Source organism: Microbacterium sp. 10L49, assembly GCF_056395125.1.
Map to the genome: position 1 here is coordinate 1 of NZ_JBFTIW010000005.1, position 57394 is coordinate 57394.

Here is a 57394-nt window from a genome sequence, read left to right on the forward strand (position 1 = left end):
CTTCAGAGTGTCCAGCTGACCCTGAATGTCATCACGAGCCTGCGACAGCGACGAAGCCACCTGCTCCATCTCCGCATAAGACGCACCGAAATCGGCCATCATCCACCTCCGGTAATCGATTGGACCGGACCCCACCGGCCCGACAAGAAGAACCTAACAACCCCACCACAACCCCGTCGATGGGGAGGACTCCCCATGCCTGCGAGGCGCCGGATCCGGGCCGGATCACTCCGCGTCGGTCGGATCCGCCTCGGCCACGTCGAGCAGCGCGAGGTCGGCCTTGGCGACCAGGCGCGAGGCGATCACGTGCTCGACGAGGCGTGCGCGCCGGTTCGTGGCGGATCCGCCCGCACCGCCCCGCATGCCGGGCACACCGATGCGGTCGAACTTGTCGCAGACGTTGTCGAGCTTGCGGTTGAACCGCGTCACCGTCCAGCCCAGGCGCGCAGCGGCGTCGGCGCTGGACGGGATGGCGCTCATGCCGGTGCCATCGCGGCGCAGCAGCGGCTCGGCGAGTGCGAGCAGCAGCTGCTTCTGGCTGAGCGTGAGCGGAACCTCGCCGATCGTGGAATCGCCGTCGACCTCGCGCTCGCGCCGGGTCTCGCGGAAGGTCGGCTCAGAGGAGTGGATCGTGAACTCGTAGGTCGTGGGCCCCGCCGAGAACACGACGCTCGTGGTCGCGAACACCAGGGGCAGGCGCGCGCCCGGCGCGAGCCAGGCCTGCACGCCGCCGGTCGCATCCGTCACGGTCGCCTGCAGCCGCGCACCGATGTTGGCCAGCCACCAGAGGCCGCCGGATTCGGCGATCTCCAGGAAGTGCCGGTGCAGGAACAGGTTGTCGTCGATGGACAGGTCGCCCTCGCGTCCCACGACGAAGCGGCCGCCCTGCTGGAGCGGGAAGTACTCGCCCGCGAACTCGACCGTCATACGCGCGCGGGACGGATCCTGCGTGACCTCGGGATCTTGAGACATCACTTCGTGCACCCCCGCACCGGCGACGAGCCGGAGCCGTTCTCCCTGCGCAGCACGACGTCGACGCAGGTCTGGCCGCCGGCCTGCGCCGGGACGGTGATCTCCGGCTTTTCGACCTTCGTGGTGTCGCCGTCGCCGGCGAGCGTGATCACCGTCACGAGGTAGGAGTCGCCGGTCTGCGGCTTCGGGTTGCTCCAGGTGAAGTGCACGCCGCCACCACCGTCCGGCGTGCCGGCCACATCCTTCGGCGCCGCCGCCATGTCTCCGAGCGGATCCACGGGGTTCACGTCGGTGGACTGACTCGGCTTCGGCGTGGGCGGACTCGCGTTGAGCATGTTCACCGTCATGACGGATCCGCCGATGAGGACGATCGCGGCCACGACGGCGACAAGACCCCAGAGCAGGCCCTTGCGGGATCTCGGCGCATCGGGGGTCTCGGTGGCCAGGGCGCCGGTCGCGCTGTGCGCGGGAGCCGCGGGGATCCCGGACACGAGCTCGGGGCCGGCATCCTGCACGACGGGGGCGCCGGCGAGCGGGCTGACCGTGCGCGGAGCACGCAGCATGGTCGGGGCGTCGTCGCCCTGTTCCGGAGCTGGCACGGAGGCCGGGGGCGCGATCGGGGCGGGAGCCGGGGCCGTGGGAGCGTCCTGCGGCACCCGGATCACGGTCTGATCGGTGACGGACGGATCCGCCGCCGGGACGGCGTCGAAGCGCGGGCCGGGGGCTGGCACGCCTGCGGGCGGCAGCACGGGACTCGTCGTCGCCGAGGGCCGGGTGGCGGTATGGCTGGGGTCGATGCTGACGACCTCGCGCACCCGGGTGAGGCCGTCGTCGTCATCGTCGTGGTCTGGCTCGGGCTGGTGGTCGTCGACGATGTCGATCGGCGTGACCGAATGGCTCAGCTCGATCTGGATCTTCTGCAGTGCGCGCGCGAACGCCACCGCGCTGCCGAAGCGGTCGTCGGGATTCTTCGCCATGCCGCGCTCGAGCAGCCGGCCGAGGCTCTCCGGCACATCAGCACGGCCGAGCGGCGGCAGCGGCTCGGATTCGATGCGCGCGATGAGGTCGGCGCCGCTGTTGCGCTGGCCGGGCTTCTCGAACGGGCTGCGGCCGGTGAGCAGCGTGTACAGCGTCGCGGCGAGCGCGTACACGTCGGAGCGCACCCCGCCCTGCGGCGGGTCGCCGAACGACTCCGGCGGCGACCACGGGATCGACATGCCCGCGGCCTCGCTCACCGCGCCCGTGGTCGACGCGATGCCGAAGTCGGTCAGCGCGGGCCGGTTGTAGGCCGTGACCAGGATGTTCGCCGGCTTGATGTCGCGGTGCAGCACGCCGGCGCGATGCGCCGTCTCCACCGCACCCGCGACCTGCACGCCGACGCGCAGCGCCTCGGCGACGCTGAACGGCTCCTTGCGGGCGCGCTGCTGCAGATTGGGCCGGGGGCAGTACTCCATGACCAGGTACGGCCGGCCGTCGGAGGCCACGCCGGTCTGGTAGATCGTGACGATGGCCGGGTGCGTGGAGAGCATCGCCATGACGTTGGCCTCGTCGGCGAACTCCTGCGCCGCACCCGATGCCAGCCGGTCGGCGAGCAGCACCTTGACCGCGACACGGCGGCGCGGCTGCTGCTGCTCGTAGAGGAAGACGTCGGCGAAGCCGCCGGTGCCGAGCGGTTCGACGTACTCGAACCCGTCCAGCTGGGGCGGCGGGGACGGCGGACGACTCACGGCAACTCCTCGAAGGCGACCGTGATGCCGTCGCCGAGATCGATCACGTCTGCGGTGACGACGATCGTCTGCTCGCCGGGGTGCAGCCGCACCGGATCCGTCCCGGGACGCAGCAGGGTGGATCCGTTCGTTGTGTGCAGGTCGAGCACGACGACCGCGTCCGCCTCCGGCCGGATCTCGAGATGGCTGCGCGAGATGTCCTGCTGCGGGCTGTCCACGGCGACGAGGTGCGGCAGCGTCGCGCCGCTGGAACGGGTCGCGCGCGGGCGGCGGCCGATCACCACCGTGCGATCGAGGGCGACGACCTGCCCGGAGGACAGCCGGATCCGCGGACCCGTCACGGAGTCGGCCGTCCGCGCGGCGCCCGGGTCCTCGGTGATGCCGGGCACCGAGGAGACCGGGCCCGACGAGACCGGCACGGCCGAGACCGGCTCCGGGAGGCCCCCCGCGGGCGTCGCGGGTTCTGCGGGCGCCGGAAGGCCGGCCGCGAGGTCGCCGCGCATCGCGCGGGCCTGGGCGAGAGAGATCGTGGCGCCGTCGTGGTCGCCGTCGTCGTCGGCGATCGCCTGCGCGATCTGCGCCGCGACCGGAACCGGCGAGAAGTCGAGCGTGTGTCCGCCGAGCGGTGCGGCGATGGTGTCCGCCGGCGGCAGCATCGTCTCGAGCGCCGCGGGCGTGCTCAGCACGGTGTCGTCGACATCGTCGAGATCTGCCGCCGACGGCGCGGGGTCCTGCGTCGTGATCCCGATCGCTGAGCTGGTCGAAACGACCTCGTCCGCAGAGGTCGCTTCCTGAGCATCGGGGACCGGCAGGGGGGCCTCGGGACCAGCTTCGGGCCCGGATTCCGTTTCTGACTCCGGCTCCGCCAACGGTTCCGGCTCTGGCTCCAGCTCTGACGCCGGCTCTTCGCCGAGCACGTCCGGGAGCGCATCCTCCTCGGGGAGTTCTTCGGAGGCGCCAGGCACCGCGGCAGGAACCTCCGGGCCGGCCATTTCGGAAGCCTCGGGAACCGAATCCTCAAGGTTGGCCTCTTCGGCGGCCTTGCCGACCGCGTCCTCCTCGGGGGCGACGCTCGGGAGCGCGACGGGGGCCTCTTCGCGCACCTCGGCGACCGGAGCGGGCTCGGCGGCGGCGCCGACCGCGATGCTCGCAGCCCGGACCACGCCGGCGACGATCGGCAGAGCCGGATCCGCACCGCCGTCCTCGACACGGAACTCGAACCCGGTCATCGCGGGCACGAACCGCTCGCTCCACGTGGTGACCTCGGCACCGGTGATCTCGCGCTCGTCCTCGGCCGTGAGCACCCGGGCGATGACGCGTCCGCGCACGGCGATGCGCGCGTTCTCGCCCTCCCGCACGACGGCGGCGAACGGCGGGATGGCGGAGAAGGATCCCCCTCCGGCCGCGGTGAGCGCGTCGACCACGTCGGAGAAGGCGACCTCGGGGGCGGCGATCTGCTCCCACAGGCGCTCCACGAGAGCGACCCCGGAGTCCGGCGGCAGCGCCACCACGGCCTCCGGGCCGATCAGAGCGAACCATGACCCTGCGCGGTAGACGGTGTTCATCAGCGCATCCCTCCCATGGCCTCGGCACGCGGTCGCGTGTCGGAGTCGATGTCCTCGTCGTCGATCCCGGTCGTGCCGTCGCTCCCCGGACGGGTGCTGACGTGGATCGCATCCACGACGACCGCGGTCACGTTGTCGCGCCCGCCGTGCTCGAGCGCACGCTCGACCAGGCGATCGGCGGCGGACTGCGGGTCCTCGTGCACCGTGAGCAGAGTGCGGATCTCGTCGTCCCCCACCTCGCTGCTCAGACCGTCCGAGCAGACCAGGATCCGGTCGCCGACGCGAGCGGGAATCATCCAGTAGTCGGCCTCCCCCGTGCTGCCGGCCCCGATGGCGCGAGTGATGATGTTGCGGCGGCGATCCTTCGGGGCCTCCGTCGCGAGCAGCTCGCCGGAGTCGATGAGCTCCTGCACCACGGAGTGGTCGACGGAGATCTGCTCCAGCACGCCGCCGGAGAGCCGGTACGTGCGCGAGTCGCCGATGTTCATCGCGAGCCAGTATCCGACGCCGTCGACGGCCGCGATCGTCACGCCGCTGAGCGTGGTGCCCGCCTTCGAGATCCCCCCGTTCGAGAGGGGAACACCGGCGATGGCGTCGACCGCCGCGCGCACGCGGGCGAGCGTGAAGCTGACGTCGTCGATCGTGAGCGCAGGGCGGCCCTGCAGAGCGGCGAAGCCCTCGATCACGGTGCCGCTGGCCACGTCGCCGGCCTGGTGTCCGCCCATGCCGTCGGCGACGAGGAACAGCGGCGCCTGTGCGAAGAGCGCGTCCTCGTTGAGAGCACGGCGCAGCCCCGTGTGCGTGGATGCGCCCGCGCGGGCGACGATGGGCGCGATCACGCGTAGCCTCCGACGGTCACGATCCGGTCGCCGATCTCGATGGCGTCGCCGAGGCGGATACGCACCCGCTCGCCGGGCGGGCAGGCGATCCGCACGCCGTCGCGCACGATCGTCATGCCGTTGGTGGAATGCCGGTCCATGACCCAGCCGCCGGCCGCTTCGGCCGCCGCCTCGAAGTGCGTCTTGGACAGCGAGAGCGTCTCGTCCCGCACGACCACGACGATCGCGCCGGCCTCCGGTGCGGGATTGCGGCCGAACAGCGTGCGCCCGGAGACCGTGGCGCGGGCGCCGTCGTCCCAGACGAACTGCAGCCGGTGGCCGGGGATCGAGATCCGAGTCTCCTCGAGGTCCTCGTCGTCGGCGGGCTGCGCCACCGGCGGAAGCGCCATCGCGGCGTCGACCGAGGCGGGCGGAGCCGCCGGCACCGGAGGCCGCGCGGGAGCCACCGTCTCGGGCCCGGAGACGGGGGCGGCCGTGGGTGCGGGCACGGACGGGCTGACCCCCGGCACCACGGTGATCATGGCGCCCTCGTGCGCGGCGGCGGCCGCAGCCTGCGCGGCGGGCGACAGCACGGTGGCGTCGTGCGGGTCGACCTCGGCCACCCCGGCAGGGGCGACGGCAGCGGTTTCCGTGGCAGCGGGTCCGGCGGCGGGCGTCGCGGCGGCCACTGGTGCGGCGGTCGGCGTGGCATTCGGTGCGGGCGGCAGCGTGAATCCGGTGTGCCCGTCCTGCGGGCCGACCGGCTCCACCGACGGCGGGAACAGCGCGCCGGGTTCCCGCGCCGGGAACAGGGCGTCGGGCTGCGGCGGGGCGAAGGACGCGGGGGCGGCCGGTGCGTGGGCGGCACCCGGCTGCCCGAACGGGGCTACCGGGACGGGCGGCGCAGCCGGAGCCGCGGCGGGCACGCCTGCCGCGGACGCCGGTGCCGTCGCGCCGCGCACATCGCGCATGAGCGCACCGGCGGCACGATCGTGCCAGCCCTGGAACCGGCCGGATCCGTCGAACAGCGGCGTGAAGTAGCCGACCACGATCGCAGTGCTCAGTCCGAACACGACGTTGCGCAGCAGCGCGCGACCGAAGCCCAGGGGCGCCTCGCTGCCGTCGCGCACGAGCCGCAGCTTCATGATCCGCATGCCGATGGATCCGCCCGATCCCTGCAGGAAGCTGTAGACGAGGAACCAGGCGAGCAGCACGAATGCCGTGATGCCCAGGCCGGTCGCCAGGGCGGCGAACATAGCGGACAGGCCGTCCGCACCGGATCCGGCGATGACGTAGGACACCACCACGCCGACGATCCAGAGGACCCCCGCGATCGCGGCGTCGATGACATAGGCGATCGCGCGCCGCGGGATCGGTGCGACAGGCGCGTTGGCCGCACCTGACCCGCTCGGGGCGTTCGTCATGGGGTCTCGCTCTCGGATCCGGGGCGGGCGGTTCGGGTGCCGCCCGTCTTCGCTGCCGTGCTCTTTGCTGCAGTGCTCTCGATCGTGCCAGTTCCGCCGCCCACGGCGCCAGAGCCGCTCCTGGGGCGCCGGATCCGCTCGGCCGCCGCATCGCGCAGGCCCTGCACGCCGGCGGACAGACGCGTGTCGCCGAGCAGCGAGCGCAGGCTGAGGCGTGCGAGCATGCGTCGGCGCCAGCTCGCCTGGCTGCTCAGGCCCGCGACGATGCCGTCGACCTCGCGCCAGAACGCGTCGACGTCCTCCGCAGTCGGCTCGGTCGGACCGAACACCTGCGCGTCGGCATGATCGGCGAGCGCGGTGACGGCGGGCACGGTGAGCGCGGTCGCCACGGTCTGCGCCTCCTCGGCCCTGGTGCCGCCGGCGGGGATGCGGGCGCCGTAGTCCACCGCGCGGTCGGTGAGCTCGTCCCAGCCGCCGCTGATGCGGTCGGCGGCGAGCGCGGCCGCACGGCGCTTGCGCCGGCGGGCGGCCTTCCACGCGCCGATCACGATGAAGGGCGCGGCGAGGATGGCCAGCACCAGCAGCAGGCTGCCGCCGATCGCCAGGATCGTGCCGAGGATGCTCCACAGGTTGTCCGGGCCGTCCTGGTTGCCGCGCTGGTCCGGCACGCTCGGCGGCAGGTCCACCGGCTCCTGCGGCGGGGGCGGCGGCTGCAGCACCTGCGGCTTGGGCACGACCTTCGGCTTCGTGATCTGGTCCTGCGGGACCTTGTCCTTCGGCGGGGTCGGGTCGAAGGCCACCCAGCCGGCCTTCTCGAAGTTGACCTCGACCCAGGCGTGCAGGTTGTCACCGTTGGCGGAGAACGTGCCCTTCTGGCCCTTGTCCGGGTAGAAGCCCATCACGACGCGCACCGGAATACCCAGCGAGCGCGCCGCGAGCGCCATCGCGACGGCGTACTGCTCGTCGTCGCCGATCATCTGCTCTCCGCCGATCAGCGTGGAGATGCGCTCCTCGGTGTGGCCGGCGCGGCTCAGCGCCTCGCCGTCCAGGCCATGGCTGAAGAAGCCCTCCTCGGAGAACTTCTTCACCAGCGCCCGCACCTGGGCGATCGGGGTCTTCGCGTCGGCCACGGTGTCCGAGGCGAGCGAGGCGAGCTTCTCGGGCGCCTCGGCCTGCTTCGGCATTGCGACCGCACCGAAGTCGAGGCCCTCGAGCTGCTTGTCGGTCCAGGTCTTCGGGATCGTCGTGTCGACGGTGTACGCGTCGCCCTTCTTCAGCTTCGTGGTGGCGACGGCCGTGCCGGTGGACTCGTTGTAGAAGGTGCCGCGCCGCAGCGCGTCGGCGTCGGCGTCGGATCCGGCGAACGTGATCTTGCTCACCTCGCCGGCATCGGGCACCCAGACGCCGGTGTACTGGTCCAGTCTGATGTCCAGCGTCGCGGGCGAGCCGGTCGCGTCGGCCGACATGTTGTCGCGGATCGGGCTGAACGCGCCGGACGAGCCGATGCCCTTGTCCGACACGTCGTAGACGACGCCGTTGTACGCGTCCATCGTGCCGACCCGGATCCTGGCGCCCTCCGGCAGGCCCTTCACGGTGAACAGGGTGTCCTTGCGGTGGTCCTTCACGTACCCGCGGTACGACTGCAGCGGACTCGCGTACTGGTGCACGTCGAACGGCGGCAGCACCACGTCGCGGAACACGTGCCGGGGTTCGGCGAGGGTGGTCGCGGCGGCGACGCCGGTGCCGGCCAGGCCCGCCACGATGAGCACGGCGGTGCCGGCCAGGATGCGGCGACGGCGCAGTGCGGAGGAATGGGATCCGTCGGCCGCGACCGACACGGCCGCGTCGGCGGACTCGCCGAGGCCGCGCAGTGCGAGCCATGCCACCGCGACGAGGGCGAACACGACGCCCTGCGCGACGGGAGCCGCCGGATCCGGCACGCCCATCGCGATCACGAGCATGAGATGCACCGCGGCGGGGATGAGCGCCCACGCGACGCGACGCAGCCGCAGCGCGAGCGCGGCGGCGACCACGCTCGCCACGAGAGCGGACAGGAACGGCACCAGGGCGTAGCCGTCGCCGACCGCGACCGGAGCGACCGTGGTGAGCATCGCCTTCCAGCTCGTGACGGCGCCGGCCGACAGCGCGCCCAGGGTCTCCCCCGTGGGCACGACGCCGAGCAGCGTCGTCTGCGGGAGGGCGAGCGCGCCCCCGAAGACGAAATAGACGAGCAGCGTGAGCCCGGCGGTGGGCAGGATGCCCCACCCGCGCCAGGCGCACAGCAGCGCGACGCCCAGGCCCAGCACCAGACCGCCGATCGCGGCGGGCAGGTAGGAACCGCCCGCGAAGGACGGCCACCAGCCCACGATGCCGACGCCGATGAGCAGGGCGACCGCCACGAGGTCGATCAGCACGCGGCGCGGGGAGAGCCGCGCGCGCGGGGCTTTCGGAGCCGGGGACGTCTTCGGGGTCCGGGGCGCCTTCGGGGTCTTCGCCCGGCGGCCGGAGCGGGTCTCTGCGGGCGCGGTCATGCGAGCACCTTCCCGAGGGCGAGGGGCAGCTGCTCGAGCGCCCCGACGGTGATGAGGTCGGCCTCGCCGATGCGGCGCAGCGAGGGCGCCTCGCCGAGGTCGGCGACGATGGCCAGCACGCGAGAGCCGAACGGCAGGCGGGCGCACGCGGCGCGCAGTTCCTCCGGGGAGGTGCGGCTGCCGCCGACGAGCACGACGACGCTGGAGAGCGGCATGTGCGCGGCGACCGTGCCGGCCAGTGCGGCCAGCCCGCCGTCCTTGGCGCGCCCCTCCTCGACGCCGGCGAGGGAGTCGAGCAGCTGCTTGCCCGTGCCGGAGGGGAGCGCCCGGCCCTGCACGCGCAGGTCGACGCGCTGCGAGTCGCGGATCGCACGCAGGCCGACGGATCCGGCCAGCGAGATCGCCAGCTCGAACTCGTCCGGCTCCGCGTACTCGGCAGCGTTGCGGCTCAGCCCGATCACGAAGTGCGAGCGACGGGTCTCCTCGTACTGTCGCACCATGAGCACGCCGGTGCGGGCGGACGAGCGCCAGTGCACGCGGCGCAGGTCGTCGCCGGGCTGGTACTCGTTCAGCGCGTGGAAGGAGACGTCGTCGCGGGACAGATCCGAGGCCGGAAGCCCCTCGAGGTCGCGCAGGAATCCGAGCGACTGCCCGTCGAAGACGATCGTGCGCGGATGCACGAACAGGTCGATCGGGTCGTCGCGGCGGTGCGCCCGCTCGAACAGCCCGAGCGGGTCGCCGCGCACGACGCTGACGGGGCCGACCGAGACGACGCCGCGGCGGTGGGTGGGGATCGCGAAGAGCTCCTCCGCCTCCTCCCCCGGAGCCAGCCGCTTGATGCCGAACTCACCGCGCCCGGCGCCGACCGGCAGCACCACGCGGGAGGGCAGGATCGCCCGGGAGCCACGGTTGGCCAGGGTGAGCGCACCCACGGCGCGCTCCCCGACGACGACCCGGGTGCGGGCGAGGTCGAGGGTGACGTCGTAGGCGGTGCGCCCGATCAGGAACACCGCGCACAGGGCGAGCACCACGACGATCACGAGCGCGATCACGACGACCTCGATCCAGCCCAGCGGCAGGGCGATCACGAGGCACCCCAGCGCGATCGCCGCGAGCACCCAGGCCAGGGGGCGCACGGCGGACGCGATCAGACGCAGCCGTGTGCCGATGCGCGCGAGCACCAGTGCGGCGATGTCGCGCCAGCCGGCCTCGCGGTCGGAGCCGGCCGGGCGGTCGGTGCCGCGCGCCTGGGCGGTCGTGGTCATGAGTGCTCTCTGTCCTCGGGCGGTCCCTGAGCCTGTCGAAGGGACCTGTTCTCTCGGTGCGTCCCTGCGACGAGTTCAGGGACCGGTGTTCCGCTCAGGCGGCGGCGCGCGCCTGGGGAGCGGCGACCTTCTCCACCACGCGGGCGATCACGGTCTCGGCGGTGGTGCCGGCGAACTCGGCCTCGGGGTCGAGCAGAAGGCGGTGCAGCCACACCGGGCGCGCGAGCGCCTTCACATCGTCGGGCAGCACGTAATGCCGTCCGTGCGCGGCCGCCCACACCTTCGCGATGCGGACCATGGCCAGGGCGCCGCGCACCGAGACGCCGAGGCGGATCGCCGTGTCGTCGCGGGTCGCCTCGACGAGCTCCGCGATGTAGCGCAGCACAGCCGGCTCCACATGCACCGCGGCGGCGAGGTCGGCCATGTCTGCGACGGCGCTCGTGGTGATGACCGGGGCGAGCTTGGCGGACGGGTTGCGGTCGGCGGCGCCCGCGAGGATCGACGCCGTGACCTCGAGGTCGGGGTAGCCGATCGAGGTCTTGATGAGGAAGCGGTCCAGCTGCGCCTCGGGCAGCTTGTAGGTGCCCGCCTGCTCGATCGGGTTCTGCGTGGCGATGACCAGGAACGGGCGGCCCGCCTCATGCGGGACGCCGTCGACCGTGACGCGGGACTCCTCCATGACCTCGAGCAGCGCCGACTGCGTCTTCGGCGAGGCGCGGTTGATCTCGTCCGCGAGCACGATCGAGGCGAACACCGGACCGCGATGGAACTCGAACGTGTGCGAGTTCTGGTCGTAGATGGTCACGCCGGTCACGTCGGACGGCAACAGGTCGGGCGTGAACTGGATCCGGGTGCTCGTGCCCTGCACCGTCGCCGCGAGCGCCTTCGCGAGGCTCGTCTTGCCGGTGCCGGGGGCGTCCTCCAGGAGCACGTGGCCCTCGGCCAGCATCGAGGCGAGCACCAGGCTCACCACGTCGCGCTTGCCCTGCACCGCGCGGTCGACGTTGTCGGCCAGACGGCTGAAGGTGCCCTGGAACCAGGCGGCCTGTTCGGGGGTCATCGTCATCTCTTGTCGTTCCTCTGATCTGTGTTCGTCTGCAGTGCTGCGTGGCCGGGACGGCGCCCGGCTACGGTTTCGGCCAGAAGCTCTTCTCGGTGTCCACGCCGTCGCCCCAGCCCACGATGTCGACCCAGACGTCCACGCCGTCGCGGCCCTTCCAGCAGGAGAGCTGCTGGCTGCCCGAGCCGTCGAAGTTGACGGTGTGGTTGCCGCCGATCTGGCCGTCCACGCTGGAGTGGCAGGTCACGTTGTAACTGCCGATCTTCAGGTTCTGCCAGTTCACGACCATCAGGCGGCAGCCGTTCACGCAGTTGCTGCCGGCGGCGGCACCCTGGGTGACCCAGACGCGCGGCGGCGGCGGACTGTCGGTCTTGGCTCGATCGGAGGCAACGGCAGACTTCTGGCCGGCCGTGTCGAACGCCTGAACATCGATCGAGTGCGTCTGGTCATAACCGTTGCCGACAGTGGTCGAGCCGCTGTCCGCCACGGATTGCCAGCCGCCGCCGTCGACGCTGATCTTGATGCTCACCGGTCGGCCATTGGGTGCGGGGGCGGACCAGCTCAGCTTGACGGACTGGCCGAGGTTCTGCGCGTTCGCGCTGGGGTTGCCCACCGGACCATACGGCTGGAGCCCGCCCTTCGAGCCCGCGGCGCCCGGCTGCGACTCCTGCCCGCCGACCACGGAGTAAGCGCGCACCGACACCGTGTAGGTGCCGTTGTTCGCCGCCGGGATGTTGTGGCCGTCCCAGCTGCGACTCCAGCCGCCGCCCGTCGAGTACTCGTAGTGGACCTCGGACGTGCTCGCGCCGTTGGCGTCCGCGAGCGAGTACTCGACATAGATGTTGTTGTTGCCCTCGTCAGCACGAGTGATCGTCGTCGCCCCCGGCTGTCCGAACGCACGCTGGGCGTTCGAGACGGCGGACCATGCGCCGGCGCCCGCCTTGTTGTTGCCGCGCACCTGGAACGTGTAGTCCGAGGTCGAGTTTCCCACCGTCACGGCCTGGCTGAGGGTGGTGCCGGGGATGCCGGTGATCGTCCGGACCACGGATCCGCCCTGCATCACCTGCAGGTCGTAGCTCGAGATCGCGTCGCCATTGGGGCCGGCGGCGGTCCAGGTCACGGTCATCTGCGACTGGCTGCCCACCGACGGCGCGCTCTGCGCCTGCGGGGTGCCGGGCGCGGTCGGCGGGCCTGCCGGGATCTCCGAGGCGGACCAGCCCGACCAGCTCGAGGGCTCCGGGGCGCGGTTCACGGCCTGCACGCGGACCTGGTAGTTCGCGCCGTTCTCCAGTCCGTCCCACTTCAGGCTGTTGCCCGTGACGCCGGTCTTCGTCGCCACGCCGCTGGGCGGAGCGGGCGAGATCTCCAGGTTGTACGACGACACCGGGGATCCCGGGGTCGTCGGCGTGGTCCACGACACGTCCAGCGACTTGTCGCCGAACTTCAGCGTCGGCGGGTTCGGGGTGTCCGGACGGGCGTCCGGACGCGCCACGGCCGACGTCGGCGACGGCTTGCCCTCGCCCACACGGTTCGTGGCGGTCACCGCGAACGTGTACTCGACGTTGTTCGTCAGCCCGTCCAGCGTGCACGTCGTCGACGCGCACTGCTTGGTGTAGCTGCCGCCGCTCGACGCACGCACGGTGTAGCCGGTGATCTCGGCGCCGTTGTTCGACGGCGGGCTCCAGTTCAGCACCACGGTGCGGTCCTGCACGCTGGTCACCTGCGGAGCGCCCGGTGCGTCGGGAACACCCTGCACCGTGACGATGATGCGGCCGTCGACCTCGCGGTCCGGATCCTTCGTCGCGTCCTGCACCCGGTAGGTCGCCACGACCTGCCCGACGAACTTGGCGTCGGGCGTGACCACGATCTTGTCGCCCTGCACGGAGGCGTTCGCGTCACCGGTCTGCACGCTCACGGAGCGGATCTTCAGCGGCTTGTCCGGGAACGGGTTGACGTCGTTCTCCAGCACGGGGATCGTGACCGACTTGCCCTGATCGGCCTGCGGCACCGTGTCCTCGTTCGCGACCGGCAGCGGGCGGGTGGACGCGGCGACCGTCACGGAGACCGTGCCGGTGACCGGCTCCGACTTGCCGTCGGTGATGCTCAGCTGCACCGTCGAACCGCTGCCCTTGGCAGTGGAAGAGTCGGCCTCGACCTTCAGGGTCGAACCGTCCAGGTTCGCCTTGATGCCGTTCTCCGGCTGCTTCGTGATCTTGTAGCTGATCTTCTTCGCGTCGCCCGGATCCGGATCCTTCGTCAGCGCAGCGAGGTCGACCTTCTGCGCCTCCTCACCCGGTGCGACCGACACCTGCGCGTTGGTGAACGCGGGCGGCTGGTTGTCCGGCGGCAGCACCTTGATCGGCAGGCTCAGCGTGCTCTTGCGTCCCTTGGGGTCGTCGGGGCCGGTGCCGTCGGTCACCTCGAAGGTCAGTGCGTCGTCACCGAAGTAGCCCTGCTTCGAGGTGTACACGAGGGTGTGCTCGTCCTTCAGCAGCGGGGAGCCGTTGCTGTTGACGGCACTGACCTTGCCTGCCTCGGTGATCCGCACCTCTCCGCCGCCGGCGACGGCGACGTACTTCGAGAGCGGGATGTCGATGGTCTCGCCGCTCTTCACCTCGACCGGCTTGGTCGAGCGGAGGGCCGGCGCGAGCTCGGAGAGCGCAGGCACGAAGATGAACGCCGAGGCGGTCTGATCGTCCTGATCGGTGATCGAGTACTGCACCAGCTGGCGCTTGTCCGTGACGGTGACCTGGATCTTGCGGTTCGGGAGCACCTTCGCGGTGGCGTCGGAGACGCCGAGCTTCAGGGCGTCGACCGTGCCGTCCGGATCCTCGTCGTTGTCCAGCACCGGCACCTCGACCTGCAGGCTCTCGCCCTTCACGTCGGAGGCCTGGATGCGATCGTCGCGCGCGATCGGCGCCACGAGCGGCACGTCCTCGGCGACCGTGATCTGCACCGGCGCGGTGGCCGTCGCACCCTTCGAGTCGGCCACGGTGTACTGCACCGAAGTCTGCAGCGCCCGGTTCGGCGCCGTGATGAGCACGCGGTCACCGGAGACGGTGGCCTTCAGCCCATCGACGCCCGCGGCGGTCTCGATGCCGTTCTTGACCAGGCCGATCGTGTCGCCGTCGGGATCCGAGTCGTTCGTCAGCACGGCCACGGCGACCGTGCGACCGGGCCGCATGACGATCGAGTCCTTCACGGCGTACGGGGCCTGGTTGATGTTCGCCCCGGGAGCGATGCCGACGCGGACCGTCGCGGTCGCCTCCTTGCCGAGCCGGTCGCGCACCTTGTACGTGAAGCTGTCGATGCCGCTGGCCTTGTCGAAGGCCTGGTAGGTGAGGAAGTTCGCACCGACCTCGGTGACCTTGCCCTGCTTCGGCGCAGAGTCGAGCCCCACGAGCTCGACCGAGTCGCCCTCGGAGTCCAGGCCGTCCAGCGGCACGGCGATGCGAACACTGGTGCCGCTCAGTGCGCGCACGGTGAGGTCGTGCGGGCGAGGCGCGGTGTTGGTCTTCTCGTCCACGGGCAGGACCTGGATCGTGATGTACCCGGCGGCCTTCTGCCCGTTCGAGTCCACCGCCTCGTAGGTCGCGTAGACCGTGCGCGGGGTGTCGCCGGCGCGGAAGCGCACGGTGTCCTGCGACACGAACGCCTCGCCGAACTTCGGATCGACCAGCGGCTCGATCAGCTTCGGCGCCACGTGCAGGGTCGTGCCGGGCGCGTGCTTGTCGTTGTCCAGCACGGGGATCGTCACGACGTCACCGGCGCGCACCACGGCCGTGTCGTCGTTCGCGGTCGGCGGATCCAGCTTGGCGGGTGCCGGGATCGGGATCACGATCACGTCGCCGTCGGCGGACTTGGATCCGTTCGAGATGCGGTACTTGATCCGCACCTCCTGGTCGAGGTTGCCCTGATCCGTGATCCGCAGCGTCTCATGGTTCAGCACCGACACCGCCACGCCGCTGTGCGGGGGAACGGTGACCGACTGCACGACGAGGATGCCGCCGGCGGGGTCCTCGTCGTTGTTCAGCACGCCCACGAGCACGTCGCCGCCGCTCGGCAGCAGGGCGACGTCGCGCACCGCGATCGGCGGCGCCGCCTCGGCGGTCTTGTCCAGCACATCGACGCGGACGAGGCCCGGCACCGCATTCGGGCCGGCACTCACCAGGTACTGCATGTAATAGGTGCCGGGCAGCTCCGCCTGGAACGTGAAGGTGCCCTCGCCGAAGTTCGGCGTGATCACGGCGCCCGGCGTCTCGTCGACCCGGGTGAGGCGCAGCTGCTCCTTGCCGGAGCTGGAGTCGTTCAGCAGCGGCGACACCGTGACCTGCTCGCCGGCACGGGTCTGGTAGTGGTCGGCGTTGGTCTTCGGCGCCGTGGTGCCGGCCGGCCGGATGTCGAGGCGGATGACGCCGCTGGTGAGCTCTCCCATCGCGTCGGCGACCTGGATCCGGATCTCCTTGCGGCCGGGCAGGCTGGCGACGGCCCGGTAGGTGAGCTGGCCGTCCGGCGTGTAGTCCACCTCGTCGCCCGGGGCGGCTTCGACTTCCTTCAGGTACACGTCATCGCCATCGGGGTCGATCCAGTCGGGCAGCGCGTTGTAGGTGACCGCACCGCCCGCCTCGACGAGCAGGCCGGGCGTGCGCTTCTGCTTGGGGGCGGCGTTCACGCTCCAGTCGTGCACGCTGACCGCGACGTTCGCCGTGGCCTTGCCGCCGCGGCCGTCGTCGGCCTGGTACTGGAACGACGCGGATCCCGTCGCACTGTCGGGCACCGCGATCTGCAGGGCCCCGCCGTTGTTGATGGGCTGCACATCGCCGAGCGACGGCTGCTCCTGCGCGAGCGAGGCGACCAGCACGTCACCGTCGGCGTCGGTGTCGTTGTCGAGCACGGGCAGCAGCGTGGTACGGCCGGGGCGCACGCCGAAGTCGTCGTCGTGCGCGATCGGCACCGTGTTCTCGGGCGTGCGCTTGGGCAGCGTCGTCTCGACCTGGTCGTCGCTGGTCTCGTCCTGCTTCTCGGTGTCGCCCTCCGGCGGCACGATGTCCTGCCAGTTGTCCACGCGCTGCAGGTTGTCGGTGGCCATCCAGGCCGCACCGCTCGCGGTGTCGTTCAGCACGACGACGTCGCGGTTGACGCGGAACACGAGGGTGGTGCTGCTCTCTGCGCCCTCGATCGAGGAGGTCAGATCATTGCCGGATCCGATGCAGTCGCGGACGAACTTCGCGGATCCGCCCCAGGCACCGTAGGTGCAGCCGTTCAGGAAGACGGGCGCCGCGGGAGCCCCGGTGCCGCCGGCATCCTGCACCGAGGGCGCGGATCCGTCCAGCGGCACGGAGATCAGGGCGTCGGCGGTCGCGAGCACCGCGGAGCCGTTCTCGGCCGACGGCTGCTGCAGCACGGCGGCATCGAGGTTCTTCACCTCGGAGCCGCTGAGCTCGGTGCGGTGCCCGCCCGCGAACACGGTCTTGGCGTCGGCGTCGAGCACGACGGGGGTGCTGCCGACGACGGTGATCGTGGGCTTCGCCTTGTCTGCCAGGTCGATCTTCTCCGTGGACGGCGGCTGCGCGTCGCCCTGCCCGTCGACGTGCACGGTGACGATGCTGCGGTCCTTGGCAGAGACGGCGTAGACCGTGCCGTCCTTGCCCACGGTGACGTCGGCGCCGGCGCCGAGAGTGGCGGAGGGCTTCGTGCCTGCGGCCTTGAACCCGCTCAGGGACGAGGCTGCGCGCACCCAGAGCTTGCCCTCTTTGGGGTCGAGGATCGCGACGGTGGTGCCGCCGAGCACCGACTTCGCTCCACCGGGGATGAGCACGGCGTCGCTGAGCACGACGCGCGCCGGGTCGATGCTGGTCAGGGTGGAGGCGGAGCGATCATCGACGAGCACGGTGCCGCCGGACTGCAGCACGTCGTAGTTCTCGCTGCCGGTGCGCAGGCCGCCGTCGAGCACGCGGGACTCGTTGTTGAAGTGGCCGACCAGCAGACTGGAGGTCTTGGTGAGCCAGACGCCGCCGTCGTGCAGATCGACCTCGGCGGTGGGATTGCCCTCGTAGGCGAACGCCATGCCGGCGACGGCGACCGCCGCGGCGGTCACTCCGGCGGCGGACGCGAGGGTCTTCGGTCGCATCCGCAACCACGCGAACGACTTCACCACGGTTTCCCCCCCGAACGTCAAGCACAGCTGTCCCATGCGTAACTGTCAGGGGACTGTAAGAGTGTATGTCGGGATCCTGGGAGGCGCGATGGGGAGGAATCCCCATCCATCCTTCGATCGATTTCCCCGCCGACAGGCCTTGATCCGGCTGTCCGCATAGGCCGGGACCGTACGCTCGAGGCATGTTCCTCGACCCTGTGCTGCGCCGCGTGGAGCCGCTGCTGCTGCGCGTGGACCGCTTGGCCGGCGGCCGCAACGCGCACGAGAAGATCGTCGAATCGGACCGCGACCATCACCGCACGGTCCGCGCGTTCCGCTGGGTGTTCTGGCTGCTCGCCGTGGAGCTGCTCATCGGCATCGCCGCGGTCATCGTCGCCGTCGTGATCGCCGCGCAGGCGGGCTCGATCGGCGCGGTGCCGTTCGCCGTGTGGATGCGCGCGCTCATCGTGCTCGCGATGACCGTCACACTCTTCTACTTCGCCTGGCGCGCGGCACTGGGATGGCGCTGGGCGTATCAGCGGCTGCGGCTGTTCGCCCAGATCTTCCCGGTCATCACGCTCGTGATGGCGGCGATCCCCGGACTGTATCCGGCCTGGATGGTGACCGAGCAGATCGTGTTCAGTCTCATCATGATCGGCGTCGCCGACTTCCTCACCAGCGACCACATGCGCCAGGCGTACCGCAAGCCGGACGCTGCAGCGGATCCCGCTTCCTGACCCGCGCCGCGGCAGCGGCTCTCACGCCGCGCGCCAGCACCCCTCGAGGTGGTCGTCGACCATGCCGGCCGACTGCATGAGCGCGTACATCGTGGTGGGGCCGACGAAGCGGAACCCGCGCTTGCGGAGGGTCTTGCTCATCGCCTCCGACTCGGGGGTCACGGCGGGGATCTCGGACATGAGCCGAGGGCGCGCGCGGGCCGCGGACGGGGCGAACGACCACATCATCGCGTCGAGTTCGCCGTCGGCCATCTCCCGCACGAGGGCAGCGTTGCCGATCGTCGCCTCGATCTTCGCGCGATTACGGATGATGCCGGCGTCGGCCATGAGCCGGGCGATGTCATCCTCACCGAAATCGGCGACCACGGCGGGATCGAAGCCCGCGAACACCTCACGGAACCGCGGGCGCTTGCGCAGGATCGTGATCCAGCTCAGCCCCGCCTGGAACCCCTCCAGCGACATCTTCTCGAACAGCGCGCGGTCGCCGTGCAGCGGCCGGCCCCATTCCTCGTCGTGGTAGCGGCGGTACTCTGGGTCGCCCCCCGCCCATGCGCAGCGTGGACGGTCATCGGCGAGGGGCGTCGTCATGGATCCAGGGTAGGCGCGGGCGCCGACACTCGGACTCACTCCGCAGGCAGGTACTCCGCGAGGTGCGAGAGCAGCGGCTGCGACCGCGGATCCGCGACGGCAGCGGCACCCACCGCGCAGGCCGCCGACAGGGCGCGCTGCGGGTCGACGCCGGAGGCGAGCCCGATCGTGAGGGCGGCGCAGAACGCATCGCCGGCGCCGACACTGTTCACGACCGTGGTCTTCACCGCGGGCGCCGCGGCCACGAGCTCACCGCGCTCGAACAGCTTCGCGCCCTCGCCGCCATAGGTCACGGCGACTCGGCGGGCGGTGCGCAGCGCGGGCAGCAGCGCGTACTCGGTCTCGTTCACGATGATGAGGTCGGCACGCCCGATCACGGCGGCGGGGAGTTCGAGCGCCGGAGCCGCATTGACGGCGAGGTACCCGCGTGCGGCCGCGGAGAGCGCGACGATCACGTCCATCGAGATCTCCAGCTGCGCGAGCACCGCCTCGTCGGATCCGAAGACGACACCGTCCAGGCTCACCTCGCCGTTGGCGCCCTCGCACACGGCGATCTGGTTCTCGCCCGCCGCGTCCACGACGATGAGCGCCACTCCGGTGGACTCCTCCCCGCGGCGCACGGCGTTCGTGTCGACGCCGGCCGCGGCCAGCTCGTCGATCATCCAGGCGCCGTCGGCATCGGGGCCGACCGCGCCGACCATCCGCACCGCGGCGCCGAGGCGCGCGGCCGCAGCGGCCTGATTGGCCCCCTTCCCTCCGGCCTCGCGGGACAGCCGCCCTCCGCCGATGGTCTCGCCCGGCTCCGGGAGGCGGGCCGTACGGGCCGTGAGATCGACGTTGATGCTGCCGACGACGGCGAGCGCGAGAGGCGCGGTCATGAGGACTCCAGTTCCGGAAGGGCGAGGATCGCGAGGAGGGGGCGCCCGGTCACTGCGCGGTCTGCACGACCGACAGCATGCCGGCCCTGCCTGACACGATGCACTTGGCGAGGTAGACGGGGACGCTGCCGGTCGAGGCGGTCTGCGTGAGGATGAGCACGGGATCGCCGGGCTTGAGCCCCAGCAGCGCGCCGCGCGAGCGGCCCACCACGTTCACGGTGATCCCGCATACGCCGGATCCGAAGACGGCACCGCGCGCGGCGAGGGCGGTCATGAGGCTCGACGGATCCGCCGCCGCCTCTTCGACGACGGCCGCGATCTGCGGACTCGCGTCGGTGAGATAGCGGCCCGCGGGCAGGTGCTCCTGCAGGATCGCGATCGGCTCGCCGCCTCGCTCGATCACGCTCTCGCGGAACCAGGTGTTCGCCGCGTCGTCGAGACCAAGGTGCCCCGACACGTAGTCGGTGGTGGGCTGCACGACGAACTCGAGCTGGCGGACGCTGATGTCCTCGCCGCCCTCGGCGAGCGCTGCCTCGAGGGGTCGCAGCTCTTCCAGGCCGACCCTGGGCAGGTCCTCCGCGACGAAGCGGCCGATTCCGCGCCGGGTGGTGATGAGGCCGTCCTCCTCGAGCAGCATGAGGGCCTCGCGGACGACCGTGCGCGACACCCCGAGTGATACGCAGAGCTCGGTCTCCCGTGGCAGCGCCGACCCCAGGGAGAAGACGCCGGACCTGATGCCGTCGGCCAAGCGCGAGTACACGGCGACGCGCAGCGGCTGGCCCACCGGGGCGGTCAGCGGCCGGGCCAGGAACTGTTCGACGTCCGTCATCGGATCTCCTCCACCGCGCGTCTCCGGCCGCGATCGGGCCGTGCTCGCCGTTCATTCAAGCATGAACCTGTCACGCTTGCAGATGTTCTACCTGAGAGGTATAACATCATATAACCTCAGGGTCGACCACACCGAGCCCTCGCCCCGACAAAGGAGTCACTGTGCAGCTCTCTCCCGCGCCTGCGGCGCTCGACCGTCCGGCGCCGATCCGCGGCGGCCGATCCGTCCTGCTCGTGGCGACCCTGATCCTCACGGTCGTCGCGTTCCAGCTGAACTCGAGCATGATCAGCCCCGCCCTGCCCGACATCGCGAAGCAACTGGGTGCACCGATGGACGCCGTCTCGCAGGTGTCCTCGCTGTTCTTCCTCGCCGGCGCCGTCGGCGGGATCGTGCTGGCGCGCTGGAGCGACTTCATCGGCCGCAAGCGCGCACTGCTGATCGTGCTCGCACTCATCGTGCTCGGCACGGTGCTCTGCCTTGTCTCGCCGAACCTGCCGGTGCTGCTGCTGGGCCGGGTGCTGCAGGGAGCCTCCAGCGCCGCGTTCCAGATCTCCTACGTGATCCTCGCCGAGACCCTCCCGGCCGCCTTCTTCCCGACCGTGCTCGGGATCCTCACCGCGATCAACGGCGGCGTGGGCGGAGTGGACGGCTGGATCGGAGGCCTCCTCGCCGACGCCTTCGGATTCCGTTCGCTGTTCGTCGTGATCCTGGTGGTCGCCGTGGTCGCGATCGCGTGCGTCGCCCTCGCCGTGCCGCGCGATGGCGAGCCGTCTTCGACGGGGCGCATGGACTGGTGGGGCGCTGGCGCGCTCTCGCTCGGCCTGATCTGCCTCACCTACTTCGTCTCGACCGGATCCCGCCAGGGCTGGCTCGCCCCGCTCACGCTGCTCTTCCTCGCCGGCACCGTCGTGGCGCTGCTCGCCTTTGTCGCCATCGAGAAGCGCCGCCTTACCCCGCTCGTCGCCGTGCAGCACCTGCGCTCGCGCGAGGTGTGGCCGGTGCTCGCCGTCACCGTGCTGACCCTGTCGAGCGTGTTCGCCGTGATCAACTTCACGATCGTGATCCTCAGCCAGAACCAGACCGTCGGCTACGGCCTGAACGCATCGACCTCCGCCCTGCTGTACCTCACCCCACCAGCGCTGATCGGCCTCGCCGCCGCCCCGCTCTCGGGTTGGCTCGCGGGCCGCTTCGGGTGGATCCCGATGCTGCGGATCGGCCTGGTGCTCTCGATCGCGGCGCTCGTCGTGGTCGCGCTGTTCCCGTTCAGCCCGTGGACGGTGTTCGCCATGTTCACGGTGCTCGGAGTCGCCTACAACGGGGTCGTGCTCACTACCGCGAACGGCCTCGGAGTGCTGCAGTCGCCGAGCGAGGCTCCGGCGATCCTGCCGAGCATGAACGGCGCCGCGTTCGGCTTCGGAGCGAGCCTCGGCATCGCGATCGTTGCGCCGTTCGTCGTGTCCGGCAACGTCGTCCTGGCACTGTGGATCTCGGTGGGGATCAGCGTGCTCGCCCTCGTCGCGAGCCTGTTCCTGATCGCCAAGACCGACTGACTCTCTCCACCCGCCCCGCATCCGCATCCCGAGGAGGATCCGATGACCGACACCCCTGCCCCGCTGTACTTCGACTGCGACACCGGCATCGACGACTCGCTCGCCCTGGCGTATCTGCTGGCGTCGCCCGAGATCGCGCTCCGCGGCATCGGCACGGTCAGCGGCAACACCACCGCCGCGCAGGCGGCGCGCAACACCCTGGGCCTGCTCGCCCTCGCCGAGCGCGACGATGTTCCGGTGGCTGTGGGGCGGCACGACTTCCTCACCCACGAGTACGACGGCGGGGCGCCGCACGTACACGGCGACGACGGCGTCGGCGGAGTGGCCCTGCCCGAACCCGCCCGCGCAGTCGAGGACGTCACGGCGGCGGAGCTGCTCATCCGGCTCTCGCACGAACACGCCGGATCCCTGGAGGTGCTCGCGGTCGGCCCGCTGACCAACCTCGCCGCCGCCCTCGAGCAGGATCCGACCCTTCCCTCCCGTGTTGCCCGGGTCACGCTCATGGGCGGGGCGGCGCTCGTACCGGGCAACATCACCGCGGTCGCCGAGGCGAACATCGGCAACGATCCCGAGGCCGCCGACACGGTGTTCGCTGCGGGCTGGCCGGTCGTGGTCGTGCCGCTGGACGTGACCATGGAGAACGTGTTCGAGGAGTCGCACCGCGAGCAGCTCGCCGCATCCGGATCCCCCGTCGCGCGCGCCGTCGCCGCGATGCTCGACTTCTACATGGAGTTCTACCGCGCGACCTACGGCCGCCGGTGCAGCGCCCTGCATGACCCGCTTGCTGCGGCGATCGCGGTCGGCCGCGTGCTCCCCACGGTCGCGCCCGCGGTTCCCGCCGTGGTCGACACGACCGGCGGCCCCGGCCGCGGTCAGACCGTGTTCGACCTGCGCGGCCAGCGCCAGGGCGTCCGCGACCACGACGGCGCGACCGTGCGCGTGGTGCTCGGCACCGACGCTCCGCTCGCGGACCACCTGGCGCAGCGCGTCGCTGGGGCCTGACGCCGAGAAGTCATGCGAAGAGGTCCGGTTCCCCTCCCGGGATCCGGACCTCTTCTGCGTGCGCCGGGCTTACAGCTGGCGCGCCTTCTTCAGCGCCTTCTCGTCGACGGGCGCCTCGCCCGAGGCCTTGAGCTCGGCGTAGTACGCGCGGGCCTCGTCCTGGCGGATCTGCTCAGCGCCGGAGGCGAGGGGGGCGCGCAGGTGCTCGGGCTCGTAGCCGAACGCGTTCACCAGGTCGAGCGCGTGCGGACGCAGGCGTGCGCAGAGCCGGTCGATGTAGCGGGAGACCGAGGCCGCGCGCTGTGCTGAGAGGCGGCCGTTGATGAGGTACCAGGCGAGGTGCTTCTCGACGAGCTGCAGGCCGAACAGGTCACGCAGCCAGGTGAGCACCGCCTTGCTGTCCTCATCCTCGATGCGGCCCAGAGCGTCGGTGAACGCCTCCCACTGCAGCAGCTCGCCGTGCGCCCTGGCCGCCTCGATGAGCTCTGCCTGGTTCTCGTTGAACAGCTTCTCGCCGAGCACCTTGTCCTTGCCGGCCGCACGCAGACGCCCGGCGATGTCGGCGACCATCTGCTGCACGCGGTCGGTGAGCAGCTCGTGCTGCTGCTCGGCGCGCAGGCCGTTCTCGACCGAGCGGGCCGTGGATCCGAGATCCGCGACGGCCTGCCCGAACTGGCGGAGCCCCGCGCCGTGGAACACCCGGCCCGCGGTCTGGCCGACGGCGTACTTCGCGAGCGTCTTGGCGTCGGCGCCCTTGAACTGCCGGGCGAAGTCGGTGAGCAGGCGCTTGCCGACGAGCTGCAGCAGGATGTTGTTGTCGCCCTCGAAGGTGACGTAGATGTCGAGGTCGGCGCGCAGCCCCACGAAGCGGTTCTCGAACATGAAGCCGGCGCCGCCGCAGGCCTCGCGGCATTCCTGCAGGGTGTCCAGGGCGTGCCAGGTCGACAGCGGCTTGAGCGCCGCGGCCAGGGTCTCCAGGTCCTCGCGGTCCTGCGGGGTGTCGGTGCGCCCGGAGAAGACCCCGTCGAACTTCTGCAGGAACTCGTCGTGCGCGAACAGCTGCGCGTAGGTGGTCGCGAGGCGCGGCAGCAGGCGGCGCTGGTGCTTGCCGTAGTCGAGCAGCGTGGTCTCCTCGCCGCTGGCGCCGTTGAACTGGCGGCGCTGGGTGGCGTAGGTGATCGCGATGTCCAGGCCGAGCGCCGAGGCCCACGAAGCGGCGCCGTCGAGCGAGACGCGGCCCTGCACCAGTGTGCCGAGCATCGTGAAGAAGCGGCGGCCGGGGCTGTCGATGGCGCTGGAGTAGGTGCCGTCGGCCGCGACGTCGCCGTAGCGGTTCAGCAGGTTGGTGCGCGGGATCCGCACGTGGTCGAAGCTGAGCCGGCCGTTGTCGATGCCGTTCAGGCCGCCCTTGAGGCCGTCGTCCTCGCGGCCGATGCCGGGCAGATCCACTCCATCCTCGCCGCGCAGCGGCACGTAGAAGCAGTGCACGCCATGGTTCACGCCGTTCGTGATCAGCTGTGCGAACACGGTCGCGGCGATGCCGTGCAGCGCCGCGTTGCCGAGGAACTCCTTGGTCGCCGCACGGAACGGCGTGTTGATCACGAATTCCTCAGTCGCCGGGTCGTAGGTCGCCGTGGTGCCGATCGAGGCGACGTCGGATCCGTGCCCGATCTCGGTCATCGCGAAGGCGCCAGGGATCTCGAGGCTCATGATGCCCGGGAGCCACGCGTCGTGGTGCTCGGCGGTGCCGAGCTGCAGCACCGCGGATCCGAACAGGCCCCACTGCACACCCGACTTGATCTGCAGGCTGGGGTCGGCGGACACCAGCTCCTCGAACCCGGCGATGTTGCCGCCGTTGTTCTCCTCGCCGCCGAGGCGCTTCGGGAAGGCGCGGTGCACGGCCTTGTTCTGCACCAGGAGGTGCATCTGGCTCAGCACACGCTCGCGGTGCTCGTCCTTGCCGAGCGAGTCATCGCGCCAGAACGCGGGGTCCTTGATCATCTCGCGCGCTTCGCGGCGGGTGTCCGCCCAGGTGCCCAGCAGCAGGTCGCCGACCGCGTCGACGTCGATGCGCGACGTGGAGTCGTCCGAGCTGTTGTCAGCGCTGTTCGCGGCGTTCGTCCGAAGGGCGGCGTCGACCATGAGGATCCTCTCGTGAGGTTTCGGGGATGTCTTCATGGTAGGTCTGGCACAATGTGGGGCGAAGGCGGCTGTGGACTTCTGCTAACAGATGCCGCCGACGAGGATCCAGGCGGTTGTGGCGACTCCACAGGTCACGACCCGCCGACGCCGTTCCCGGCGGATCGGCGGTCAGCGGATCAGCCGGTAGCCGCGAGCCGCGTCAAAGCCGTGGATCTCCCGCGTGTCGAGCGCGGCCATGAACTCGAGCACCTCCGCGGTGACGATCTGGCCCGGCACGAGCACGGGGAATCCGGGAGGGTACGGCGTCACGAAGCCCGCCGAGACCGGCTGCTCCCCTCGCGCGACCCGTTCGCGCAGATCGTCGGGCGTCGCGTACTCGATCAGACCGCGCCGCTGCCCGTCGTAGAACGCGCCGCGCAGATCGCCGTCCGGCAGGCCCGAGGGGTGCGCATAGGCCGGCGCGAACGCGCTGAAGTCCGGCAGCGGCGGCATCGGATCGTCCTCGGCGCGAACTTCGGGAAGGCCTTGCGTCGCACGATCTCGCTCGAACCGCTCGGCGAGCTTCACCAGAACTTCGATCAGGTAGGCGATCGCGCTGCGGGAGGTGCCGATGTTCGTCATGAACAGCACCGTGTTGCGGCTCGTCTTGTTGACCTGGATCCCGTACTGATCCATGAGGTGCGTGTGCTTGAAGGTGTCGCCGTCGACGCCCGTGCGCGAGATCTCGATCGTGACCCGGCTGGGGTCGATCACGAACTCGTCATCGCGCCAGGCCCGCCACATCGCGGCGAGACCGTCGCGCAGCGGCATCGGCCGGGTGGTGCGACGGTGCTCCGGCGGGATCAGATCGCGCATCGTGAGCACGCGGAAGGTGCGACGCAGCAGCGGGTGCCGAGCGACGGACTGGGCGAGGCTGGTCGCGAGGTCGAGCTGGCGCTGCACGAGCTCGAAGCCCTCGAGCTCGACCTGGCGTCGGCCGAGGTCGAGCGAGGCGAGGATCTGGTAGTTCGGCGAGGTCGAGGTGTGCGTCATGAACGCCTCGTGGAAGGCGTACTCCGCTTCGAGCGCCCAGTCCTGGTCGTAGACGTGGATCATGGATCCCTGGCGGAGCGCGGTCAGCGTCTTGTGCGTCGACTGGGTCGCGTAGACCCTGATCCGCGCGTCGGGCGAGGGGATCAGCTCCTCCCGCATCCACGCCTCGTCGTCCTGCGGTTCGCCGGTCTCCGCGTCGAACAGCCGCGCACGCTGCGCGCGGTACGCCGCCGCGTGCGCGGTCGAGCGCAGCCGCTCTTCGAGGCGCTTGGCCGAGGCCATCGCCGTGCGCTGCCGGGTCACCGGGTGGAACGCCGCGAACGCGAACCACGCCTCGTCCCACAGGAACACCAGGTCGGGCTTGATCGCGAGGCACTCCGACATCACCCGAGCCGGGTCGTACACGATGCCGTCGAACGTGCAGTTCGTCAGTGTGATCATGTGCACCTCGTGCAGCCGGCCTGCAGCACGGTAGTCGAGGAGCAGCCGCTTGATCCGCTCCAGCGGCACCGCACCGTAGAACGCGAAGTCGTCGAGGGGATACGCCTCGAGATACGCGGTGCGTCCGCCGGTCAGCATGAGCGCATGGTGGTGCGACTTGTGGCAGTTGCGGTCGACGAGCACCACGTCGTCCGGCTCCACCAGCGCCTGGTGCACGATCTTGTTCGCCGTGGACGTGCCGTTGGTGACGAGGAAGGTGCGCTGCGCCCCGAACGCCCGCGCCGCCAGATCCTGCGCCTTCTTGATCGCGCCGGTCGGTGCGAGCAGCGAGTCCAATCCTCCGGATGTCGCCGAGGTCTCGGCGAGCAGGAGATTCATGCCGTAGAAGTCGGCGAGATCACGGATCCACTTCGAGGTGACGACGGATCCGCCTCGTCCCACCGGCAGGGCGTGGAACACCCCGACCGGGCGGCGGGCGTGGTTCTGGATCGCCGCGAAGAACGGCGCGTCGTAGAGGTGCGAGACCCGGCGCAGCAGCGACAGATGCAGCTCGAGCTGATCCTCGCGCCGGAACACCCGGCGGAACCGATGCGTGAGAGCTCCCGCCAGATCCTCGATGTGCGCGCCGGCGACCAGGTACAGATCGACCTCCGGCCGCAGGGCGTGCAGCGTGTCGGCGAGACGCAGCACCCGCTGCACCGAGGGGATCGAGCTGCGCGCCGCGGCGGGCGCGATCGCCGCCTGCTCGTGCGCGAGCGCGATCGTCTCCTGAAGGTCACCGCTGAGCACCTGGTGGCTGCGATCGCTGAACCCCGGCCGCACGATGCAGGCGAGGATGTTCGGGTTCGTGAGCAGCGCCGCGATCGCGTCGTCCGCCGACGGCACGATCACGAAGTCGTAGATGAAGTCGTCCGCATCGGTGCGCAGTCGTCGCCCCTCGGACAGGATCGCGTCACGATCCGCCGGGGTGGTCTCGTCGATGAGCAGCACCTCGAACCGCGTGCGCGGATCGGCATCGTCCTGCTGCTCGGCGAGATCGGCCTCGTCGAGCACCGGATCGGTCCCGCCCGGCACGGACGTGCCGCGCAGGCGATGCACCACCCGCCCGATGCGCTCCAGGGCGGTGGCCGCGTCGCCCTGCTCGATCAGCTCCCGGATGTGTCGCACGTAGCGCTGCCCGAAACCGGCCCAGTACAGCTCGATCGTCTCGAGCGCCCGCAGCGAGCGCCGGATCTCGTCGCGGTTGGCGACGGCGTCACGGGCGTCGGATTCGACCGCGAGGCGCTTGACCGCGAAGCGCAGGAACTCCCAGGCGTCGCTGCGCAGCCGCCAGGTGCTCGCCGGCATGCCTGGTGCGTGCGCGGTGTCGATCGTGCTGGTCATCGGCGGATTCCCTTCCGGCGGGAGCGCCGAGGGCGGCGCGGGCAACGGCGGCCCGGATCGCTGAGGTCGTCTTCGAACCGGCTGCTGGGGTCCCGCCGGGATGCGGCGAGCCGTCGCGATCGGCGACGACCGCGACGTGTGGTGCGGGCAGGATCCGTGGTGCGGGCCCTGCCGGACTCCCATCGTGCCACTCCGCAAGCGGATCCGATCGCCCCGTGTCGAGCCGCTCGTCTGGGATCCGAGATGGTCGGTGCAGCGGCGGCCGGCGGTGAGGATCAGCCCTCGGCCGCGATGACCTCGAGCACGGCCTCGCCGTATGCTTCGCGCTTCTTCTCGCCGATACCGCTGATGCCGACCAGATCCGCGGCCTTCGCGGGGCGGTGCTCGGCGAGCGCGCGCAGCGTGGCGTCGCCGAACACGACGTACGCGGGCACGCCCTGCTCGCGAGCGGTCTGCGCCCGCCATGCGCGCAGCGCCTCGAACAAGTCGCGGTCGCCCTCGGCGAGCGCCTCCGCGGCGCTCCTCTTCGCGGAGCGCCCGCCCCCGGAGGACCCGGCACGGGTGACCACGTCGTGGCGCAGCTTCACCGGCGTCGTCCCGGCCAGTACCCCGCCGCTCGCCTCGTTGACCGCGAGCGTGCCGTACTCACCCTGCGCCTGCATGAGGCCCTGCGCGAGAAGCTGCCGCACGACGGAGCGCCACTGCGCATCGGCGAGATCGGATCCGATCCCGTAGGTGGCGAGCTCGTCGTGCCGGAACTTGCGGACCTTCTCCGTGGAGGCGCCCCGGAGGATATCGATGAGATGCCCGGCGCCGAACGACTGGCGGCGCTCGCGCTGCAGTCGCACGATCGTGGAGAGCAGCTTCTGCGCGGGGACGAGCCCGTCCCAGCTGTCGGGTGGGGTGAGGCAGGTGTCGCAGTTGCCGCACGGCCCGGAGTCCTGCCCGAAGTAGCCGAGCAGGTTCTGCCGCCGGCAGTCGACGGTCTCGCACAGCGCGAGCATCGCGTCGAGGTGCTGGTTCTGCCGCTGCTTGATCGCGCGGTCGCCCTCGCCCTGCTGGATGAAGCGGCGCTGCTGCACCACGTCGCCGAGGCCGTAGGCCATCCACGCGACCGAGGGCTCGCCGTCGCGGCCGGCGCGACCGGTCTCCTGGTAGTAGCCCTCGACGGACTTGGGCAGGTCGACGTGCGCGACGAAGCGCACGTCGGGCTTGTCGATGCCCATGCCGAACGCGATCGTGGCGACGACGATCACGCCGTCCTCGCGGAGGAACCGGGACTGGTGCGCCGCGCGTGTGCCGGCGTCGAGACCTGCGTGGTACGGGATCGCGTCCAGGCCCTGCGCGCTGAGGTACTCGGCCGTCTGCTCGACCGAGGAGCGGCTGAGCGCGTAGACGATGCCGGCGGATCCCTCGGGCTGCGTGCGGATGAACGAGACCAGCTGCTTGCGGACGTCGACCTTGGGCTCGATCCGGTACTGGATGTTGGGTCGGTCGAAACTCGCGACGAAGTGCTTCGCCTGCGGCAGGTGCAGCCGCTCGGTGATCTCGCGGTGCGTCTCACGGGTGGCGGTGGCCGTGAGTGCGATGCGGGGAACGCCCGGGAAGCGCTCGGCGAGCCCGCCGAGGGCGAGGTAGTCCGGCCGGAAGTCGTGCCCCCACTGCGACACGCAATGCGCCTCGTCGATCGCGATGACGCTGAGGGATCCGCGCTGCAGGAGCCCCAGGGTCTGCGCGTTCGAGAGCCGCTCGGGCGCGACGTAGACGAGGTCGAGGTCGCCTGCCAGATACGCGCGCTCGACCTCTGCCCGCTCGGCCGCCGTCTGCGTCGAGTTCAGGTACGCGGCGCGCACGCCGTTGGCGCGCAGGGCGTCGACCTGGTCGTGCATGAGCGCGATGAGCGGACTGACCACGAGGCCCGTGCCCTCGCGGACGAGCGCGGGGATCTGGTAGCAGAGGCTCTTGCCACCGCCGGTGGGCATGAGCACCACGGCGTCGCCGCCGCCGACGACCTGGTCGATGATCGCGGCCTGGTCTCCGCGGAACGCGTCGTAGCCGTAGACCGCGGTGAGCGCGGCCAGAGCCGTGGCGTACCGGCTCGGCGCCGGCGTCGCCGGTCGCTGAGCCTGTCGAACAGCAGCGGGCGCGGGAAAGCTCCCCTGCGGAACGGCGCCCGGCGTTCCCGCCCAATCGCCCTCCTCGGGCGGGGGCGCCGCATCCCAGGGTTCGTCGCTGAACGGCATGTCGGCGTAGGGGTCATCCAGGGGCGCATCGGACCACGGCAGATCCGCATAGGGGTCGCGCGGATCGTTCTGGGGCATGCAACCAGCGTAACGAGCGGTGCCGACACCGGAGGCCGCTGTCCACAGGTCTCGCCCGGCCCCCACTGCGCCCGCCCCCGGGTTCCAGCCCGCCCTGCCCTCAACTCGAAAGGATGAATGCAATTCCGCAGGATCCGGATCCGCGATTCTTCCTGTCGAGATGCATTTATCCTTCGAAATTGCGAGCTGGTGGCGCTGGACGACGACTCCGCCCGCCCCGGGTGTCTCAGTCCGGGCATATGTTGGACGCACGACACCGCACGAAGGAGCACGATGCCCGAGATCGCCGTGAGCTTGAACGAGGCCGAGTCGCGCTACGAGATCACCAGCGACGGCGCACTCGCCGGGTTCGCCGAGTTCCAGCGGCGCCCGGGGATGATCCTGTTCATCCACACCGAGGTGGATCCGGAGTTCCAGGGTCAGGGCCTCGCCGCGCAGCTCGCCGCGGGCGCGCTGGCCGACGCGGTGGCCACGGGCGACACGATCGTGCCGTACTGCCCCTACATCAACAAGTACCTCCGCACGCACGAGGTCCCTGGCGCGAAGGTGCGATTCCCGACGGCCCCGGACGGATCCGCATGAGCCTGCACGGGCCGCGCGCAGCGGTGCTCGAGGCGCGCGAGGTTCCGCTCGGTGGCGTGCGTGCGATGAACGTGCTGCGTGTGCTGCCCAGCAAAGATGTACCGACGATCGGCGCCTGGTGCTTCCTCGACCGGTTCGGCCCCGCCGAGGTGCGCATGCGTGTGGAACCGCATCCGCACATCGGCCTGCAGACCGTGACCTGGCCGCTCGTCGGCGAGATCCGGCACCGCGACACGATCGACAGCGATGTCGTGCTGCGCCGCGGGCAGCTCAATCTCATGACGGCCGGGCACGGCATCGCGCATTCGGAGTACTCGGTGGGCGAGGAGGCCGGCCCGCTCGACGCGCTGCAGCTCTGGGTGGTGCTGCCCGACGGCGCCGCCACCGGTGCGCCCGGCTTCGAACAGCACCTGTCGCTGCCGGGTCTGACGCTTCCCGCCGAGACCGGATCCGACGCCGACGTCACCGTGGTGATGGGCTCCTATGCAGGCGTCGACTCCCCCGCGACGGCCTATACGCCGATCGTGGGCGCGGAGATCCGCCTCGAGCGCGGCACATCCGTCGTGCTGCCGTTCGATCCGGCCTGGGAGCACGGTCTGCTGCTCGTCGAGGGCGACGCCCGTGTCTCCGGATCCGACCTGGCCGAGACCGCGCTCTCCACGGACGACGTGCTGTTCCTCGGCGACTCCCGCGAGGACGTCACCGTGTCGAGCGAGAGCGGGGCGCTGCTCTTCCTCCTCGGCGGCGAGCCCTTCGAACAGGACCTCGTGATGTGGTGGAACTTCGCCGCCCGCAGCCACGAGGAGATCGCGCAGGCGCGCGAGGACTGGGAAGCCGGATCCGACCGGTTCGGTCACGTCGCCGGTCACGGCGACGAGCGGGTGCCTGCTCCGCCGATCCCGCCCGTGCACCTCATGCCACGGCGCCGGAGGATCTGACCGGGGATCGCTCCCGACCGATCCGCCCGGGAGCGCCGGTACGCTGGACGGGTGCCCGCCCGCTCCCCGCTGCCCACGCGGATCCTGCTCGTCTGCGCCGCCATCGGGGTCGCCACGGGCCTGCTCGGCGCCGCCGCCGGCTGGGTGACGATCCCCGTGATCGCCGGCGCGCCGTTCGCCTACGGCCTGGTGCTGGGCTCGCATGTGCTGCCGGGGATCATCGCGCAGGAGGTGCTGCGCCGCCCACTGGTCGCGCTGCTCACGCACGTGCTCGCGGCTCTCGTCGCGAGCGCGTTCAACCCCATCTGGTTCCCGCGCTTCCTCGGCACCGCGCTGCTGTTCGGCCTCATCCAGGAGGGCGTCGCCGCCCTCACGCGCTATCGCGCCTGGGGCGCGTGGCGGTTCTTCGTCTCGGCGGCGATCATCGGCGTGATCATCGCGGTGGTGGTGTTCTTCGCCGTCGACCTGGAGAAGCTGCCCCTCTGGGCGCGGATCGTCTACCTTCCTCTGGCAGTGCTCGGTCCGATCGCCTGGACCGCGGTCGGCCTGCGCATCGGCATCTCGCTGCGTCGCGCCGGCGTCGCCCCGCACTGAGCGCGCCCCCTCGCGAGCGCCCCCGCACGGCGTCGACCTTTCGCCGACGTCGCTGGCCGACGCCCTGCACCCCGAGGGTTCCAGCCCCACTAGGTTAGGCTTGCCTAAGCAGCCCTTCCCGAACGGAACCCCATGCCCTCCGCCCCGCTTCTGCGCGTGCGCGATCTCACGGTCACGCATCGCGGCGCGGGCGATCCCGCGGTCCGCGACGTCTCGTTCGATGTGAACGCCGGCGAGGTCGTACTCCTCCTGGGCCCGTCCGGATCCGGCAAGTCCACGCTCGCGCTCGCGCTCGGCGGGCTGATCCCGCACTCGCTCGACGCCGAGATCACCGGCACCGTCGCGGTCCGCGGCCATGAGACCGCCACCACGCCCGTCGCAGAGCTGAGCCGGGATGTCAGCACCGTGTTCCAGGATCCGGATGCGCAGATCGTCACCGGATCCGTCCTGGACGAAACGGCGTTCGCGCTCGAGAATCTGTGCCTGCCCGTGGACGAGGTGCTGGAACGCACCGAGCACGCCCTCCGCCGCATGGGTCTGTGGGAGCGCCGCGACGAGAATCCCGACCGTCTGTCCGGCGGAGGGAAGCAGCGTCTGGCGATCGCCGCCGCACTCGCGACGTCCGCCCCGGTGCTCATCCTGGACGAGCCCACGGCGAACCTCGACCCGTCCGGCACCGCCGAGGTGCATGCGGCGCTTGCGAGCCTCGCCGGGCCGACGCGCGCGATCGTCCTCGTCGAGCACGACCTCGACGCGGAGTGGTTCCTGAGCCCGCGGAGCACGGTCGAGGCCGGCTTCGCGACGCGCGCCATCGTGCTCGACGACGACGGAAGGGTCGCCTTCGACGGCCCCGCCGCGGAGGTGCTGCGCGACCACGCCGACGAGCTGATCGCCCTCGGGGTGCGCCTGCCGACGGCCGCCCTCGCCGCGCGGCGGCTGAACGACCGACTGCCGTCGCTCAGGGTGGATCCGATCGCCCCGCTTCCGCTCACAGCGACGGAGCTCGCGGGCGCCCTTCGCGGCGTGGGTGTGGACGCATCGCTGTTCGAAACTCAGTCGATTCGGGCCGCTGGCGCCCTCTTCGACGCGGAACCGACCGAATCGACTGAGTTTCGTCCGGCTGATGCGCCGAAGCCGGTCATCGCCGTGCGCGGCCTGGACGTCGTCCGCAGGCGAACGCCGATCCTGCGTGGGATCGACCTCGACATCGCGCCCGCGTCGATCACGGCGGTGATCGGGCCGAACGGCGCGGGCAAGACGACGCTCGTGCAGGCGCTGGCCGGAGTGGTGCCACCGCCGCGCGGGACCGTCCGGCTCCTGGGTATCGACCCGGCGACCGCGTCACCACGCACGCTGGCCGCGCACGTCGGCTTCGTATTCCAGAACCCGGAGCACCAGTTCATCGCGCACACGGTGTTCGACGAGCTGGCGCACGGCCTTCGGCTGCGCCGTACCCCACCCGCGGAGATCGCCGAGCGCATCGGGGCGATGCTCGATCGGTTCGGCCTCGCAGACAAGGCCGCCACGCACCCGTACCTGCTCTCGGGCGGCGAGAAGCGCCGGCTCTCGGTGGGAACCGCGCTCATCACGCGCCCCCGCATCCTCGTGCTCGACGAGCCGACGTTCGGACAGGATCTGCGCCGCACCGACGAGCTGCTCGCTCTGTTCCGAGAGCTGCGCGCCGACGGCACGACGATCGTGCTCGTGACGCACGACCTCGACCTGGTGGTGCGGCACACGACCCATACGGTGCTCGTCGAAGACGGTGCGGTCGCCGCCGCCGGCCCCACCCCGGCGCTCGTGCGCGATGGCCTGATCCCGCTCCCGACGGCGTACGCGGCGGTCCCGCCAGCGCTGCGCGGACTGCTCAACGACGAGCGCGCTGTCTCATCGGTCGTGGCCGACGAGACCGGCACTGCCTCGCGCCCGCTGGACGCGAGGCGGGCGCATCGGGTATCCGACGCAAGCCTCGGCTCCGACACTTCGTCATCTCCTGCGTCACGTGCTGATCCGCGGGACGACGTGCTCCCGGACCCGAATCCGCCTGTCACCGCGGGCGTCGCGGACACGCCTCCGAACCCGCCGGATCCATACGCCGAGCAGCCGTCGGCCCCGGCGCGCGCCTGGCTGCACCACCTGAACCCGCTCGCCAAGCTCGGTGCGGTGCTGCCCGCGATGGTGCTGCTGCTGTTCGTGCGGGACCTCGCGACGCCGCTCGCCTTCCTCGCGCTCGCCTACGCCGCGCTGCTGACGGGCGCGCGACTGACCGCGCGCATCTGGGCGGTGCTGCTGCTCGCGATCCCCGCGGGGATCCTCGTGCTGGGGCTGTCCATGGCGCTGTGGACGGATCCGGCACAGGTCGCCGCGACCCCCGCCGTGCTGCAAATCGGCGCATGGCAGCTGCACGCCGGCGCGCTCGAGGCCGGGTTCGCGACGGGACTGCGGCTGGCGGCGATCCTCGCGCTCTCGCTCATCTCCGGCCTCACCACGACCGGGCCGGACGTGGTGCGTGCGGGCGTGCAGCAGCTGCGGATCCCGTACCGGATCGGCTACACGGCGCTCGCGGCGTACCGGTTCGTGCCGCGCTTCGGCTACGAGCTGAGCGTGATCCGGGCGGCGCACCGGGTGCGCGGCACGCATGGCGGGCGCGGCCCGTTCGCCCGGGTCGCACGCGGCTGGGGGTACATCGTGCCGCTGCTGGCGAGCGCGATCCGGCATGCCGAGCGAGTGGCGCTGGCCATGGACTCGCGCGCCTTCGGCGCATACCCCACTCGCACCGAGCGCCATGAGGTGCCGTTCCGCGTGCGCGACGTCGTCTTCCTGGTCCTGATGCTCGCCGCCACCGCGGCTCTCCTGATCCTGACGTGATCCGGATTCAAAGCGCGCAAATGGCTCCATGCACCGCGATTTCGGAGCCATTTGTGCACTTCGAAACACAGATGAAAGGTTTCCGATGGCATACAGCAAGATGGTCAAGCCGGCCTCGGCCGGGCTCGTCCCCCTCACCGTGCTGCGGACCGAGCGGCTCGCCCCGCACTGGATCCGCGTCACCCTCGGCGGCGGCGAGATCGAACGGTTCACGCCGATGGGCTTCGACCAGTGGTTCCGGCTCTTCCTGCCTGTCGGCGGCGAGGCGGCGCTGAGCCGAGTGCCGGCCAAGGCCAACCACACCCTCGGGTACCTGAAGTTCCTCCGGATCCCCGACGGCGAGCGCCCGGTCATGCGCAACTACAGCGTGCGTGCGTTCCGCCCTGCCGCGGCCGAGGCCGGGGCAGAGCTCGACGTGGACTTCGTGCTGCACGGCTCCGCCGCCGACGGCACCGCGGGCCCGGCCTCACGGTGGGCCGAGACCTGCCGTCCGGGCGAGCACGTGCTCGTGATCGATGAGGGGCTCACCTTCAATCCCGAGCGCGGCACGGACCGGGTGGTGCTCGTCGGCGATGAGACTGCTCTGCCCGCGATCGCCGGGATCTGCGCGTCGCTGCCCACGGATGCGACCGGATCCGTGCTGCTCGAGGCGCCGTCCGCGGAGGACGCGCTGGACTTCCCGCATCCCGACGGCATCGACGTGCAGTGGTTCGTGCGCGCGCCCTCCGACCGGCCCGGCGTGCTCGCTCTGGCGGCACTGCGCGATCTGGCTCTCCCCGAGGCGCCGTTCCACGCCTATGCCGCGGGCGAGCAGGCGCTGGCTTCCGGTGCGCGCAAGCTTCTGGTCGGCGAGCGCGGCGTCGACAAGGGTCAGGTCAGCTTCTGCGGCTACTGGCGGATCGGCTCGTCCTCTCCCGCCTCCCGCGCGGCGCGCGAGACGGCGGCGGAACCGCTGGGCTGATCCCGCCCGAACCGCCTCGAACCGCCTCCGGGCGCACGGGGCGCCGAAGGCGGTTCGATCCGGTTCGGACCGGCGACGAGCTCATGAGACGAGCGCGCTCAGCTGATCTTCTTCCGATAGATGGCGATCGCGAAGCCGTAGGCGACCACGAGGATCCCGACCATCCAGGCGAGGGCGATCCAGATGCTGGATCCCACCGGCTGCTCGTTGAAAAGCGCGCGGATGGTGTTCACGATCGACGTCACCGGCTGGTACTCGGCGAACCAGGCCACCGGACCCGGCATCGATGAGGTGGGCACGAACGCCGAGCTGATGAACGGCAGGAAGATGAGCGGGTAGCTGAACGCGCTCGCGCCGTCCACCGTCTTGGCGCTCAGGCCCGCGATCACGGCCAGCCAGGTCAGCGAAAGGGTGAACAGGATGAGGATGCCGGCGATCGCCAGCCACGCCCCGACGGATGCGCCGGTGCGGAAGCCCATCGCGAACGCGACGCCGACCACGATCGCCACCGAGACGATGTTGGCGACCAGCGAGGTGAGCACGTGTGCCCAGAGCACGCTCGAACGCGCGATCGGCATGGACTGGAGCCGCTCGAAGATGCCGCCCTGCAGGTCGAGGAACAGCCGGTACGAGGTGTACGCGATGCCGGAGGCGATCGTGATGAGCAGGATGCCCGGCAGCATGTAGTCGATGTACGACTGGTCGGATCCGGTGTGGATCGCCCCGCCGAGGACATAGACGAACAGCAGCATGAGCGCGATCGGGGTCACTGCGGTGGTGATGATCGTGTCGGGGCTGCGCAGGATGTGCTTGAGCGAACGGCCGGTGAGCGTGCCGGTGTCGCTGAGGACGTGGCTGGTCATTTCACTGCCTCCTTCTTGGTGCCAGGCCCTTCGACGGGCTCAGGGGCCGGGCCCGCGGACGGGCCGACCAGGGCGAGGAAGACCTCCTCGAGAGTGGGCTGCTTCTCGACGTACTCGACCTTCGCCTGCGGCAGGAGGCGCTTGAGCTCGGCGAGCGTGCCGTTCTGGATGATGGTGCCCTCGTGCAGGATCGCGATCCGGTCGGCCAGCTGCTCCGCCTCGTCGAGGTACTGCGTGGTGAGCAGCACGGTGGTGCCGCCCTTCGCGAGCTCCTTGACGGTGTCCCAGACCTCGATCCGCGCCTGCGGGTCGAGGCCCGTGGTCGGCTCGTCGAGGAAGATCACCGGCGGATTGCCGATCAGGCTCATCGCGATGTCGAGCCGGCGCCGCATGCCGCCGGAGTAGGTGCCCGCACGGCGTCCGCCGGCGTCGGTGAGCGAGAACCTGGCGAGCAGATCGTCGGCCACGGATCCCGGATCCTTCAGGTGCCGCAGCTTCGCGACGAGCACGAGGTTCTCGCGGCCGGTGAGGATCTCATCGACCGCGGCGAACTGGCCGGTGAGGCTGATCGCGTCGCGCACGTCGTTCGGTGCCGAGGCGACGTCGACGCCGTGCACGGTCGCGGATCCGCCATCGGCCTTCAGCAGCGTCGACAGGATCCGCACCAGCGTGGTCTTGCCGGCGCCGTTCGAGCCGAGCAGGGCGAAGATGCTGCCGCGCTCGACCTCGAAGTCGACGCCGCGCAGGACCTGCAGGTCCTTGAACGCCTTGGTGACGCCCTGCACGCGGATCGCGGGGGCGGTGAGGGTGGTCATGGTCACTTCTCCTTCCGGGCGGCGTCGTCGACCGCCTTGTTGAGGCGGGTGCGCTCCTTGTCGAGCCACACCTTGCCGTTGTAAGCGCGGGCGAACGTCTCGGCGAACTCGGCCGGGTCGTGGCCCACGATGTCGCGCACCGGCGTGCCGTCGGCCGCCGCGCGCTCCCAGAGGTCGGCGAGGTCGCTGAGCATCGTCACCATGACGTCGCCGTCGGTGATGCCGCCGGCAATCATCAGGTAGCGGTCCGTGGCCTTGGCGACCGTGCCGTAGGGCTCGGGAAGGGCCTCGATGCGGGCCTTGTACTGGCGGTACTGCTTCTTCTGTTCGAGGGACCCGGTGAGGGCTTCGATCCACTTGGCGGCCATGTCAGGCTCCTTCATTCGTGTCGGTCGTGCTGCTGTCGGTGTGGCGGAGCTGTTCGATGTGCTCTGCGAGGAAGCTCCAGGTCCTCCAGAACTCGGCGAGCTGATCCCGCCCCTGCGTGTTGAGCGAGTACACCTTGCGCGGCGGACCCTTTTCGGACGGGACCTTCTCGACATCCACGAGGCCCCTCTGCTCGATCCGCACCAGCAGCGCGTAGACCGTGCCCTCCGCGATGTCGGAGAAGCCTCCGTCCCGCAGCCGCGTGGTGATCTCGTATCCATAAGCCGATCGCTCGGCCAGGATCGCCAGGACGATCCCCTCGAGAGTGCCCTTGAGCATCTCGGTCATCTGACTCGCCATCGCGATCGCCTCCTTCTTCTACTCAGTGATGTTGACTACCGGTAGACAGTAACACTGAGTACCGGTACATAGCAACACTGAATACCAATCTTTTTCAACCAGCCTTCGACGGCTGAAGGACACCGGTCGAGAGACGGAGAACGCCCTCGGATCCGAGGATCCGGGGGCGTCGATACCGACCGTCGAGACTCGCGCTCAGACCCAGTCATCGGCATGCAGCTGGCGCACGCCGCGATCATGCAAGAAGAACTGCGCCCGCAGCGGAAGCCCGAGCGCCGCCGCCCGACGTCGCATCGCCCGCGCCCAGATCCGGACGTCATCCTCCTCGCCACCCACGACGTCGCCGCCCGGCCGCTCCCACACCAGCACGACCGCGGCGTTGCCGGTGAGCTCCCGGAGCAGGCCCATTCGATGCGCGAGCAGCTGCGCCTGGCCGATCTCGCCGAGGTCTTCCACGACCACGGTCTCGAGCGGATCGCTCGGGTAGTCGGCCATGGGCATGATGGGCTCGCCGAGCCGGCCTCTCCCGTCGATGAAGAGCAGCCACATCTGCCGCTGGTTCGCCTGCTGGAGCAGCAGCTCCAGCGCATCGCGAAGGTCATCGTCGCTTTCGAGCACCTGCTCGCGCAGTGATTCAGGATTCATGCCGCCCAGCCTGGCGAGACGGCACTGCGCCTGCGGGCCTGTTCGCGCAACCGGTGCGGAACTCCGCGCGCGCCCCGCCTGTGCAGGACGATCACCGAAAGAACGCCCCCGGATCCGGAGATCCGAGGGCGTTCCTTCACGCGTCAGGCGATCAGCGCTTGCCAGCGATCTGACGTCCGACGAGATCGCGCATGATCTCGTTGGTGCCGCCGTAGATGCGGTGCACGCGGGCGTCGGTGAAGGCCTTCGCGATCGGGTACTCCATGATGTAGCCGTAGCCGCCGTGCAACTGCACGCCCATGTCGAGCACCTCCCACTCGCGCTCGGTCGTCCAGAACTTGACCTTCGCGGCGTCCTCGGCCGACAGCTTGCTGTCCTTGTAGGCGAGCAGTGCGCGGTCGACGTACGCCCACATCACCTCGGTGGTGGTGACCATGTCGGCGAGGCGGAAGCGGGTGTTCTGGAAGTCGGCGATGCGCTCTCCGAACGCCTCGCGATCCTTCGTGTAGGCGATGGTCCAGTTCGTCGCCGCCTCAGCCGCAGCCGCCGCGGCGACGCCGATCGACAGGCGCTCGAGCGGCAGGTTCATCATCAGCTGGATGAAACCCTGCCCCTCCTTGCCGCTGATGAGGTTCTCCTCGGGGATGAACACGTCGGTGAAGCTGAGCTCTGCCGTGTCCCAGCCGTGGAAGCCCATCTTGCTGAGCTTCTTGCCCTGGTCGAAGCCCTCCATGCCCTTCTCGACGATCAGCAGGCTGAAGGCGTCGGGACGGTTGCCCTCACCGGTCTTGACGAAGGTCACGATGATGTCCGCCGTGGTCCCCGACGAGATGAACGTCTTGGCGCCGTTGAGGATGTAGCCGCCGTCGACCCTCTTCGCATTGGTCTTGATGCCGCGCAGGTCGGAGCCGGCACCCGGATCGGTCATCGCGAGCGCGCCGAGCACCTCGCCGGTCGCCATGCGCGGCAGCCACTTCGCCTTCTGCTCCGGTGTGCCCATGTGCACGAGGTAGGGGACGGCCAGATCGTCCTGGATCCCGAACGCGCCGGCGAGCGATCCCGCACCGGCCGCGATGACCTCTTCCATCACGATGGTGCGGAAGCGGTAGTCCTGCAGCATCCCGGCGCCGCCGAACTCCTCGGGCACGGAGAGCCCGATCAATCCAGCCTCGCCCGCCGCGAGCATGGTCGCGCGGTCGATCTCGCCGGCCGCCTCCCAGCGCTCGATGGCCTCGTTCGTGACGTGGCGCTTGATGAAGTCCTTGACCAGGTCGCGGAATGCCTCGTGGTCCTCGTCGTAGATGTCGCGTTCCATCGCGCTCCTCCAGATCGTGTGTGCGTCTTCGCTCTCGCGATCCTATGCGGAAAATCGCGGATCTCGGCGCAAATTGTGGGAATGCATCCCACTGATGGTGAGACTCGGTGTCACGATTTGTGCGATCGCTCCAGCGGCGCCGAGGGGCGCTGGAGGCCCGCCTTCGCCGACGCGCGAACAGGCGCGGCAACGCAGACCGACGATGCCGATCAGCCCAGGTACGCGGGAGCTGCGGCGAGCCCGAAGAACTGCTCGAGCGTGACGTAGCCCCCGTCGTGATACGCCGTCGCGAGGGGTACGCCGATGTAGCGGAGGTGCCAGGGCTCGGGATCGTATCCGGTCACCGGTGTCTGGCCGGCGACGTAGCGGACGATGAAGCCGTACTGCCAGCCGTTCGCGGCGACCCACGCGCCGGCCGACGTGCTGCCGAAGGAGTCGATGTCGCCGCAGCCACCCGCGCACGAGACCACATCGGCGGCGAGGCCGGTCTGATGCTCGCTGTGGCCGGGGCGGGCGGAGAGGGCATCGCCCTGCGCCTGGCCGAATTGAGCGATCTGCCCCGAGTACGTCTGCACCTGGGTGTCGTACGAGCGATAGCCGCTGGCGAGCGCGATCGAGCCGACGCCTGCCGCATCCGCCGCGGCGGAGAGCTGGTCCAGGGCGTGCGCCGTGTCGGAGCGCAGCGATCCCGCTCCGTCGACGGAGAGCGCAGGATCACCGAGGGAAGTCGGCGCGTAGGTCACCGGGTTGAGCGGCCGGGTCTTGTTCACCACGACCCAGTCCCGGCTCGGGTCGGCCAGGTCGATGCACGGGGCGTTGCCTGCGGCGACCGCGTCCCGGAACGCCGCGCCGCCGCCGAATGCCGTCACCACGGCGTCGTCGCCGCCGGACGCCAGCGCCTGCTGCACGCCAGCTTGCGCGCAGGGGTTCGCCGCCGGCGTCGCGTGCAGCTGCACGGACGGGAGACTCGTGGCAGCCTCGGGCATCGTGATCCCGGCCGGCTTCGGATCCGCCGCGGCGTGCCCACCAGGGCCGGCCTTGGCCGAGCCGTCCGCAAGCGCCCAGAGCGCACCGATCAGCGCGACCGCCAGCCCGAGGATGACGAACAGCCGGAACGTCACTCGCGGATCCATGCGGCGCGCGCGAGTCGGGTGCCGCGGGTCTGCCACGGGTCCATTCTCACCGGCGGACCTGGACATCCGCGACATTCGAAGTTTTTGACGATCTCTTCTTGACTCTTTATCGTTGTTATGTTCGAATATTGCTATGAGGTGGCAAGGGCAAAGGGTCGACGAGACGGACGCGCAGGCGCTGCCCGGCATGGAGAACCGCACGGGGTTCCTCCGCACCGTGACGACGCCGGAGTTCGCGGGCATGACGTTCCACGAAGTTCTCGCGAAGTCGGCGCTGAACCATGTACCCGGCCCCTCGAAGATGCCGTTCGACTGGACCGTCAACCCGTACCGGGGATGCAGTCATGCGTGCGTCTACTGCTTCGCCCGGGGGACGCACACCTATCTCGATTTGGACGCGGGGCGCGATTTCGACTCGCAGATCGTGGTCAAGGTGAACGTGGTGGAGACGCTCGAGAAGGAGCTGCGCCGCGGATCCTGGAAGCACGAGACGGTCGCGCTCGGCACGAACACGGATCCATACCAGCGCGCGGAGGGGCGTTACCGGCTGATGCCGGGGATCATCCGCGCACTGGCCGATTCCGGGACGCCGTTCTCGGTGCTCACCAAAGGCACACTGATCCGCCGCGACATCCCGGTGCTCGTGGAGGCCGCCGCCCGGGTGCCTGTGGACGTGCAGCTGTCGATCGCGATGTTCGATGAGACGTTGCGCGAGGCGATCGAGCACGGGGCGCCGTCCACGCAGGCGCGGCTCGACACGGTGCGTGCGCTCAGCGATGCCGGATTCCGGGTCGGGGTGTTCCTGATGCCGATCCTGCCGCACCTCACCGACTCGGTGAACGCGATCGACGACGCACTGCGACGCATCAAGGAGTCCGGCGCCGACCACGTCATCTACGGGGCACTGCACCTGAGGCAGGGCGTGAAGCCCTGGTTCCTGCAGTGGCTGTCGCAGCACCGGCCCGATCTGCTGTCGTCCTACCGTGTGCTGTATCCCGGATCCGCGGCCGAGGCGCCGAAGGACTATCGCCGGTGGCTCGCACGGCGAGTCAAGCCACTGATCCGGATGCACGGGCTGGAGGCGCTGCACTCCGACGATCGCCCGGCGCGGGGCAGCAGAACGGCTCCGGAGCGCGCAGTGCGCGCCCCGGAGCCGTTATCGACCCTGTTCTGACCACGGCGCCGGCTCAGAGCGGCGCCATGGTCAGAGCCGCGGCGAACTCAGGGCCGTACCGAACCGGCAGGTGGAACCGGGCTCAGTACCAATTCGTGGCCTGCGAGTGACCCCAGGCCGAGCACGGGGTGCCGTAGACGCTGGAGATGTAGCCGAGGCCCCACTTGATCTGCGTGGTGGCGTTGGTCTCCCAGTCATCGCCCGCGCTGGCCATCTTGCCCCCGGGCAGCGCCTGCGGGATGCCGGTCGCGCCGGACGGGTTGTAGGCCTGGTAGTTCCAGCCGGACTCCTTGTTCCACAGCGAGTTCAGGCACTGGAACTGGTCATCGCCCCAGCCGTAGTCACTGGCCATGATCTGCTGCGCGGCGGCGCGGGCGCCGTCCGGAGTGTTCGCCGCGGCCTGCGCCTCGGCGGCGGCCTGAGCGGCAGCGGCGGCCGCAGCAGCCGCGGCATCCGCCGCCTGCTTCTGTGCGACGGCGTTGTTCAGGTTGGTGCGGACCTCGGCGACCTGCGACTCGACCTTCTCGGAGTAGTCGGCGACGGCCACGGCGAGCGCGGTGTGCACAGAGCCCTTGTGCGATGCCGCGTCCGACAGCACCTCGTGCGCCGAAGTCAGGCCGGTCGCGTCGACGAGCTTGCGCGCCTGGCCGAGATCGAGGCCCGAGGCCTTCACATCGGCGTTCACGGAGGCGGCGTCGGTCATCGCGGTCTTGGCGGTGTCGAGTGCCGCGCGCACCTGCGCCTGCTGGTTGTAGGCGGTCACGTCGTCGACCTGAGCCAGGGCCGGAGAGGCGGCGGCGACGGTCGGGGCGACGAGCACGGCACCGCCGACGACGAGGGCGCCGAGCACGGCCGTCGCGCTCACGATGGCGACGGTCTTACTGCGGGCAGAGCGGAAGAACGGGTTTCTCGACATGACGAAGTAACGATCCTTGAAGTCTTCAGCGCCGCTCGGGTAGCGACGTCAACGCCTCGGGTCGGGCGTACAAGGTAACGATCCTGCATCACTGTTCCTGGGAGCCCACCGAGGATCCCGGGATCCTGCACAATATTTTGTCCGAATTCTCAGGTTCCGATTTCGTGGCCGATCTCCGACCGCATCCCGCTGTTCACGCTGCTGGGACCCGCCTTGTCGGAGGCTCCGGATAGCGTCTCCTCATGGTCACGCTTCGCCCCTGGCAGCCCGAGGACCGGCCGTTGCTCGATGCCTTCAACACGCCCGCGATGACGGCGCATCTCGTCGCGACCGAGAGCGCGGAGGAGCTGGAGCAGCGGCATCTTCGCTACCTGAAGGAGGATCTGCCCGGGCGCATGCTCGTGATCGTCGACGGATCCGAGCCCGTCGGAACGATCGGCTACTGGGAGACCCTCGAAGGCGGTGAGGTCGTCTGGGAGACCGGCTGGGGAGTGCTCCCCCAGCACCAAGGGCGCGGGCTGGCCGGGCTGGCGCTCCAGGAACTCCTCGCCGTCGTCCGCGCGGATGGACGGCACGACGAGATCCATGCCTACCCCGCCGTCGACAATGAGCCCTCGAACGCGCTCTGCCGCCGTGCGGGGTTCACGCTGCGCGCGACCCGGCGGTTCCCGTTCCGTGGCGAGGAGCTGCTCAGCAACGACTGGGCGCTCGTGCTCTGACTCGTTCCCCGACTGGGACTCCCGGGTGCACGGAAGGGCCGGGAGTGCGGCTCCGGAATCATCCGGACCTGGTGCTCCCGGCCCTTTCATGTGATGGCGCGGCGCGCGGCCGCGCGGCGCTCAGGAGGTGAGGTCTGCCGCCGACGGCATGCGACCGGCGATCTCCTCGATGACGTCGTCGCCCAGGCGGGCCTCCTCGAAGGGTGCGTCGATCTCGGCGCGGTTCAGCAGCTCCGTCATCCTGCGGCCACGCGGACGGGTGATCAGCGTGACGACGCGGCCCGCGTTGCCGGCACGGCCGGTGCGGCCGGAGCGGTGCAGGTACGTCTTGTACTCGTCGGGCGCATCGGCCTGCACGACCAGGTCGATGTCGTCGACGTGGATGCCGCGCGCGGCGACGTCGGTCGCGACGAGCACGTTCACCTTGCCGGAGGTGAGCTTCTGCAGGTTGCGCGTGCGCTTGGCCTGATTCAGGTCGCCGTGCAGCGAGACCGCGGGGATCCCGGCGTCCTCGAACTGCTCGGCGAGCTGCTCGGCGAAGGCGCGCGTGCGGGAGAAGACGAGCGTGCGTCCGTCGCGGTCGACCAGCGAGGCGAGGATCTCCGCCTTGTCCCGGTGCTCGATCACGAGCACGCGGTGCTCGATCGTGCCGGAGTCCTGGGTCTCACCGGCCACCTCGAACACGGCCGGATCCACGAGGAACTCGTCCACGAGCGCGGCGACTTCGCGGTCCAGCGTGGCCGAGAACAGCAGCTTCTGGCTGCCCTCCCCCGTCGCGCGGAGGATCCGCTGCACCGGCTCGACGAATCCGAGCTCGCACATGTGGTCGGCCTCGTCGAGCACGGCGATCCGCACGTCGGAGAGGTCGAGCTTGCCCTGGTTGATCAGGTCCTCGATGCGGCCGGGCGTGCCGATCACGATGTCGACGCCCTTCTTCAGCGCACCGACCTGGCGCGCCTGGGGCACGCCGCCGTAGATCTGCGTGGTGAACAGGCCGACGCTGCGCGCGATCGGCTGCACGGTGCGGTCGATCTGCAGCGCGAGCTCACGCGTCGGGGCGAGGATGATCGCCTGCGGCGCACGACCGAACTCGCGCTTCGTGCCCTTCTGCGCCTTCAGGATGCTCTCCACGAGAGGAGCGCCGAATGCGATGGTCTTGCCGGATCCGGTGCGCCCGCGGGCGAGCACGTCGCGCCCCTCGAGCACGGCGGGGATGGAGGCCGCCTGGATCGGGAACGGCGTCGCCGCGCCCATGTTTGTCAGCACCTCGACGATGTTCGATCCGAGTCCGAGATCGCCGAAGGTCACGTCCGCGACCTCTTCGGCCTGCACGGTCTGCGCCTCGAGGCGCTCATGCACGACATCCTCGACCTGCTCGTGCTTCGGACCGCGATCCGCGGTGCGGTTCCAGTCGCTGCGGCTCGGCCCGTCCGTGCGGCGAGGGCGGTCATCCCGACGGGGACGATCGTCGCGGCTCGGGCGCTCGGTGCGGTCGAAGCGCGGGCGCTCGGCCCGGTCGTCCCGGCGGGCGCGGTCATCACGGTCGAACCGCGGGCGGTCGAACGACGGGCGGCCCGCGCGGTCGTCGCGCTGCGGGCGGTCGCTCCGGTCGAAACGCGGGCGCTCATCACGCTGCGGGCGATCGCTCCGATCGAAACGCGGGCGCTCATCACGCTGCGGACGGTCGCTCCGATCGAAACGCGCGCGGTCATCACGCTGCGGACGGTCGCTCCGATCGAAACGCGCGCGGTCATCACGCTGCGGACGGTCGCTCCGGTCGAAACGCGGGCGCTCGGTCCTGCCGGCGCGGTCGTCGTACCGGGGACGGTCATTCCGGTCGAATCGCGGACGGTCATCACGCTGCGGACGCTCATCGCGGTCGAACCGCGGACGCTCGGTCCGGCCGGCGCGATCGTCGTACCGCGGGCGGTCGTCGCGACGCGAGCGGTCGTCCCGGTCGAAGCGGGGGCGGTCATCCCGGCGGTGCGGTGCGTCGATGCGTCCCGATTCGGCACGGTTGCGAATCGAGCGCGACTCGTCGCGGCCGGCGCGCTCCTGCGCAGACCAACGCTGCTTCGGCGCACGCTCGCCCGCCGCGGGCTCGGGGCGGTAGCCGCGGTGGCTCGGGGACCGGCTTCCGGGACGCGAGTCCACGCGCCGGTCGTCGCGGGCCGGACGGGCATCGCGGTCGAATCCGCCGCGGCCGGACTCGCCGTCGCGGGCGGGGCGCCCCTGGTTGTGGCGATCGTGGAAGGAGGTCTTCTTCGCGTAACGCGGCTCGAAGTTCGCCGAGGGGCGTCCGCCCTTGGGCTTGTGGTTCTTGGGCACGGGTATGTCCTTTGTCTGGTTCTCGCACGAGAACAGCACCCCGCCGCCCTCATAGGGCGCGGGGATACCCGGGCAGTCGTCGGCCGGGGGCCATTCATGTGATGGATGAAGCGCTCAGCGATGTCCGCCGAACTCACCATCGGCCCCTGGGCTCACACGTTCGCACACATCCGCGCCCGACGGGGATCCCGTGGGGCTGCGGTTGCCCGAAGCCGACGCTTCCACTCTACCGGAGTCACCTGGGAACCCGCCCGGCGCCCCTGCCGCTCTACGATGGCGGCATGACCACTCCGACCGGCGTCCAGGTCCACCTCGAGGCGGACGGCGTCCGCGCGCAGATCTCGCAGGTCGGCGCTTCCCTCCGGCACCTCGTCGTCGGCGACACCACGGTCGTCCCGCCCTACCCCGATGACCGCCCGGCTCCCTCCTGCTCCGGTGTCGTTCTCGTCCCGTGGCCCAACCGGATCCGCGACGGCATCTGGGTCGACGGCGACGAGACCCGCGCGCTCGCGATCACCGAGCCGAAGCTGAACAACGCGATCCACGGGCTGCTGCGCTACACGGCCTACGAGATCGCCGAGCAGAGCGACGCGAGCGTGCTGCTGCGCGCGAACGTGGTGCCGCAGATCGGCTATCCCTACCTGCTGGAGACGAGTGTGTGTTACTCGCTCGGCCCCGACGGCGTCACCGCCGAGCACGCGATCGTGAACCGCTCCGAGGCTCCGGCCCCGGTCGCACTGGGAACGCACCCCTTCCTCACCGTCTCGGGAGCGGATCCGAAGCAGCTCCTCCTGCGCATCCCCGCCGAGACGTTCTTCGAGACCGACGACCGGCTGCTGCCGATCGGCGAGTCGCCCGTGTCCGACGGCACCGACCTGCGCGCGCCCCAGCACCTCGCCGACGTGCAGCTCGACACCGGCTTCGCCACGCTCCACCGCGACCCGGACGGACACGTGCGCAGCACGCTCACCGCCCCCGACGGTCGCGTGGTCACGCTCTGGCAGGGCCCGGGGCTGGACTACCTGCAGGCGTACACGAGCACGAGCTATCCGGGACAGGAGCTCGTGGTCGCCCTCGAGCCGATGTCCGCCCCCGCCGAGGCGTTCAACTCGGGCCGCGGTCTGCGCCGTCTCGCGCCCGGTGAGATCTGGACCGTGCAGTGGGGCGTGACGCTGACGTCCTGAACCGCGCCGATCGACAACGCCGGCGAGCGGCCTGACCACACGGTCGGCACGGCAACCCTCACCGGACAGGCGGACCGGTCCGGCGCCGTGTGGATGCGACATCGGCGACACCTCTGGTTCCGGTGCGGTTCAGAATGGCGCGGTTTCGTCGTGGGGTGGCGGGTCCGGTTCGTCGGTGGTGAAGGTGACGGGTGCGGGTGGCTTGTCGATGTAGGTCGATCCGGCGGGGCTGGTCCATTCCAGAACCCCGGCGCCGCGTTGGCTCACTTTCCAGGCGGTCTGGTGCTTCAGGACGTGGTGGCGTCGGCAGAGACCCCCGAGGTTGCCCTCCTCGGTAGCGCCGCCGAAGGCGGCGTCGATGGTGTGGTCGAGGTCTTGGGCAGTGGGTGGGAGCCCACAGGTGGGGAACCGGCAGCGGGAGTCCCTGGCGTGCAGGAGTCGGCGCAGGTCGGCGTTGGGCCGGTAGTGGTCCACGGCGAGGATCGACCCGGTGACCGGATGTGTGAGCACCCGTTCCCATGCCGTGGCCCCGCCGGCGAGGATCCGGGCGGTGTCGGTGTCGATGGGTTGTCCGCCGGCGAGTTCGGCCGGCTGCTCGGTGCGGATGCCGAAGGTCGCGCCCCAGCCCGCGTGAGCGGTGTCGGTACCGGCGCCCGTCCCTGACCTGTGCTCGCGTGCGCCAACCACGTCGGTGGCCATCGCGGTGAACACGGGGATCGTGACCTCGACTCGCGCCTGGATCGCGGACAGCATGCCCGCGATCGTGTCGTGCCCGGCCGGGGTGCCGGTGAGGAGGGTGTCGGCGCAGAGGTCCGCGCGAAGCTGATTCGTGTTTCGGTCGTCGCCCGAGTCGCCGAGACCGTCCGGATCCGGGCCAAGTTCCGCGGCGGCATCCTTCGCCGCCTGGGCGTTCGCAACTTGCACGGCCCGAGCCTGTTGCGTGAGTCGGTCGTAAATCCCGTCGATCACCGCGGCCGCGTGGATCAGCCCGAGCATCTTCTGCCCGTCCGGGAGCTCCTCCCGCCACACGGTGCGCTTCGCCTGCGCGTCCCTATGCCGGTCGGTGAGGCTCCGCGGGGCGAGCCTTTCTGCGACCCGCTCCACCACCCTCTTCGCCCGGTGCGGAGTCTCCCCGACGCACGCATCGACCGCTGCCTGCTCGAACTCGGCCCGCACCTCATCGTCCAGGCGTGCGCCGGCATCTTGGATGAGGCGCACGTGGGCGGTGTTGATCCGCGCCTCCGTGAACGCCTGCATCGTGGCCGGTTACCGGGTCATCAGTTCCGCGGCCCGCACCATCCGCCCCTGCACGACACGGTCGGACATGTGCAGCACCGCCGCCAACTCCGCCGCAACACTGCGCGCGGCGAGATCCACCGACTCACCCTGCACCCCCGGCGTACCGTCCGCGGTGGCGAGGTCCTCCGCAAGCCGCTGTGCGACGGCGAGGTGCGCTTCCTTCAACGCCTGCAACCGGATGATCGTCGCCTCGGTCGTCGCCAACCCGTCCGTCAGCGCGGCAAGCACGACGGCCGGATCCACCGGGTCAACCCCGGGATCCACCACCGTTTCGGTCGAGCTCGTCATACCCCCCATTCAACCCGGGGCCACCGACATTCCGGGCTCGAAAAGGTCCAGATCAGATCCACAAAAGATCACGAACAGATCACGAAACCTTCGATCGCGTCCGCCGCCGAACGTCGGGCGGAGATCCGCGCAAACTCGCCGCCGGACAACCAACGAGCTCACCGCCGCACAACCAACGAGCCCCCGACAATGCGCGGCTCCGACCCGTCGCATCCCCCTTGGGATATCCTGCTCGGGAATCATCTTTCCGGCATGCGGATAATCGCGCCCGGATCTCGAAGGAGAGGATCCGCATGGCCGCTGAGAGCTCCACCGGCGTCAAGTCGGTCTCGCGCGTCTTCGATCTGCTCGAGCTCATCGCCGACGCCGGCGGCGATGCCACGATCAGCCAGCTGTCGACCGCCGCCGAGCTGCCGCTGCCCACGATCCATCGACTCCTGCGCACACTGGTCGCGGAGGGCTACGCACGCCAGCTCGCCAACCGCCGCTACGCCCTGGGACCCAAGCTCGTGCGCCTGGGCGAGGTCGCGAACCGCCAGTTCGGCCTGATGGCGATGCCGCAGCTCAAGTCGCTCGTCGCGCGCCTCGGCGAGACCGCGAACCTGGCCACGATCGACGGCGACAGCGTCGTCTACGTCTCGCAGGCCCCGTCCCCGCATGCAATGCGCATGTTCACCGAGGTGGGCGGCCGTGCGGCGCTGCACTCCACGAGCGTCGGCAAGGCGATCCTCGCCCAGCTCGACGACGACCAGGTGCGCGAGATCATCGCCCGCGCGGGCATGCCGCATTCCACTCCGCGTTCACTCGAGACGATCGACGCACTGCTCGCGGATCTCGCGCTGAGCCGCGAGCGCGGCTACGCGGTCGATGACGGCGAGCACGAGGTCGGCGTGCGCTGCTTCGCGATGGCGGTGCCGAACATGCCGGTGCTCACCGCGGTCTCGATCTCTGGTCCGATGTCGCGCGTCGGCGAGGACTTCGCCGAGCAGGCGATCCCGGTGCTGCGCGAGGTCGTGGCCGACATCTCGGCCGTGACGAACGCGATCTGAGCGCCAACAGGGCCGTCGCGCTTCGCGCGCCGCGCCTTGACGGATGCCGATCCGTCGTCTTAGGCTGTCGATGTTTTCGGAACACGGTTTCCGTATATCGGAAACAGCGCGAATCTACTGGCGGTAAGGCCAAGGCGACGACGCCTGACCACACAGCGTTGCGCTCCTGAACAGGAGAATGCCCCCACAGGGCAGTCTCCAGGCCTAGGCTCCGTCTCACAGAGAGTCGGCACGGCCTGAGCCGCATCGCACACTGTCGCCGGATTCGAGGAGATTCGCATGACCGATATCGCCGTCACCGTCAACGGCAAGCAGCGTCCGCTCGCCGGAACGCCCGCGCACGCCACCGCTCTGGACTGGCTGCGCGACAACGGTCTCTCCGGCAGCAAGGAGGGTTGCGCAGAGGGCGAGTGCGGCGCCTGCGCGATGCTGCTGGCCACGCCCACCATCGATGGCGGCACCGCCTGGACCCCGGTCAACGCCTGCCTGGTGCCGGTGTACGCGCTCGACGGCCAGGAGTTCATCACGGCCGAAGGCCTCGGATCGGTCGACGACCTGCATCCCGTGCAGGCGAAGCTGGCCGAGGCCGGCGGATCCCAGTGCGGCTACTGCACCCCCGGCTTCGCCTGCAGCATGGCGGGCGAGTACTACCGCGCCGATCGCACCCCCGCGGACGACGCTTCGACCGGCTCAGCGACCGGCGCCGACGATGACGCCTGCCCGGTCCACGATCCCGAGCACGGCCCGAACGGCTTCGACCTGCACGCGCTCAGCGGCAACCTGTGCCGCTGCACCGGCTACCGCCCGATCCGCGACGCCGCCTACACGCTCGGCTCTCCCGACGCGGACGACCCCCTGCAGCAGCGCCTCGCGCAGCCCGCCCCGGAGCCGGTCGCGACCGACGCCGAGATCGACGGTGCGCGCTTCGTCCGCCCCGCGACGCTCCCCGAGGCTCTGCGGATCCTGCAGGACGAAAAGGACGCGCTGCTCGTCGCCGGATCCACCGACTACGGCGTCGAGGTCAACATCCGCGGCCGCCGCGCCCCGCTCGTCGTCGCGATCGAGCAGCTGCCGGAGCTGCGCACCCTCACGATCGGCGACGAGTACGTCGAGATCGGCGCAGCCCTTCCGCTCTCCGACGTGGAGAAGCGCCTCGACGGCCGGATCCCGCTGCTCGCGCAGCTGTTCCCGCAGTTCGCCTCGCGCCTCATCCGCAACCGCGGCACTATCGGCGGCAACCTCGGCACCGGATCCCCCATCGGCGACACCCCGCCGGCCCTGCTCGCCCTGCGCGCGAGCGTCGTGCTGGCGTCGGTCGACGGAGAGCGCGAGGTCGACCTGGCCGACTACTTCACCGGCTACCGGCAGACCGTCAAGCGGCCCGATGAGCTCATCAAGGCCATCCGGATCCCGCTGCCGCTCGCCACCACGACCGCGTTCCACAAGATCGCCAAGCGTCGCTTCGACGACATCTCCAGCGTCGCCATCGCGTTCGCGCTCGACATCGAGGACGGGATCGTGACCGGCGCGACCATCGGCCTGGGCGGCATCGCCGCCACCCCGCTGCGTGCTCGCGCCACGGAGGACGCGCTGATCGGCAAGCCCTGGAACATCGCCACGGTGAAGGCGGCCGCCGAGATCCTCCGCGGCGAGGGCACCCCGATGTCCGACCACCGCGCCAGCAGCGAGTACCGCTCGCTCATGCTCAACACCGCGCTGCTCAAGCTCTACAGCGCGACCGTCATCGAGTCGAAGGAGGTGTCGGCATGAGCACTGTCGCCGACCGCCCGGAGAACCCCGTCGTCGGCCTGCGGGCCGCGCACGAGAGCGCCGCCCTGCACGTCACGGGTGCGGCGATGTACACCGACGACATCGCGGAGCAGACCGCGGGTGTGCTCACCGCCTGGCCGGTGCAGTCCACCAACGCGCACGCGAAGGTCACGATCGACGTGTCCGGCGCCTACGAGGTGCCCGGCGTCGTGCGCGTACTCACCGCCGAGGACGTGCCGGGCCTGAACGATGCGGGCATCCGCAACGACGAGCCGCTGTTCCCGAGCGAGGCCATGTTCTACGGGCACGCCCTGGTGTGGGTGCTCGGCGAGACGCAGGAGGCCGCGCGCCTCGGCGCCGAGCGCGTCACGGTCGAGTACGAGCCGCTGCCGTCGCTCATCACGGTGCAGGACGCCCTCAAGGCGCAGTCCTTCCAGGGCACCCCGCGCACGGTGCAGCGCGGCGACGCCGCCGCAGGCCTGGCCGGATCCGCGCACGTCTTCGAGGGCGTGACCGAGTTCGGCGGCCAGGAGCACTTCTACCTCGAGACGCATGCGTCTTTCGCGATCCGCGACTCCGAGGGGCAGTACTTCATCCAGTGCTCCACCCAGCACCCCACGGAGACCCAGGATCTGGTCTCGCATGTGCTCGGGATCCCGGCGAACGAGATCACGGTGCAGTGCCTGCGCATGGGCGGCGGCTTCGGCGGCAAGGAGATGCAGCCGCACGGATTCGCGGCGATCGCGGCCCTCGGCGCCAAGCTCACCGGCCGCCCGGTACGACTGCGCCTGAACCGCACGCAGGACATCACCATGACCGGCAAACGGCACCCGTTCCACATCGCGTGGAAGGTGGGCTTCGACGAGAACGGCCTGCTGCAGGCGCTCGACACGACCCTCACCTGCGACGGCGGCTGGTCGATCGACCTGTCCGAGCCCGTGCTCGGCCGCGCCCTCTGCCACCTGGACAACTCGTACTGGATCCCCAACGTGCACGCCTACGGGCAGATCGTGAAGACCAACAAGACCTCGAACACCGCCTACCGCGGGTTCGGCGGCCCCCAGGGCGTCTTCCTCATCGAGGACATCCTGGGACGGGTCGCCCCGGTCCTCGGCATCGATCCCCTCGAGCTGCGCCGCAAGAACTTCTACAAGCCCGGGCAGACCACGCCCTACGGCCAGCTCGTGAAGGACGCGGACCGCCTCGAGACGATCTGGGGCCAGCTCTCGGACGAGGCGGACGTGGCCGCCCGCCGCGAGCAGATCGCGCGGTTCAACGAGACCAGCCCGCACGTGAAGCGCGCGCTGTCGATCACGCCGATCAAGTTCGGGATCTCGTTCAACTTCGCGGCGTTCAACCAGGCCGGCGCTCTCGTGCACATCTACAAGGACGGCTCGGTCCTGATCAACCACGGCGGCACCGAGATGGGCCAGGGCCTGCACACGAAGATGCTGCAGGTCGCCGCGACCGCGCTCGGCGTCGATCTGAAGCAGGTGCGTCTTGCCCCGACCCGCACCGACAAGGTGCCGAACACGTCGGCGACGGCGGCGTCCTCGGGCGCGGACCTGAACGGCGGCGCGGTGAAGAACGCGTGCGAGCAGATCCGCGACCGGCTCGCGAAGGTCGCCGGACGCATGCTCGGCGTCGACGAGCGCGACGTGCGCTTCGGCGGCGGCTTCGTGACCGCGCTCGGCGCGCCGGTGAATCGCGTGTCCTGGGGCGAGGTCGTCAAGGCGGCGTACTTCCAGCGCGTGCAGCTCTTCGCGGCCGGTTACTACCGCACCGAGGGCCTGCACTGGAATCCGGAGATCATGCAGGGGTCCCCGTTCAAGTACTTCGCGTACGGTGCGGCGGCCACCGAGGTCGAGGTGGACGAATTCACCGGCGCCTACCGGGTGCGCCGCGTCGACATCGTGCACGACGTGGGCGACTCGCTCTCGCCGATGCTCGACATCGGCCAGATCGAGGGCGCGTACGTGCAGGGCGTGGGCTGGCTGACGCTCGAGGAGCTGCGCTGGGATGAGAGCGACGGCCCGCACCGCGGCCGGCTGCAGACCCAGTCGGCGTCGACGTACAAGCTGCCGAGCTTCTCCGAGATGCCGGAGGAGTTCCACGTGCGGCTGTTCGAGAACGCGCGCGAGGAGGGCGCGGTCTACGGATCCAAGGCCGTGGGCGAGCCCCCGTTCATGCTCGCCTTCAGCGCCCGCGAGGCGATCCGCGACGCCGTGGCGGCCTTCGGCCCGGCCGGGCACTCGGTCGACCTCGGCTCCCCCGCCACGCCGGAGGCCGTGTTCTGGGCCGTCCGCGCCGCACAGGAGGCGGCGTCCGCCGAGGCTGGCGCCGCGCCCGCCCCCACGCCCGCCGCGGAGCGCCCCCTGGTCGCCGCCGCCGGCGACTGACCCCCATTTCCGAGTCGTCCCCCTGAGAACGACTCATGGCTCGTGCTCAGGGGGACGACTCGAAGAGAAGGAACACCATGGACTGGCTGGACGCGCTGCAGGATCTGCGGTCGCGGCGGATCCCCGCCGTGATCGTGACCCTTGCGACCGTCCGCGGCCACGCCCCGCGCAACGGCGGCGCGAAGATGGTGGTCTCCCCCGACGCCGTGCACGGCACGGTCGGGGGCGGCAACCTCGAGCAGACCGCGATCGAGCAGGCGCGACGCATGCTCGCCGACGGATCCGCGGAGCCCGAGCTGCTCGCGCTCACGCTGAGCGACAAGGCCGTGACGGAGTACGGGGTGCAGTGCTGCGGAGGAGAGGTCACCATGCTGCTGGAGCCGATCCGGGTCACCCCGGCCGTCGCCGTGTTCGGCCTCGGCCACGTCGGCCTCGAGCTCGCACGCATCCTCGCCCGGCACGAGCTGGAGCTCACGCTCGTCGACTCGCGCGCGGAGATGCTCGCGGAGGAGCGGATCGGGATCCCCGGAGAGCGGGGTCCGCTCGGCGACGCCGTGGCGCGGGTGCGCGTCGTGCACGCGCCCGTGCCCGAGGCCGCGCTCGCAGACCTCACACCCGGCGCGCACGTGCTGGTCATGACGCACGACCATGTCGAGGACCTGGCGATCGTCGATCAGGCGCTGCGCACCCCGGGCCTCGGATCCGTGGGCCTGATCGGGTCCGCCTCGAAGTGGGCGCGGTTCAGGAAGAAGCTGCACGAGCTGGGCCAGACCGATGAGGATGTCGCACGGGTGACCACCCCGATCGGGATCCCCGAGGTCGCCGGCAAGCAGCCCGCGGTGATCGCGGTGAGCGTCGCGGCCCGGATCCTGCAGCTCATCGACGCGGCGGCCGCGACGGACTGAGAGCGCGCGGCGCGGCACCGCGGTCGACGAGGTCAGTCGTCGAGCGACGCGAGGTAGCCCGCGTTGCCGCGGAGCGCCGCCTCGTAGCGCTGCACCTCCGCGGTCGGGAAACGGTCGGCGACCACGGTGAGCACGGCGCCGAGTGCGGCACTGGGCCGGCCCATCGCGTGCAGGGTGAGTGCGCGGAAGATGCCGAGCGACTCCGATTCGGGGAAAAGGGCGATGCCCTCGTCGAACGCCGCCAGGCTCTCATCGAGGCGGCCGAGATTGCGCAGCGTGCTGCCGTATTGGAGGTAGCACTGCCGCAGCCAGCGCCCCTCCAGGCCTGCCGCCATCGCCCGGCGGTAGTAGCCGAGCGCGACCTCCTCCTGGCCGTCGGTGTCATAGGCGCCGCCGACCTCGTAGAGCACGGCGGGGTCATCGGGATGTTCTTCGAGGATCTCGAGGAACATCCCGATGGTCGGCTCCATGTGGCCGCGATCCCGGGCGGCGAAGATCTCGTCGAGTCGGGTTCGCAGAACGGTGTCGGTGATCATGGGTCCTCCTCCGTCCACGCTAGCCGTCTCGGATGCCTTCCCCTCGGTCTCCCCGCCGGCACGTGCGCCACCGGATCCGACCGGCAGATCATCGACAGGCGCCCTTCCTTTCGTCACGGGTGCGACGAGCACACGCAGAGACCGACATCCTCGGCGGTGAGCTGTATGCCGCCCGATGAGTTCGCGGAGTTCGCCAGCTGCGCGAGATAGTCCCGGCTCAGCTCGGGTGCTTCGGGCTCCTCGAAGACGAACCTCAGCTCGACAGCCGGGTTCAACCAGATCGTGCTGCGCCCCGGTGGCTGATCCTCCGAGTGCGGCCAGGACACGGTGAAGCTCTCGCCCCGGCGCAGCTTGGTCGCGATCACGATCTTGAGATGCGCAAGGGCGCGGTCCTCGATGTGGATCGGGGATGCCGACCCGCCGTAGTAGATGGTTCCCACGTGGCGCCTATCCCGAGCGCCGCGCAGGGTGCATCCCGACCGGCGCGAAATGAGGGATCGGGATCGGCTTCGCGCTGCGCGTGACCGCACGGCGAAGGTCTTCGACGACGTTCGCCGGGCAGACGTACCTGGTGGGCAGCGCGACGTCGACCAGCCAGGTGACCTCGCACTCGCCGTCGGCCGCCCGCAGGATGCTCGCGACCGTCGCCCGCGGGTCATCAGCCGGGTAGCGGCGGTCGAGGATGACCCACTCCGTCCCGGTGATCTGGTGCAGCTCGAGCAGCTCGGCCGTCATCATGCGACGCTCCCGTCGTCTTCGGCACCGTCGTCCGATGACGGGACCTCCGGGTGGCGGACTCGCATCCGGTCGGGCCGGAAGCCGTGCTCCACACCCCAGAGGACCGCTTCCGTGCGGGACGTCGCACCGATACGCCGATACGCGGATCGGATGTATGTCTTGACCGAGTTGATCGACAGGTGGGTGCGGTCGGCGATCTTCGCGTTCGACAGGCCCTGGGTGATGAGCGCCAGGACTTCGGATTCCCG

45 protein-coding genes and 1 pseudogene (1 of these 46 cut by a window edge) are annotated in these 57394 nt (G+C 70.5%); 16 read left to right on the forward strand and 30 right to left on the reverse strand.

What is annotated here, in order from left to right:
• Nucleotides 1-225: 225 nt before the first annotated feature.
• The 9 genes from AC1DCT_RS17570 to AC1DCT_RS17610 form a co-directional block, all read right to left on the reverse strand.
• The gene (locus AC1DCT_RS17570) at nucleotides 226-972 is read right to left on the reverse strand and encodes a hypothetical protein (protein WP_440733166.1); all 747 of its coding nucleotides are present in this window, start codon (nucleotides 970-972) and stop codon (nucleotides 226-228) included.
• Nucleotides 972-2699, reverse strand: a complete 1728-nt coding sequence (locus tag AC1DCT_RS17575) for a serine/threonine-protein kinase (protein WP_477430517.1) — start codon at nucleotides 2697-2699, stop codon at nucleotides 972-974. The genes AC1DCT_RS17570 and AC1DCT_RS17575 overlap by 1 nt, the downstream gene beginning before the upstream one ends.
• Nucleotides 2696-4264 carry an FHA domain-containing protein gene (locus AC1DCT_RS17580; RefSeq protein WP_477430518.1) on the reverse strand — a complete coding sequence of 523 codons (1569 nt, stop codon included), beginning with the start codon at nucleotides 4262-4264 and terminating at the stop codon, nucleotides 2696-2698. The genes AC1DCT_RS17575 and AC1DCT_RS17580 overlap by 4 nt, the downstream gene beginning before the upstream one ends.
• Nucleotides 4264-5103, reverse strand: a complete 840-nt coding sequence (locus tag AC1DCT_RS17585; RefSeq protein ID WP_477430519.1) for a PP2C family protein-serine/threonine phosphatase — start codon at nucleotides 5101-5103, stop codon at nucleotides 4264-4266. Before AC1DCT_RS17585 ends, AC1DCT_RS17580 begins: the two co-directional genes overlap by 1 nt.
• Entirely contained in the window at nucleotides 5100-6506 is a 1407-nt protein-coding gene (locus tag AC1DCT_RS17590; RefSeq protein WP_477430520.1) for an RDD family protein, read from the reverse strand. The genes AC1DCT_RS17585 and AC1DCT_RS17590 overlap by 4 nt, the downstream gene beginning before the upstream one ends.
• Nucleotides 6503-9037, reverse strand: a complete 2535-nt coding sequence (locus tag AC1DCT_RS17595) for a transglutaminase-like domain-containing protein (protein WP_477430521.1) — start codon at nucleotides 9035-9037, stop codon at nucleotides 6503-6505. Before AC1DCT_RS17595 ends, AC1DCT_RS17590 begins: the two co-directional genes overlap by 4 nt.
• The gene (locus tag AC1DCT_RS17600) at nucleotides 9034-10302 is read right to left on the reverse strand and encodes a DUF58 domain-containing protein (RefSeq protein WP_477430522.1); all 1269 of its coding nucleotides are present in this window, start codon (nucleotides 10300-10302) and stop codon (nucleotides 9034-9036) included. Before AC1DCT_RS17600 ends, AC1DCT_RS17595 begins: the two co-directional genes overlap by 4 nt.
• Nucleotides 10303-10396: 94 nt before the next feature.
• Nucleotides 10397-11368, reverse strand: coding sequence for an AAA family ATPase (locus tag AC1DCT_RS17605; protein WP_440733159.1), 972 nt, complete (start codon nucleotides 11366-11368; stop codon nucleotides 10397-10399).
• Nucleotides 11369-11429: 61 nt separating this feature from the next.
• Nucleotides 11430-17516 (reverse strand): Ig-like domain-containing protein, encoded by a 6087-nt coding sequence (locus tag AC1DCT_RS17610; RefSeq protein WP_477430523.1) that lies wholly within the window; start codon nucleotides 17514-17516, stop codon nucleotides 11430-11432.
• Nucleotides 17517-17701: 185 nt separating this feature from the next.
• Between AC1DCT_RS17610 and AC1DCT_RS17615 the strand changes: the two genes are divergently transcribed.
• A complete protein-coding gene (locus tag AC1DCT_RS17615; protein WP_441977324.1) occupies nucleotides 17702-18235 on the forward strand; it encodes a hypothetical protein in 534 nt (177 codons plus the stop codon).
• A gap of 21 nt (nucleotides 18236-18256) precedes the next feature.
• Here the strand turns inward: AC1DCT_RS17615 and AC1DCT_RS17620 are convergent, their stop codons facing one another.
• Genes AC1DCT_RS17620 through AC1DCT_RS17630 form a run of 3 tightly spaced genes read right to left on the reverse strand, consistent with a single transcriptional unit; the run spans nucleotide 18257 to nucleotide 20530 of the window.
• On the reverse strand, nucleotides 18257-18823 hold the full coding sequence (locus AC1DCT_RS17620; RefSeq protein WP_477430524.1) for a DNA-3-methyladenine glycosylase I: 567 nt from the start codon (nucleotides 18821-18823) through the stop codon (nucleotides 18257-18259).
• 35 nt (nucleotides 18824-18858) lie between these two features.
• Nucleotides 18859-19701 (reverse strand): PfkB family carbohydrate kinase, encoded by an 843-nt coding sequence (locus AC1DCT_RS17625; protein ID WP_440733155.1) that lies wholly within the window; start codon nucleotides 19699-19701, stop codon nucleotides 18859-18861.
• A 49-nt stretch (nucleotides 19702-19750) separates the two neighbouring features.
• Nucleotides 19751-20530: a GntR family transcriptional regulator gene (locus tag AC1DCT_RS17630; RefSeq protein ID WP_477229728.1), complete on the reverse strand. Its 780-nt coding sequence runs from the start codon at nucleotides 20528-20530 to the stop codon at nucleotides 19751-19753.
• Between the two features lie 161 nt (nucleotides 20531-20691).
• On the opposite strand from AC1DCT_RS17630, the gene AC1DCT_RS17635 reads away from it, so the two are divergent.
• Together AC1DCT_RS17635 and AC1DCT_RS17640 are read left to right on the forward strand one after the other, a co-directional pair.
• Nucleotides 20692-22080: an MFS transporter gene (locus tag AC1DCT_RS17635; protein WP_477430525.1), complete on the forward strand. Its 1389-nt coding sequence runs from the start codon at nucleotides 20692-20694 to the stop codon at nucleotides 22078-22080.
• 42 nt (nucleotides 22081-22122) lie between these two features.
• Nucleotides 22123-23082, forward strand: coding sequence for a nucleoside hydrolase (locus AC1DCT_RS17640; protein ID WP_441977326.1), 960 nt, complete (start codon nucleotides 22123-22125; stop codon nucleotides 23080-23082).
• Between the two features lie 69 nt (nucleotides 23083-23151).
• Here the strand turns inward: AC1DCT_RS17640 and AC1DCT_RS17645 are convergent, their stop codons facing one another.
• The 3 genes from AC1DCT_RS17645 to recQ form a co-directional block, all read right to left on the reverse strand.
• On the reverse strand, nucleotides 23152-25224 hold the full coding sequence (locus AC1DCT_RS17645; RefSeq protein ID WP_441977327.1) for an acyl-CoA dehydrogenase family protein: 2073 nt from the start codon (nucleotides 25222-25224) through the stop codon (nucleotides 23152-23154).
• A 168-nt stretch (nucleotides 25225-25392) separates the two neighbouring features.
• The gene (locus tag AC1DCT_RS17650; RefSeq protein ID WP_477430526.1) at nucleotides 25393-28080 is read right to left on the reverse strand and encodes an aminotransferase class I/II-fold pyridoxal phosphate-dependent enzyme; all 2688 of its coding nucleotides are present in this window, start codon (nucleotides 28078-28080) and stop codon (nucleotides 25393-25395) included.
• 275 nt (nucleotides 28081-28355) lie between these two features.
• Nucleotides 28356-30401: a DNA helicase RecQ gene (gene recQ, locus AC1DCT_RS17655; protein WP_441977329.1), complete on the reverse strand. Its 2046-nt coding sequence runs from the start codon at nucleotides 30399-30401 to the stop codon at nucleotides 28356-28358.
• 273 nt (nucleotides 30402-30674) lie between these two features.
• On the opposite strand from recQ, the gene AC1DCT_RS17660 reads away from it, so the two are divergent.
• The 6 genes and pseudogenes from AC1DCT_RS17660 to AC1DCT_RS17685 all read left to right on the forward strand — a co-directional run bounded on the left by AC1DCT_RS17660 (nucleotide 30675) and on the right by AC1DCT_RS17685 (nucleotide 36344).
• Complete coding sequence (locus AC1DCT_RS17660; RefSeq protein ID WP_441977330.1) at nucleotides 30675-30983, forward strand: GNAT family N-acetyltransferase; 309 nt, start codon at nucleotides 30675-30677, stop codon at nucleotides 30981-30983.
• Nucleotides 30980-31921, forward strand: a complete 942-nt coding sequence (locus AC1DCT_RS17665; protein WP_440733145.1) for a pirin family protein — start codon at nucleotides 30980-30982, stop codon at nucleotides 31919-31921. The genes AC1DCT_RS17660 and AC1DCT_RS17665 overlap by 4 nt, the downstream gene beginning before the upstream one ends.
• Nucleotides 31922-31972: 51 nt before the next feature.
• Complete coding sequence (locus AC1DCT_RS17670; RefSeq protein ID WP_441977331.1) at nucleotides 31973-32515, forward strand: ECF transporter S component; 543 nt, start codon at nucleotides 31973-31975, stop codon at nucleotides 32513-32515.
• A gap of 132 nt (nucleotides 32516-32647) precedes the next feature.
• Nucleotides 32648-34126 (forward strand): annotated as a pseudogene (locus tag AC1DCT_RS17675) (ABC transporter ATP-binding protein); the annotation flags it as partial.
• Between the two features lie 516 nt (nucleotides 34127-34642).
• Nucleotides 34643-35383 (forward strand): energy-coupling factor transporter transmembrane component T family protein, encoded by a 741-nt coding sequence (locus tag AC1DCT_RS17680; RefSeq protein WP_477430556.1) that lies wholly within the window; start codon nucleotides 34643-34645, stop codon nucleotides 35381-35383.
• An 85-nt stretch (nucleotides 35384-35468) separates the two neighbouring features.
• Nucleotides 35469-36344: a siderophore-interacting protein gene (locus AC1DCT_RS17685; protein WP_477430527.1), complete on the forward strand. Its 876-nt coding sequence runs from the start codon at nucleotides 35469-35471 to the stop codon at nucleotides 36342-36344.
• 98 nt (nucleotides 36345-36442) lie between these two features.
• Here the strand turns inward: AC1DCT_RS17685 and AC1DCT_RS17690 are convergent, their stop codons facing one another.
• The 7 genes from AC1DCT_RS17690 to AC1DCT_RS17720 form a co-directional block, all read right to left on the reverse strand.
• A complete protein-coding gene (locus AC1DCT_RS17690) occupies nucleotides 36443-37207 on the reverse strand; it encodes an ABC transporter permease (RefSeq protein ID WP_477430528.1) in 765 nt (254 codons plus the stop codon).
• The gene (locus AC1DCT_RS17695; RefSeq protein WP_477430529.1) at nucleotides 37204-38022 is read right to left on the reverse strand and encodes an ABC transporter ATP-binding protein; all 819 of its coding nucleotides are present in this window, start codon (nucleotides 38020-38022) and stop codon (nucleotides 37204-37206) included. The genes AC1DCT_RS17690 and AC1DCT_RS17695 overlap by 4 nt, the downstream gene beginning before the upstream one ends.
• 2 nt (nucleotides 38023-38024) lie before the next feature.
• Nucleotides 38025-38390: a DUF1048 domain-containing protein gene (locus AC1DCT_RS17700; protein ID WP_477229735.1), complete on the reverse strand. Its 366-nt coding sequence runs from the start codon at nucleotides 38388-38390 to the stop codon at nucleotides 38025-38027.
• 1 nt (nucleotide 38391) lies between these two features.
• Nucleotides 38392-38748 carry a PadR family transcriptional regulator gene (locus AC1DCT_RS17705; RefSeq protein ID WP_440733138.1) on the reverse strand — a complete coding sequence of 119 codons (357 nt, stop codon included), beginning with the start codon at nucleotides 38746-38748 and terminating at the stop codon, nucleotides 38392-38394.
• Between the two features lie 195 nt (nucleotides 38749-38943).
• Nucleotides 38944-39393: a hypothetical protein gene (locus tag AC1DCT_RS17710; RefSeq protein ID WP_477430530.1), complete on the reverse strand. Its 450-nt coding sequence runs from the start codon at nucleotides 39391-39393 to the stop codon at nucleotides 38944-38946.
• A 151-nt stretch (nucleotides 39394-39544) separates the two neighbouring features.
• On the reverse strand, nucleotides 39545-40708 hold the full coding sequence (locus AC1DCT_RS17715; protein ID WP_477430531.1) for an acyl-CoA dehydrogenase family protein: 1164 nt from the start codon (nucleotides 40706-40708) through the stop codon (nucleotides 39545-39547).
• 209 nt (nucleotides 40709-40917) lie between these two features.
• Nucleotides 40918-41877 carry a M15 family metallopeptidase gene (locus tag AC1DCT_RS17720; protein ID WP_441977336.1) on the reverse strand — a complete coding sequence of 320 codons (960 nt, stop codon included), beginning with the start codon at nucleotides 41875-41877 and terminating at the stop codon, nucleotides 40918-40920.
• A gap of 97 nt (nucleotides 41878-41974) precedes the next feature.
• On the opposite strand from AC1DCT_RS17720, the gene AC1DCT_RS17725 reads away from it, so the two are divergent.
• On the forward strand, nucleotides 41975-43015 hold the full coding sequence (locus AC1DCT_RS17725; protein ID WP_441977337.1) for an Rv2578c family radical SAM protein: 1041 nt from the start codon (nucleotides 41975-41977) through the stop codon (nucleotides 43013-43015).
• An 82-nt stretch (nucleotides 43016-43097) separates the two neighbouring features.
• On the opposite strand, the gene AC1DCT_RS17730 is transcribed toward AC1DCT_RS17725, so the two are convergent.
• Nucleotides 43098-43931, reverse strand: coding sequence for an aggregation-promoting factor C-terminal-like domain-containing protein (locus tag AC1DCT_RS17730; RefSeq protein WP_440733133.1), 834 nt, complete (start codon nucleotides 43929-43931; stop codon nucleotides 43098-43100).
• A gap of 242 nt (nucleotides 43932-44173) precedes the next feature.
• Here AC1DCT_RS17730 and AC1DCT_RS17735 point away from each other — a divergent pair, with 242 nt between their 5' ends.
• Nucleotides 44174-44650 carry a GNAT family N-acetyltransferase gene (locus AC1DCT_RS17735; protein ID WP_477430532.1) on the forward strand — a complete coding sequence of 159 codons (477 nt, stop codon included), beginning with the start codon at nucleotides 44174-44176 and terminating at the stop codon, nucleotides 44648-44650.
• Nucleotides 44651-44770: 120 nt separating this feature from the next.
• Here the strand turns inward: AC1DCT_RS17735 and AC1DCT_RS17740 are convergent, their stop codons facing one another.
• On the reverse strand, nucleotides 44771-46978 hold the full coding sequence (locus AC1DCT_RS17740) for a DEAD/DEAH box helicase (protein ID WP_477430533.1): 2208 nt from the start codon (nucleotides 46976-46978) through the stop codon (nucleotides 44771-44773).
• Between the two features lie 281 nt (nucleotides 46979-47259).
• On the opposite strand from AC1DCT_RS17740, the gene AC1DCT_RS17745 reads away from it, so the two are divergent.
• Nucleotides 47260-48162 (forward strand): aldose 1-epimerase family protein, encoded by a 903-nt coding sequence (locus AC1DCT_RS17745; protein WP_477430534.1) that lies wholly within the window; start codon nucleotides 47260-47262, stop codon nucleotides 48160-48162.
• Nucleotides 48163-48291: 129 nt separating this feature from the next.
• Here AC1DCT_RS17745 and AC1DCT_RS17750 read toward each other — a convergent pair whose 3' ends face one another.
• The gene (locus tag AC1DCT_RS17750) at nucleotides 48292-49419 is read right to left on the reverse strand and encodes an HNH endonuclease signature motif containing protein (protein ID WP_477430535.1); all 1128 of its coding nucleotides are present in this window, start codon (nucleotides 49417-49419) and stop codon (nucleotides 48292-48294) included.
• 9 nt (nucleotides 49420-49428) lie between these two features.
• Complete coding sequence (locus tag AC1DCT_RS17755) at nucleotides 49429-49749, reverse strand: hypothetical protein (protein ID WP_477430536.1); 321 nt, start codon at nucleotides 49747-49749, stop codon at nucleotides 49429-49431.
• 293 nt (nucleotides 49750-50042) lie between these two features.
• Here AC1DCT_RS17755 and AC1DCT_RS17760 point away from each other — a divergent pair, with 293 nt between their 5' ends.
• The 4 genes from AC1DCT_RS17760 to xdhC all read left to right on the forward strand — a co-directional run bounded on the left by AC1DCT_RS17760 (nucleotide 50043) and on the right by xdhC (nucleotide 55872).
• Nucleotides 50043-50798 (forward strand): IclR family transcriptional regulator, encoded by a 756-nt coding sequence (locus AC1DCT_RS17760; protein ID WP_477430537.1) that lies wholly within the window; start codon nucleotides 50043-50045, stop codon nucleotides 50796-50798.
• A 279-nt stretch (nucleotides 50799-51077) separates the two neighbouring features.
• The gene (locus AC1DCT_RS17765; protein ID WP_477430538.1) at nucleotides 51078-52568 is read left to right on the forward strand and encodes a xanthine dehydrogenase small subunit; all 1491 of its coding nucleotides are present in this window, start codon (nucleotides 51078-51080) and stop codon (nucleotides 52566-52568) included.
• Nucleotides 52565-54967: a xanthine dehydrogenase molybdopterin binding subunit gene (gene xdhB, locus AC1DCT_RS17770; RefSeq protein WP_477430539.1), complete on the forward strand. Its 2403-nt coding sequence runs from the start codon at nucleotides 52565-52567 to the stop codon at nucleotides 54965-54967. Before AC1DCT_RS17765 ends, xdhB begins: the two co-directional genes overlap by 4 nt.
• A 77-nt stretch (nucleotides 54968-55044) precedes the next feature.
• Complete coding sequence (gene xdhC / locus AC1DCT_RS17775) at nucleotides 55045-55872, forward strand: xanthine dehydrogenase accessory protein XdhC (RefSeq protein ID WP_477430540.1); 828 nt, start codon at nucleotides 55045-55047, stop codon at nucleotides 55870-55872.
• Between the two features lie 32 nt (nucleotides 55873-55904).
• On the opposite strand, the gene AC1DCT_RS17780 is transcribed toward xdhC, so the two are convergent.
• The 4 genes from AC1DCT_RS17780 to AC1DCT_RS17795 form a co-directional block, all read right to left on the reverse strand.
• Nucleotides 55905-56408 (reverse strand): tetratricopeptide repeat protein, encoded by a 504-nt coding sequence (locus tag AC1DCT_RS17780; RefSeq protein ID WP_477430541.1) that lies wholly within the window; start codon nucleotides 56406-56408, stop codon nucleotides 55905-55907.
• Nucleotides 56409-56521: 113 nt separating this feature from the next.
• Nucleotides 56522-56848, reverse strand: a complete 327-nt coding sequence (locus AC1DCT_RS17785) for a DUF7882 family protein (protein WP_440733124.1) — start codon at nucleotides 56846-56848, stop codon at nucleotides 56522-56524.
• A 7-nt stretch (nucleotides 56849-56855) separates the two neighbouring features.
• Entirely contained in the window at nucleotides 56856-57146 is a 291-nt protein-coding gene (locus AC1DCT_RS17790) for a hypothetical protein (RefSeq protein ID WP_440733123.1), read from the reverse strand.
• Nucleotides 57143-57394: the final stretch of a response regulator transcription factor gene (locus AC1DCT_RS17795; protein WP_440733122.1), read on the reverse strand. Its footprint extends 462 nt past the window's final position; the window shows 252 of its 714 coding nt (coding positions 463-714); its start codon lies off the right edge, out of view; its stop codon occupies nucleotides 57143-57145. Before AC1DCT_RS17795 ends, AC1DCT_RS17790 begins: the two co-directional genes overlap by 4 nt.

Excerpts from the sequence above, each read along its gene's own strand:
- AC1DCT_RS17570 (WP_440733166.1), bottom strand. The coding sequence starts at position 972 with ATGTCTCAAGATCCCGAGGTCACGCAGGATCCGTCCCGCGCGCGTATG.
- AC1DCT_RS17580 (WP_477430518.1), bottom strand. The coding sequence starts at position 4,264 with ATGAACACCGTCTACCGCGCAGGGTCATGGTTCGCTCTGATCGGCCCG.
- AC1DCT_RS17590 (WP_477430520.1), bottom strand. The coding sequence starts at position 6,506 with ATGACGAACGCCCCGAGCGGGTCAGGTGCGGCCAACGCGCCTGTCGCA.
- AC1DCT_RS17595 (WP_477430521.1), bottom strand. The coding sequence starts at position 9,037 with ATGACCGCGCCCGCAGAGACCCGCTCCGGCCGCCGGGCGAAGACCCCG.
- AC1DCT_RS17600 (WP_477430522.1), bottom strand. The coding sequence starts at position 10,302 with ATGACCACGACCGCCCAGGCGCGCGGCACCGACCGCCCGGCCGGCTCC.
- AC1DCT_RS17605 (WP_440733159.1), bottom strand. The coding sequence starts at position 11,368 with ATGACGATGACCCCCGAACAGGCCGCCTGGTTCCAGGGCACCTTCAGC.
- AC1DCT_RS17615 (WP_441977324.1), top strand. The coding sequence starts at position 17,702 with ATGTTCCTCGACCCTGTGCTGCGCCGCGTGGAGCCGCTGCTGCTGCGC.
- AC1DCT_RS17620 (WP_477430524.1), bottom strand. The coding sequence starts at position 18,823 with ATGACGACGCCCCTCGCCGATGACCGTCCACGCTGCGCATGGGCGGGG.
- AC1DCT_RS17625 (WP_440733155.1), bottom strand. The coding sequence starts at position 19,701 with ATGACCGCGCCTCTCGCGCTCGCCGTCGTCGGCAGCATCAACGTCGAT.
- AC1DCT_RS17630 (WP_477229728.1), bottom strand. The coding sequence starts at position 20,530 with ATGACGGACGTCGAACAGTTCCTGGCCCGGCCGCTGACCGCCCCGGTG.
- AC1DCT_RS17640 (WP_441977326.1), top strand. The coding sequence starts at position 22,123 with ATGACCGACACCCCTGCCCCGCTGTACTTCGACTGCGACACCGGCATC.
- AC1DCT_RS17645 (WP_441977327.1), bottom strand. The coding sequence starts at position 25,224 with ATGGTCGACGCCGCCCTTCGGACGAACGCCGCGAACAGCGCTGACAAC.
- AC1DCT_RS17650 (WP_477430526.1), bottom strand. The coding sequence starts at position 28,080 with ATGACCAGCACGATCGACACCGCGCACGCACCAGGCATGCCGGCGAGC.
- recQ (WP_441977329.1), bottom strand. The coding sequence starts at position 30,401 with ATGCCCCAGAACGATCCGCGCGACCCCTATGCGGATCTGCCGTGGTCC.
- AC1DCT_RS17660 (WP_441977330.1), top strand. The coding sequence starts at position 30,675 with ATGCCCGAGATCGCCGTGAGCTTGAACGAGGCCGAGTCGCGCTACGAG.
- AC1DCT_RS17665 (WP_440733145.1), top strand. The coding sequence starts at position 30,980 with ATGAGCCTGCACGGGCCGCGCGCAGCGGTGCTCGAGGCGCGCGAGGTT.
- AC1DCT_RS17685 (WP_477430527.1), top strand. The coding sequence starts at position 35,469 with ATGGCATACAGCAAGATGGTCAAGCCGGCCTCGGCCGGGCTCGTCCCC.
- AC1DCT_RS17690 (WP_477430528.1), bottom strand. The coding sequence starts at position 37,207 with ATGACCAGCCACGTCCTCAGCGACACCGGCACGCTCACCGGCCGTTCG.
- AC1DCT_RS17695 (WP_477430529.1), bottom strand. The coding sequence starts at position 38,022 with ATGACCACCCTCACCGCCCCCGCGATCCGCGTGCAGGGCGTCACCAAG.
- AC1DCT_RS17700 (WP_477229735.1), bottom strand. The coding sequence starts at position 38,390 with ATGGCCGCCAAGTGGATCGAAGCCCTCACCGGGTCCCTCGAACAGAAG.
- AC1DCT_RS17705 (WP_440733138.1), bottom strand. The coding sequence starts at position 38,748 with ATGGCGAGTCAGATGACCGAGATGCTCAAGGGCACTCTCGAGGGGATC.
- AC1DCT_RS17710 (WP_477430530.1), bottom strand. The coding sequence starts at position 39,393 with ATGAATCCTGAATCACTGCGCGAGCAGGTGCTCGAAAGCGACGATGAC.
- AC1DCT_RS17715 (WP_477430531.1), bottom strand. The coding sequence starts at position 40,708 with ATGGAACGCGACATCTACGACGAGGACCACGAGGCATTCCGCGACCTG.
- AC1DCT_RS17725 (WP_441977337.1), top strand. The coding sequence starts at position 41,975 with ATGAGGTGGCAAGGGCAAAGGGTCGACGAGACGGACGCGCAGGCGCTG.
- AC1DCT_RS17730 (WP_440733133.1), bottom strand. The coding sequence starts at position 43,931 with ATGTCGAGAAACCCGTTCTTCCGCTCTGCCCGCAGTAAGACCGTCGCC.
- AC1DCT_RS17735 (WP_477430532.1), top strand. The coding sequence starts at position 44,174 with ATGGTCACGCTTCGCCCCTGGCAGCCCGAGGACCGGCCGTTGCTCGAT.
- AC1DCT_RS17745 (WP_477430534.1), top strand. The coding sequence starts at position 47,260 with ATGACCACTCCGACCGGCGTCCAGGTCCACCTCGAGGCGGACGGCGTC.
- AC1DCT_RS17750 (WP_477430535.1), bottom strand. The coding sequence starts at position 49,419 with ATGCAGGCGTTCACGGAGGCGCGGATCAACACCGCCCACGTGCGCCTC.
- AC1DCT_RS17755 (WP_477430536.1), bottom strand. The coding sequence starts at position 49,749 with ATGACGAGCTCGACCGAAACGGTGGTGGATCCCGGGGTTGACCCGGTG.
- AC1DCT_RS17760 (WP_477430537.1), top strand. The coding sequence starts at position 50,043 with ATGGCCGCTGAGAGCTCCACCGGCGTCAAGTCGGTCTCGCGCGTCTTC.
- AC1DCT_RS17765 (WP_477430538.1), top strand. The coding sequence starts at position 51,078 with ATGACCGATATCGCCGTCACCGTCAACGGCAAGCAGCGTCCGCTCGCC.
- xdhB (WP_477430539.1), top strand. The coding sequence starts at position 52,565 with ATGAGCACTGTCGCCGACCGCCCGGAGAACCCCGTCGTCGGCCTGCGG.
- xdhC (WP_477430540.1), top strand. The coding sequence starts at position 55,045 with ATGGACTGGCTGGACGCGCTGCAGGATCTGCGGTCGCGGCGGATCCCC.
- AC1DCT_RS17780 (WP_477430541.1), bottom strand. The coding sequence starts at position 56,408 with ATGATCACCGACACCGTTCTGCGAACCCGACTCGACGAGATCTTCGCC.
- AC1DCT_RS17790 (WP_440733123.1), bottom strand. The coding sequence starts at position 57,146 with ATGATGACGGCCGAGCTGCTCGAGCTGCACCAGATCACCGGGACGGAG.